Origin of the sequence: Hymenobacter citatus, from assembly GCF_014333615.1 — a bacterium.
In the GTDB taxonomy this organism is placed as follows: domain Bacteria; phylum Bacteroidota; class Bacteroidia; order Cytophagales; family Hymenobacteraceae; genus Hymenobacter; species Hymenobacter citatus.
This window is the reverse complement of the sequence record NZ_JACSCY010000021.1, coordinates 1-57,671: the sequence shown is the minus strand read 5'-3', so window position 1 is coordinate 57,671 and position 57,671 is coordinate 1. Positions and strand designations below refer to the sequence as shown.

Below are 57,671 nucleotides of genomic sequence, written 5' to 3'. Positions count from 1 at the left end.
TTCCGATGCCTTGGCCGCTGTAGACCACGCAGTAGCCACAGCAGCGGGCAGCGGCATCAGTAAAGAAAACACGTATTTCATGGGCTTCTCGCAGGGTGCCTGCCTTATGCTGGAGTACGTGGCACGCCACGCCGCCCGCTACGGCGGCGTGGCGGCTTTCACCGGCGGCCTTATTGGCGATGAAGTGAATCCTGCCACTTACGCGGGCGATTTTGGCGGCACGCCCGTGTTTATCGGTAGTAGCGACCCTGATTTTCACGTGCCCGTGAAGCGTGTGCGGGCCTCCACAGCGCTGCTTACCCAATTGGGTGCTCACGTCACGGAGAAAATCTACCCGAACATGGGCCACACCATCACGCAGGAAGAAATAGATCTAGCCAATGAATTGATATTTAGAGAATAAACAAAACAAACCGTTCGCGCTAGTTTTTAGGGCTAAAGCCCTGGGCTACGGAGCAACTAGATTACCTTCTCTCTACCCTTCTGACTCTAACCCATTTCCTCATGGAACCACGCATTCTTGGCTTGCACCACGTAACGGCCATTGCGGGCAACGCCCGGCGCAACTACGACTTCTACACCAAGGTGCTCGGCCTGCGCTTCGTAAAAAAAACCGTCAACTTCGACGACCCCGGCACCTATCATTTCTACTTCGGCGATGAGACTGGCTCGGCAGGTACCATTCTCACTTTTTTTCCCTGGGAGCATATCACCCAAGGTCGACGCGGCATTGGGCAGGCCACGGAGGTGGGCTACTCTGTGCCCGCAGGCAGCTTCGATTTCTGGATAAAGCGCTTTGAGCAGTACGGCGTTACATACAACAAACCCAGCGAGAAGTTTGGTGAGCCCTACCTCACGTTCCTCGACCCCGATGGCCTGAAGCTGGAGCTGATTGTATCAAAGACCGACGACCCGCGCACGCCCTGGACCACCGCCGAGGTAGGCGCCGAGATGGCCACCAAAGGCTTTCACACCGTCACGCTCACGCTGGCCAGCATCGCCGCCACCGCCGAAATCCTAACCGATGTATTTGGTTACACGCTGCTAGAAAGCCACGTAAATCGCCACCGCTACGTGACCGATACAGTGCAGGGCGCCGCCTACATCGACCTAGTAGAAGCACCCGGCGAAGCACGCAGCGTAACAGCCGGTGGCTCAGTGCACCACATTGCCTTTCGCGTGAAAGACGACGAGGCCGAGCTGTATTTCCGTAAAAAGCTGATCGAAAAAGGCTTGCAGCCTACCCCGCAAATCGACCGCGACTACTTCCACTCCGTGTATTTCCGCGAGCCAGGCGGCGTGCTCTTCGAAATTGCCACCGACAACCCCGGCTTTACCGTAGATGAGCCCCTGGCTGAGCTAGGCACCCACCTGATGCTCCCCAAACAGCACGAGCACCTACGCGCCCGCCTCGAAGCCAGCCTACCTCCTATCGGCTAACGGCAGGTGGCAACACCAAAAAGGCGCTTCCGTAGCCGGAAGCGCCTTTTTACATTCAGTTTAATATACAAGCATTACAACTTATCTTGCTCCGGCTTGGGTAGCACTTGCTTGTGGTCGTCGCCATTGAGGTAGTCTTCGTCGCCTTTGGCAGCGCTGTGCAGGTGCAGTGGGGCGGTGCCCATCTCGGCGCTTTCGCCCTGGTCAGTTTTCAGCTGGTAGCTGCCGTTGTTCACGAGGCCGGTAGTGCCGTCGCCACGCTCGTCGCGTACTGTTTCCTGACTACCCTGGTCGTGCGTGATGGTAGGGTTGATGGGGGTGCTGTCGTTATTAGCGGTTTGTGGTTCTTGGTCCATGGTGGTCGTGCTATATGCTGAAGCTCAGCTAGTGGTACAGAGAAATAGCGTGGGGTAAATAGGTAGCCACGTACAAGCCAGCAACCGACTTGCTTTCTTCCTATACGCATGGCAACGGCCACGGTTCCTTCCAAACGTTGCCTCTCGTTACTCCTCCCCGTTGTCTGGCATTTCTTCCGGCTTCGATAAAGTCCCTGCCATCAGACCAAATGCCCCCAGGGCTAAGAAGGAATTACGAGCGGCTTTATTTTTCGAGAAGCCAAACAGCCAAGGCGAGCTAGCCGCTACCACTGCTACTGCCACATCCAGGACCAAGTGCGTCTTGAAAGGAATCTTTTTGAACAGTCCCCACTCTGCCCTCGTGAACAAGCTGGAGGTAAGGATATTGCCGGCCAGCACACGCGTTAGCGTTACGGCTGTTTCTTCTTCCTCGAAGCCAGCCAGCTTTGGCAGCGCCAGGGCCAATGGAATGTAGCTATAGTCGGTAAAGCCGTGTTGACGGCGGGAAATAGGCTTTTGCATGATGTGGTAATGAGTGAGGTATAAGATATAGGCTGCCAGTTCTAATGAGGAAGGCTATGTGCTTGGTAATATCAAGTTGTAGCCCTACCCACCCATGCACTGGCACCCTCTCTCACTACGACACTATGGCTGGAGTTGCCACACACAAGCTGTATAATCCGTATTTATTCATCCGGCCTCTCTGTCATATCTGTATTTTCACGGAGCCCGGTTCCCTGCTTCGGTCATAGACTGGCGCTACACTTATCTCTTCACGCGTACCTTGTGTTTCTTGCCAAGTGTGTGCCGCGTTGGTGCATATGGCTGGCCTTCTTGATTTCCTACCTTATGCCAATTCCTGCCTTCACCCGCTCCGTCGTTGCGCGCAATCACGCCATCCTTACCCCCGATGGCTACATTAACAGCAATATACCGGGCTGGACAGGCTGCACCGTCAACGTGCTGGTGAGTGAGCACATGGGCGCTGGCTTTGGCCAAATGCTCATTACAGCCCGGGAAAACGGCCAGGTAACGGGCCGTACCGCTACGGCACAAGTGTTCTTTTACGTGGTGCGGGGCGAGTGCCAGGTAGCCGTGGGCGGCACGGTACGGCTGCTGAAGACCGGCCAGTTCGCGTACGTTCCTGTGGAGCAAGAGTACTTGTTCGACCGCTTTGATGCGGGCACGCAGCTACTTACGTTTCATAAAGTGTACGAGCCACTGGCTGGCCATTTGGCGCCCGAGGTACTATTCGGAGAGAAGGACGACAACGAGGCTCGTGCCCATCTCAACGATGAGGGTTTACGCATCCAGGAGCTGTTGCCTCAAGAGCCCGCTTTCGATATGGCCGTCAACGTCTTCACTTACGAACCCGGCGCGTTTCTACCATTGGTGGAAACGCACAGTATGGAACACGGCCTATTCTACTTGCAAGGCCAGGCTATCTATAGGCTCAACCAACAATACTACCCCGTGCAGCAAGGCGACGCCCTCTGGATGGCTCCTTACTGCCCGCAATGGGCCGCAGCTATTGGCAAAGAGCCGTCAGTATACATCTACTACAAAAACATAAACCGCTTTCCGACAGCAGTATAGCCTTTGTCGGAAAGCAGTTTAGAAACTATGTGTGAGATAGGAACACAAAAGCCTATATCCCTACCCTACTGTCAGCACAATTTTTCCTTTCGATTCGCCTTGCTCGCCGTATTCCTGGGCGGTACGGGTTTCAGACAGCGGGAACGTGCGGTCTATAACCGGGTGAATGGTGCCGGCTTTCAGCCACGCCGAGAGGAGCGCCATATCGGAGCCGCTGTTTTTGGCCATGAAGGCTGCTTGCTTTTTGCTCGAGAAGGCTGCTGATATCACCGCTGCGGCTATAGCTTTAGGGTCGGGCTGGGTGGTCACGTAGCGGCCGTTGTTGCGCAGGCAGGCTTTGCTTTCCGAGAAAGAGCTTTTGCCAGCTGCGTCAAATACTACGTCGTAGCGGCTTTGGTCTTTCGTGAAATCGTGCTCTTTGTAGTTATATACCTGCGAAGCGCCCAGGCTGCGCACCAGCTCCACGTTGTCGGGGCCGCAGGTGCCAATCACCTCCCCAGCGCCCAGCGCCCAGGCTATTTGCACGGCCATAGCGCCTACCCCACCCGATGCCCCATTGATGAGCACCCGGTCGCCGGAAAGCAAGGGGGCGTGGTCGCGCAGGGCCTGCAACGCCGTGATGGCCACCAGAGGCACGGCAGCAGCCTGCTCAAAACTCAGGTTATCAGGAATGAAAGCGCTTTCCACTTCTTCCAGCACAGCATACTCGGCGTTGGCGCCGCCCATGCCGGCCACCATGCCATAGACCCGGTCGCCGGGCGCAAACCGCACCACGTCGTCGCCCACGGCGGCTACCTCGCCCGCTACGTCGCGGCCCGTCAGTTTCGGAAACGTGGGGGGCATTATCAGCTTCATGGCGCCCTCCCTTATTTTCCAGTCGACGGGGTTGACACTGCTGGCCTGTACCCGCACTAAAATTTGCTTGGCTTTGGGTGTGGGTGTAGGTTGCTCGCCGTAGTGCAGTACGCTGGCGGGGCCGTACTCATTGAAATATATTGCTTTCATCGGAAGTGGCTTAAGAGTAAATACTTCCTGATGGATACGCGTGAGGCCTACCCTGTAGTTGCCAGCAAAAAACTATGGCCGGATATCTTACACCAAAAAGCCACCGTACCAGTACTGGTACGATGGCTCTGGTAGCCGTCGGCATTCTCCCCTCCAAGGTAGCCGACAGCAAATCGGGTGCAGCCTATGCGGCGCAGTAATAGCGGCTTCCATTTGGGTCAGACTCAGCTTCGTTTCGGGTACTCCTACCCTCGGGAAGCTATGTACAGACCTTTGCTGGCCATGTGTGCCGTATGGATTCTTGTGTAAAGCAGATGCGTTGGTCCTGCACAACCGACCGCCTGTGAGCTGCCGCTGTCGACACTCATCAGCCTGTTTGTTGCCGGCAACTCATTTGCCTGAGCTACTATGCTACAAGAATACGGAGACGCAATTAAGAGCGCGTTAAAAGAGAATTAAAAAGAAATTAAATCGATCTGTATTCACATAAATTCTTGTAATACAACTGTTTATTTTTAAAAAAGATACTCAGCGTTGTAGGGTGCGCTTGCGAAAGAATGCTGTCTTGCAGTTGCTTAAGCGGCCGGTAGGATCAGCTCCACTTCGGTGCCTTCGTGCAAACGGCTGCGCACGTGGATGCTGCCACCGTGCAGCTCCATGATTTTGGACGTGAGCGGCAACCCAATGCCGTGCCCAGGCACCGTACGCACGTTATCGGCCCGGAAGAAAGGCACAAACACCTGCTGCTGGTCCTCTGGGGTCATGCCTACGCCCTGGTCGCGCACCAGCAGGTGCACGGCGCGCGGCGCGGCGAGCAACGTGGCCACGATGGGCTGCGTGGGGTCGGTGGAGAACTTGCAGGCGTTTTCGAGCACGTTGAGTATCGCCGACAACAGCAGCGCCTCGTTGCCGCGCACCACAAACGGGTCGGCAGGGTGGCCGGAGTCGGCCTCGCTGAACTCCAGGTCGACGCGGTGGGTAGGGTGGCGCCGCCTGATTTCCTCGTGGGCCTGGAGCAATAGCTCGTCGAGGCGCGTTGGGGTGAGGGGCACCTGCGAGGGGTCGTCGGAGGCGCGGGCAATTTGCAGCAGGCCGTTGGTGAGGTCTTTCAGCAGACGGGCCGCATCGAGGGTGCTGCGCAGCACCCGCCGGTACTCGGCGGGCGGGCGCTCCTCCTGCATCAGGGCCACTTCCAGCTCCCCAATGAGAGCCGTGAGGGGGGTACGCAACTCGTGGGACGCATCGCGCACAAAGGTGCGCTGCCCGGCAAACGCCGTTTCGAGGCGGTCGAGGAGGCTGTTGAACCGCTGCGCCAAGTGCGACACCTCATCCTGCCCGTCGGTTTTGGAGAGGCGCTGGTGCAGGTCGGAGGCCGTAATGCTGTCTACCTCATTCACCACCCGCTTCATGGGGCGTAGGGCTTGGCCAGCAAAAAACCAGCCGCCCACGCCTACAATCCCAAACGACACCAGTAGGCCCACCAGCAAAATCAGGCGCAGATTGCCCAGCTCCCGCTCACTGTCTGTGTCCATGGAGGAGGCCACCACCACAAAGGTGCCGCGCCGCGCATCGCGGTAGCGCAACGCAACCGTTTGGTGGTAGGCAGCATCGTGCCGGACGCTCCGGCCCGCGCGCCGCGCCTCCTCCAGCAATTTTCCCGGTGCAGGCTTGGCCCGCAGCGCGCCTTCGTGAAAGACAATGGAGTCCTGGCTGTTGTAGACACGCGCTTCTTCCTGAGGCAGGGTGCGGTAGAACTGGCGCAGGTAGCGCCGGTACGACGCCCGACTGGCATCGGTGCGGTTGGTGCCATCCAGGTACACGTGCCCCACAATCTGGGCGCGGCCTAACAGGCTCTCCGTGAACAGCGCCCGCCGGGCCTGGTAGGTGAAGGCATAAATCACCAACGAAAACACCAGCAGGGTGCAGCTCACAATCAGCCCGAACTGCAGCGCCAACCGAAGACGAATAGACATAATGTTGATGTGCTGGATTTTTGATGTGCTGATTGGTTGATTGTTGATGTGCTGATTGTTGATGTGCTGGTTTGGCGATGTGGTGATGTGTTGAGGAATTGTCATCCTGAGCTTGCGAAGGACCTTATGCCAGTTAAACGAGTCGTTGCTACGTCAATCGTTCTAGCGTAATAAGGTCCTTCGCAAGCTCAGGATGACAATTCCTCAACACATCACCACATCGCCAAATCAGCACATCAACAATCAGCACATCAACAAGCACCGCATCAGCCAATTACTCCTCCTTCATAGTATAGCCCATGCCTACCAGCGTGTGGATGAGCTTGGGGGTGAAATCCCGGTCGATTTTCTTGCGCAGGAAGTTGATGTACACGTCGATGACGTTGGAGCCGGTATCGAAGCTGGTTTCCCACACCTGCTCCAGAATATCTACCCGTGATACCACCCTACCCTTGTTGCGCAGCAAAAACTCCAGCAGGGCAAACTCGCGGGCGGTGAGTTGAATGGCTTGCCCGGCTCGCTGCACGATCTTGGTTACGGGGTCGAGGGTGAGGTCGGCCAGGCGGAGTACCACGCCGGCCGTACCGGGCGCTTCCTGGTGGCGCCGTGTGAGGGCCCGGATGCGCGCCAATAGCTCCTGGAAGGCAAAGGGCTTCACCAAGTAGTCGTCGGCACCAGCATCGAGGCCCCGAATCTTGTCGTCGGTTTCGCCCAGGGCTGTCAGCATCAGAATAGGCACCGAGGAGAGGCTTTCGCGGATGCGGCGGCACACTTCTATGCCGCTCAGGCCGGGCAGCAGGTTGTCCAGAATCACCAGATCATACCCGTTCACCAGTGCCAGGCGCAGGCCCAACAGGCCATCGGAGGCAATGTCAACGGTGTGGGTTTGCTCGGTGAGGCCCTTATGCAGGAAGGCCGCCACCTTGGGCTCGTCTTCTACCAGCAGTATTTTCATGAGCAATGATACGCAGCCAACGCCGGATGGGGAATCTATTTTCTACCTTTGATTTGATTCTACCTTCTGTCCATGCACCATTTGATCTACATGAGCACGGCCGTGCAACCGCTGAGCGATGCTGAACTAAGCACGCTGTTACACCAGGCCCGCCTCCGTAACGAACACGATAATATTACAGGCGCACTCGTGTACGGCGACGGACGTTTCATGCAGATTATTGAAGGCGACAAGGCAGCACTTGACGACCTCTACGCCCGTTTGCTGTCCGATAAGCGGCACGTAGGCCTGGTGAAGCTGGCTGATAAGGAGGTAGCTGCGCGCAGCTTTGCCGGTTGGTCTATGGCTTTCCGCCCCGTGTCCGACGAAGAGTTTACGAACATGGCAGGCTACGTTCAACCCACGCAATTAGACTTGCAACCGCTTAACTTGAGCGCTGCCGATGCGTTGCTGCTGCACATGATGCGCAGCTTCATTATGCAGCCCCCAGCCGAGTAACGCTCCTACCCTACCCCGTACTCCGCAGCCGACGCGCCAGGACGCTAATGGCAGCGCGGGCGCGGAATTTCACCGTGCTCAGTGGCTCGCCCAGGGCCTCGGCAGCCTCTTGCTGCGTGTAGCCCTGGAAATACAGCAAATCCAGCAACGCCTGTGCAGCCGGCGACAAATCGTGCATCAGTTCGCGTATGGCCACGTGCTCTGGGCGAACAGTAGCGGCATGTGGCTGAAGGGCCGTTGGCAGCGTACCTAAGGGCAACGTGGTATGCTCGGCACCCCGTGCGCGCTGTGTCCGCAGCTCATCAATGGCTTTGTTACGGCAGATAGTGAGTGCCCAGGTAGCCAGGCGCCCCTGCGTGGGATGGTAGCTCGGGAAGGAATGCCAAATCTTCAGCATACTCTCCTGCAAAATACTCTCGGCCAAATGGGTATGCTTCACAATCCGCAGAATGACCCCGTAGAGCATGGCGCCATACTGATTGTAGAACAGCAGCATGGCCGTTTCGTCGCGCTGATAGAGGCGTTGTATCAGCGTAGCCTCCACAGCCATTGGCTCAGCAAGCAGATGGGCTTTGGCGGTAGAGAGAGGCGTCATAGCAGAATAGGAACGTGCAGACTAGCTATTCCCCGCTATAGGTGGCGGGTTACCTCTGCAGAGGTGGCAGCGAGAGAAAGTAGTTAATCGGGTTGATGCATGAGCCAGGCCGCGGCCGCGGTTTCTTCTTCGAATGTCTGGTAGTTCATGGCTTGCTGCTGCGCCCGGTTGGTGAGTTGGCTGGTGGTGTGGCGGGCAGCGGCCTGGTGCGGCAGCACAATGGCTCCGTGCCGATAGCCGGCGTCGTGCATGGCATGGGGCAGCCACTCCTGTAACATCCAGCTCAGTTCCTCATCACTTAGTGGCTGCATGGCCTGCTGAATGGCCAGCACCTTGCTCCAGCTGTGCCGTACCAAGGCCCGTGCCACATGATGCAGCAACGCCCGAAACGTTTCGGTGTCCCGCTCGTTGGCACTCCATTTTAGATATAAATACCGGCCGGCAGCATTTTCCAGAATACGACCAGCGGCGTTTTCAAAGTATATAGGAAGAACAGGGGCATTACTCATGGAGGGGACTGGATAAATAGCAATTTGCCGTTACGACGATTTAGCCGGCAGAGTTGTACGCCTACTGGCGCTGTAACCGCAAAAACGCAGGCGGCTCCGCCCTTTTGGGCGGTTTGCTTCGCTGCCCAGCCGCCTGTGCCGCCGGGATGCTGCTGGTGGTATAATTTTAATAGAGCGCCCCTACTTGTCTTGCGCGCACATCTGCGGTTTGGCCCAGCACCCTATTACTACGCTATATCCTGCTTTTATTATTTTAAAATGTTTAAAACCAATTATTTACAATAAAACAACAATCCGTTTAATGCAAAACGCAATCCGATAGGCTACCGGATTGCGTTTATCTTTTCGGATTTATTTTATCACTATTCTATTTCGTTTCCGCGTCATGATCACGCTTTACGACACCACCGGGCAGCCCGTCGTATACGTTGACCCGGCTTGCCAAGGGTTATATAATGCCAGCGGCCAGCTGCTGGCCTGGTTCGAAGAAGACCTGCTCTACTCCACTAACGGCCGCTACTTAGGCTGGCTGTACCAGGGCTGGGTATATGACCGCAACGGCAATCCGGCGCTGTTTATGAGCACAGCCGTGGGTGGCCCGCGCCGGCCCGCCGTTGATACCTCGCAGCCCACGCCCTGCTACTGGCTGAACCGGGCTACCCCGCGCCGCGCTACCACTCGCCGCAAGGCCCGGCCGGCCCGCCGCCGTCGGGCTACGGACTGGTCTGCCCTGTCGGGGCCGGCGTACTTTGCGCAGTAAGCCAGCCCCTACCCGGGTTTACTTCTTCGTCATCTTATCCGACAGCAGTTTGATAAAATAGCCCCCTACCACCGAGCGGGCCTGGAAGCCCACTTGGCGGGCGTTGGTGGTTTCGTGCCAGTCGGTGAGAGGCACACGCACGGGCGTGTCGTTGGCAAACTGCCAAACGGGCGCCACTAAGGCCTTAAAATCGGCTTCGCGGTCGGCCAGGGTTGCCGTCCACATAATCCAGTCCGATTTGGTGTAAGTCTTGCGGCTGTCCAGGGGTAGGCCGTAGCGCTGCTGGTGTTTGAGGTAGAAATCCATTTCCTGCCGGGCTACCTCCTTCGGAAATACATTCAGATCCAATACCTTGTCCCACACCAGGTTGTACTTCTGGCTCCAGGAGCCGGCAGGCTTATCGAAGGTAAGGGCGTAATGGTCGCCGTCGCGGGCCATGGTTTGCCAGCGCTTGGCCATGTCGCGGGCCAGGGCCATGTACTCGTCGGCCGTTTTCTGGTCGCCGAGCTGCTGGGCCATCTGGCCGTAGCAGGCAATGCCCATAATGGCTTTCACCGAGAGATTGGTGTTGCGGGCCAGATGGCCGGCAAAGTCGTCGGTGCTGAGCTGGTTGGCCGGGTCGAATCCGTCGCGCTTCAGGAACCCTACCCACTTGGTAAGGGTAGGCCAATGCTCGCGGGCGAAATCAGCCTTGCCGTCCATCTTCACAGCGGCGGCAGTCAGAATCAGCATGTTACCGGCTTCCTCCACGGGCATGTCCTCGCCGTAGGTCTGGCCATTGGCCAGCGGGTAGGTGCCAATGTCGTGCGCCGGAAAGTCCTTCTTCCACCGGCCCGACTCGCTATAATCGAAGATGAAGCGCAGCAGTCCTTTGGCCAACTCATTATTATAGAGCAAGAACATAGGCGCCGAGGGGTAGGTCACGTCCACAGTACCGATGGAGCCATTCGAGAAGTTCTCCTTCGACAGGAAGAACACCTCTCCTTTCGGGCCAGCCACAATTTTGTGGGCCGCAATGGCTTGGCGGTAGGCCAGCTGGCACAAGTCGGCGTACTCTTTGCCGCCGGCGGCCTGGGCATCGGCATATAGCTTCTGGTCGAACTCCGTGCTTTTGCGGCGCAGGCGCGTATATTCTTTCTCGGCCGTTTGCAGCGCCTTCGCCATGGTCATGGCCGGGTCGCGGCGCCACCAGCCGCGCAGGTTTTGCCCAAAGTATTGCACCGAGTACAGGTCGTCGTAGCCCAGCAGTACGTGCTGCTCGGTGGGCTTGGTTACGCGGCCCAGGTCCAGCACCGTAGCCAGGGCCACGCGTTGGGCGGCGCCGGTTTGCGGCTTGCTGGCCGCGGCTAGCTTGCCTGATTTGGCGAAGTCGCTCTGCAAGGCCGAAGTGGTGCCGCTGGTGGTTTGGGCGGCTTTGGGCGCGGCTAGGTAGGCATAGCCCCAATCAATACGGACGTTGTCGCCAGCCTGGCCCAGCACAGGCTGCGCCGTGGTGCCTACCGCCTGCCACGTCAGGCTAGCGTCGCTGCCAGTCTGGGTTTGCACATTTTGGTAGGGCGAGTTGGCAGCAACGGTACCAGCTTCAGTCAGCAGCACCTGCACGGTGTGGGGCTTGCCATCGGTGGCAGCGGCGCCCAGCGTGATGTAGCTTACGGGGCGGGCCACCGTTTCCAGCTCATCCAGCAGCAGCGGCGAGAGGAAGTTGGCCGTGAGGCGCACCGGACCAGCCTCGAAGGTGTAGTTGGTTTGGGTAGCCGTGAGCGTCACGCCTGTTTGGCGAGCCGTGGGAATGCGCTGCTGCGGCATTTCTACGTAGATACCCGCATCCAGATGCTCGCCACCCTGCGGGCTGACGCAGTGCATAGCCAGCACATTTTCGCCAGTATGCAGGGCCTTACGGGCTGCTTCGGGCACGGCAAAGTATTCGTACTTCCCGTTATATTTTTCCTGCTTGGTCAAGAGCACACCGTTGAGGTACACTTCCACGTCGTCGTCGTGCCAGAGCAGCAGCGTGAGCTTGCCTGTAGGCAGCGGCGCGGGCACCGATACGGTCCGGCGCACCCAAATGTCGCCCTCCGTCCAGTTGGTACCTTTCAGGCTGCGGTTGTCGGTGAAGGGCGCGGGGCCGGTTTTCCAGCTATTGGCGGCTGCAAACGTTGTCTTCTCCCAGCCATCGGCAGGCTTGCTGAAGGTGTAGCGTGCCTCATACGGCTTTTCCTGCGCCGTCGGAATCACAGCGCGGTACTCGGGTGCTGCTTTGCCCAGAAACTGATAGGTTTTGCCATCCACCCGCACCATGCCTTCCAGGGCTTGCGGCTCGCCGGTCCAGTGGCGGGTAGGCGCGGCCGTCAGTGTATCGTTGAAGGCCCAAATGCTGAAATAGGGGTCGTGGGTGACGAGGGGGTAGGCAGGCGGGCGCAGAGTTTGGGCCATCAGGCTGCCCATACTAAGCCAGCTACTGCCCAGCACCAGAATAATCCGGGAAATACGCGTCATACAGATAGAAAGAAGGTTAGGTGAATGGAGGTGCGAGGTGGGAGTTGTGAGCTGTGCGTTGCCAATTGCGAAGTGAAAATCGGCTGTCATCCTGAGCTTGCGAAGGTCCTTACCACGCTGGAACGGCAGGCGTACCAACGACTAGTTCAACTGGCATAAGGTCCTTGATGACAGCCGATTCCCACCTCGCAACTGGCAACGCACAGCTCACAACCTCACTGATTTACTAACTTGAAATTTTCAAACGTACCCACGGCAGATGCTGGCCCTTGGGCAACCACCCCTACCCGCACGCCCCGGTCCCAGGGTGGCAGGTAGGCGCCATCTACTGTAGCATTGGTTGGCGGCGACTGCCAGGTTTTGCCTGCGTCGGTGCTCCAGCTGAAGTGGTATTGGTTGCCTTTCGCCACCTGCATGCGTAGCTGAACAGCTTTGGCACTCGGCAGAGGGCTAGTAGCCAGCACATTTTGCTTGCCTTTTGTGCGTTGCCATAGCTGCATTTGGCCGCCACCAGCCGTGAGAGCCAGAGCGTTATCAGGGTCGCCGTGTGCGGTGAGGCCAGCAGTGGCGCCAGTGGGCAGAGAGGCCGGATTGAGCAGCGTGGTGGTGACGGTGTAGGCAGCGGTATAAGTAGGCTGACCCAGCACCGCGCCGCTGCCTTCGGGGCTGGCCGTGAGGCGCAGCTGGCCGTCTTTCACCTGAAAGGTAGGTTTGTGCTCTACCGGCCACTGCCAGGTAGGCAACAGGGTAGCCTTATTGAACTCGTCGGTGAGGTTATGCGCCGTAAGGGTCGGCGCGGCGCCTACCGTGGTGCTGCGCCCCTGAAACTCGGGCCAGCCCTCGGCATTCCAGGTGAACTCGCTTAGCACACCCTGGCGGCCCACATTCTGAAAGCCCTCGCTATCATAGGCATGGTGCAGCAAAAACCAGCGGCCGTTGCGCTGTACCACCGTACCGTGGCCGGGGCACTTCCAGGTGTCGTTGTTCACCATGATGGGGTTTTTGCTGTACTTCTCCCATGGCCCCAGCAGGTTGCGCGAACGGGCTACACCGGTAGCATAAGTGCAGCCATTGCCGCAGCAGCCGTTGCCAGCATAGAAGGCGTAGAAATAACCCTCGTGGCGTATCATACTTACACCCTCTACCAGGCCAGCTTCCCAGGCAGCATCGTTGCGGAATAGCTCACGCTTTTCGCCCAGCAGCGCCGTGCGGTCGTCGTTGAGGCGCTGCGCCCAGATGGGGGTAGGCTGGCCCACACTGTTGCCGTCTTCCTTCCAGATCAAATAGAGCTGGTTGTTTTCATCGCGCATTGGAAATGCGTCGATGGAGCCATCGGGCTGGCCCACCAGCGGGCCGTGGTCGTGGTAAGGGCCGGCTGGATTATCGGCTGAGGCCACTCCCACCGCTAAGTTGCCCCCGCGCTGATGCGCGGTATAGAACACGTAGGTTTTGCCGCCTTCCTGGCTGATTTCGGGTGCCCAGAAATAATAATCGGCCCAATCTGGACGGCCCTCCGGAAACACGTGGCCCACCAGCTCCCAGTGCGCCAGGTCTTTCGATTTTAGCAGCGGAAATACAGGACCCCAGTTGGAGGTAGTGGCCGTAGCCCAGTACGTATCGCCCACCTGCACCACCGAGGGGTCCGGAAAATCGCCAGGCAAAATGGGATTGGCAATGGTAGCAGCAGGCGCCGGTGTGGCTGTAGTGGTGGGTGCGGTCGACTGCTGACAGGCGCCTACGCTCAGGCCGCCTACAAGCAATAACGCAGCACGCTGCCGGGCAGCGGAAAGAATAGAAAGCGTCACGGTGTAGAGAGTGAAGAAGAAAGCAGTAACAGGAGCCAATAGGCTCTGCTGGCAATATATGCAAACGTTTGCATACACCGCAAGTTCTTCCTCCATTCTCTGCTAAAACCATTTAGCAGGATATTCCATTTGCTTGCTTGGCTACGGTATCCAAGGAAGGCGTGCCTTGCAGCGACGACTCACGGATAAACAGCCGGGGCTGCAGAATTACTTGACGTTGTAGAAACGCACTGTCGCCGCGCGACTCCGCCAGCTCCAGGAATAACCGCACGGCCGCCTGCCCCATTTCCTCACAGCGCTGATCAACCGATGTGAGCATGGGCTCGGTAATGGCCGTGAAAGCTTCGTTGCTGAAGCCCGCCAGCGCAACCTGCTGCGGCACCGCCACGCGCTTGCTTTTCAGATGTTGCAAGGCACCCAGCACTGCCGTATCACCAGCCGAAAACACTGCATCAACCCCACCATCCGGCAAGGCCAATAGCTGACGCATACTTTCCGTGCCGTCTTCCAGCGTCATATCGGAGTATATAATCAGTTGCTCGTCGGGGGGTAGTTGATAGCTTTCCAGGGCATCGAGGTAGCCCTGGCGGCGGTTGCGGTAGATGTTTAGGTGTTGTGGGCCAGCAAAGTGGCCAATACGCCGACACCCTTGCTCCAGTAAGTGGCGCGTCACCTGGTAGCCGCCGTCGTAGTCATTGAGTACCACGGCATTCACCGTATCACTTTCCAGCACCCGGTCAAAAAACACCAACGGAATGCCGCGCTTGCGCACTTTCTCGAAGTGCCGAAAATCGTTGGTGTCCCGCGAGAGCGAAACCAGAATACCGGCCACTTGGGCACTCAGCAGGGTTTCCACGTTTTTGCGCTCTTGAGCCACATCCTCGCTCGATTGGCAGATAATTACGTTGAAGCCTGCCTTGCTGGCAGCGGTTTCAATCCCGTGCACCACGGTGGCAAAGAAACGGCCCTCAATGTAGGGCACAATCACGCCAATGAGCTTGCTTTGCCCCTTGCGCAACGCAGCGGCGAGGTGATTGGGCTGGTAGTTCAACTTTTTAGCCAGCTTCAGCACTCTTTGCTTGGTGGCAGGCCCAATGCTGTGATGGTCGCTTAGGGCCCGCGAAATGGTAGTCATGGATACGCCCAACTCACGGGCCAGATCGGCCATGGATATGGGGCTACTCGTAGCATCCACTGTTTTCTTGGAGCGAGGGGCCATAGGTTCTTGTCTAATCTGATTTTGTGGCTCGGCGCTTACAGATAACCGAAGCCATTGCATTTTCTACAATACGATCTGCTTTACAATTCTGTGCGTGAAAGCAGGCGTAGGGGCATACTTGGTTGTATCAAACAAAGATAGCTATGTCGGGAATGCTGTCGGGTAAAACTTGGCCCTACCCCCGGCGCCGGTCAGTTGGCACATTGGGTAGCAAGTCGGATAGTATTCCCGGCCGAATTTACTTAACTAGCATCCTTTACACAATCGTTTATGTAAACCTCACCCAATATATGAAAAAGCATCTATTGTGGCTGCTTTTGCTACTGAGTTATCAGTTGCAGGCCCAAACGCCGCTTATTCCGGCCCACGACCCGGTCATGATTCAACAGAACGGTACGTACTACATGTTCTGCACCGGGGTGGGTATTGCCGTATGGTCGTCGAAAGACCGGCAGCATTGGCAACCGCAGAAGCCGGTGTTTGCGGCGGCGCCTGCGTGGGCTGTGAAGGCTATTCCAGGCTTCAAGAACCACATTTGGGCGCCCGATATTTCGTTTGCCAACGGCCAATACAGCTTATTCTACTCGGTATCGGCTTTTGGGAAGAACACCTCGGCTATTGGCTTGGCCACCAACAAAACGCTGGACCCTACCTCCCCCGAGTTCAAGTGGGTGGACCACAGCTTGGTGGTGCAATCGGTGCCGGGCCGCGACATGTGGAATGCCATTGACCCCAACTTGGTGCGCGACGCGACCGGCACCCCCTGGCTGACGTTTGGCTCGTTCTGGGACGGCATCAAGCTGGTGCAACTGCGCCCCGACCTCACGGGCCCTGCCGAGCCGCAGCAGTGGCGCACCATTGCGCACCGCCCCCGCGACCCAAAGCTGAACGACTCCCTACCCGGCGACGGGGCCATTGAGGCGCCATTTATTTTCAAGAAGGGCAAATATTATTACCTGTTTGCTTCCTTCGACTACTGCTGCCGGGGCCCGCAAAGCACTTACAAAATGATGGTGGGCCGCTCAGAAGACGTGCGTGGCCCCTACCTCGACCGCACTGGTGCCCGCCTCGACCAAGGTGGTGGCACGCTGGTATTGGAGGGCGACAAAAACTGGTATGGTGTGGGTCACAATGCGGTGGCTACTTTCAACGGCACCGATTATCTCATCTTTCACGGCTACGACGCCGCAGATAAGGGCCATTCTAAATTACGCCAGGAATCGTTGCGCTGGGATGCAGCTGGCTGGCCAATGGTCAGCACAAATTAGCCGCTGGTTATTTGGTTGTTTTTTACACAATCGATTGCGCGGTTATAAAATCGTTTTACCTTTACCAGCGGCCTCCCCGGCTGTCTATCACATTTACCAACCCACCACATGCGCTATACACACCTATTGTTGGCGGCGGGCATCAGTCTGCCTGCTCTTTCCGCTTCCGCTCAGACCGTACAAATGACCGTGCAGCCCGGCGACCCTAAACTCATTGTGAGCAAGCACATTCAGGGGCAGTTTGCCGAGCATTTGGGCCGCAATATCTACGGGGGTTTCTGGGTCGATAAGGACCTGAACGTGCCCAAGAAAGGTCGTATTCGGATGGACATTGTGGAGGCGTTGCAAAAAATTCATGTGCCTAATCTGCGTTGGCCCGGCGGCTGCTTTGCCGATACCTACCACTGGCACGACGGCGTGGGGCCTACCGCCCAGCGCCCCAAGATGCTGAACCTGTGGTGGGGCAACACCTTAGAAGACAACAGCTTCGGCACGCACGAGTTTTTGGAGCTGTGCGACATGCTGGGTACCGAGCCCTACCTGGCCGCCAATGTGGGCAGCGGCACGGTGGAGGAAATGAGCAACTGGATGGAGTACCTCAACTCCAACGAGGATACGCCCATGGTGCAGGAGCGCAAAAAGAACGGTCACGCCGAACCCTACAAAGTGAGCTGGTGGGGTATTGGCAACGAAAGCTGGGGCTGCGGCGGCAACATGACGCCCGACTATTACACCGACGTGTATAAGCGCTACGCCACCTTCGCGCACGACTACCCCGGTACTCAGCTGAAGAAAATCGTGAGCGGCGCCAACGGCGACGACGCCAACTGGACGGAAGTATGCATGAAGAAAATACCCCGCAATATGATGTGGGGCCTCACGCTGCACTACTACACCCTACCCACCGGCAGCTGGAGCGGCAGCAAAGGCGCAGCTACAGGCTTCGACGAGCAGCAGTATTTCAACACCCTGCGCAACGGCTTGAAGATGGACGACATCGTGACCCGACACGCGGCCATCATGGACAAGTACGACAAGGAAAAGCGCGTGGCCTTGCTGGTAGATGAGTGGGGCATCTGGACCGATGTGGAGCCCGGCACCAACCCCGGCTTTCTGTACCAGCAAAACACCCTGCGCGATGCACTGCTGGCGGGTACTACCCTCAATATCTTCAACAACCACTGCGACCGGGTACGCGGGGCCAACCTGGCCCAGGCCGTGAACGTGCTGCAAGCCCTGGTGCTAACGGATAAGGAAAAGATGCTGCTCACGCCTACCTACCACGTGTTCGACCTGTACCAGGTGCACCAGGATGCGCAGTATATGCCCCTAGAGTTCAAAAGCCCCGACTACGTGATGGGCAACGAGAAAATTCCGGCCCTGAATGCCTCTGCCTCCAAAGACAAGAATGGCGCGGTGCATATTTCGCTGGTGAACCTGGACACTAAAAAGACCATCAACCTGGAAACCGCCCTACCCGGCGTGAGCTGGAAAAACGTATCGGGCCGCATCTTGACTTCCAATAGCGTGAGCGACTACAACACCTTCGAGAAGCCGAACAACCTCAAGCTGGCCGAGTTTAAGGGCGCCAAGAAGAAGGGTGGTAATCTGGCCGTAGCCTTGCCACCCAAGTCGGTAGTAGTGCTGGAGCTGAAGTAGGTATCATCTAAACAACCCGCATGAAACTCGCTTTTCTACCGCTGCTATTGGCCACCACCAGCGCCTTAGCGCAGGCCCCCGTCACAACTACCCTACCCACGCGCCAGCCTGGCAGCAACCCCATCATCCTCGAAAAATACACCGCCGACCCGGCGGCGCTGGTGCAGGGCAACACCGTGTATCTCTACACCGGCCACGACGAAGCCCCGCCCCGACAGGAACGCTACGTGATGCACGAGTGGCTGTGCTATTCCTCTACCGATATGGTGAACTGGAAAGAGCACCCCTCGCCGCTGAACGTGAAGGAATTTGCCTGGGCCAAAGACGACGCCTGGGCCTCGCAGGTGATTGAGCGCAACGGCAAATACTACTGGTATGCGGCCGTAGAGCACGGCACCATTCCGGGCAAGGCCATTGGGGTAGCCGTGGCCGATAGTCCGCTAGGTCCCTTTAAGGACGCCCGCGGCTCGGCGCTGATTGCCAACAACATGACGGAGAGCAAAATCTCCTGGGACGACATCGACCCTACCGTCTTTATCGACAAAAAGGGCCAGGCCTACCTGTTTTGGGGTAATACCGTGTGCCGCTACGCCAAGCTCAAGCCTAATATGACGGAGCTGGACGGTCCCATCCAAACCATTGAGGTGCCGCAGTTTACGGAGGCGCCCTGGGTGCATGAGAACAACGGCTGGTACTACCTGAGCTACGCCACCGGCTTCCCCGAGAAAATTGCCTACGCCATGAGTCGCAGCCTCACCGGCCCGTGGGAATACAAGGGCATCCTAAACGAAATAGCCGGCAACTCTAACACCAACCACCAGGCCATCATCGACTTCAAAGGCAAGTCTTACTTCATCTACCACAACGGCGGCATCAATACCGGCGGCAGCAGCTACCACCGCTCCGTCTGCATCGACTACCTCTACTACAACAAAGACGGTACGCTCAAACGCGTGCAAATGACTTCGGAAGGCGTGCAAGCCGCGAAGTAGGATAAGTCTGAATATACAAGAACGTCATTCCGAGCTTGTCGAGGAATCTCGCTCGTTAGTAATTCCAATCGTCAGGAAATTACTAACGAGCGAGATTCCTCGACAAGCTCGGAATGACGTTCTGCTTTAAATATGATATGTTTTCCTTTACCGCTGCCCAACAGCCGGCGCCTTGCTGCTCGGTTCCGCTACCAGTGGCGTGCTGCTAATTTGCTGAAACGTGATACCCGACGCCGAACGGAGCTTGGTGATAGTGAGTGGCTGGGTAGGGAAGAAAATGCTGGTCATCACCGTCAGGCCATTATCGGCGAACAGCTCCACCGAGGCCGCATCGAAGTACAATGTCAGTTCGGTGCCGGCGGCTGTGCTCAGGCGCGGGGCCGTGCTCCTACCCTTGAATTTGGGGCTGAAGTCGTTTTTGCCTGCCTTGCTGCGGTCGATGAAATACTGCTTGGCGTTTTTATCGTAGCCCAGGACCAGCTCTTCGCCGGCGGCGTTGCTTAGCACCAGCTCAAAATCCTGTAGCTGCTGGGTGCTGAGCGTGAGTTTGCGCTTGCCGGTGGTGCTGCCCAGGCGGGCCGTGAGGTCAGTGGGGGATTTAGCTGTGATATTTTGCAGGGTAGTGGTCTGGCCGGCGATGGTGCGCAGCTCGGCGGCGGGCTGCGAAATGAGGTAGATTTCGCCGTTTTCCTGGCGCAGGCCCAGCTCGCGCGGGATGGTCATGGCGCTGCGCCAGGGCGAGGTGGGCACCTGGTTGGCATACTCCCAGTTGCTCATCCAGCCCAGAAACAGGCGGCGGTTGCCGGTGTTGTTCCACGTCACGCCAGCGTACTCGTCGGGGCCGTAGTCGGCCCATTTGGTTTTGGTATTGAGGGGTGTAAACGTCTTCCCATCAAACTGTCCCACAAAGTATTGTGTGGCCGATCCGCCGTTGGGCCCGCCGGGGTTCAGGTTCACGATGAGCACCCAGTAGGATTTGCCGTTGAGCGCGAGCGGGAATAAATCGGGGCACTCCCACACGCCGCCGTGGGCGCCCAGCTTTTCGCCGAACTCGCTGAGCTTGGTCCAATCCTTTAGGTTGGGCGAGGCGTAGAACGTGATGCGGTCCAGGGTAGCCAGGGTCATCACCCACTGCTTCGTGGCTTCGTGCCAGCTCACTTTTGGGTCGCGAAAATCCTTGATGCCAGGGTTTTTCAACACCGGATTCTGCGCGTATTTCTGCCAGGTTTTGCCATTGTCGAGGCTGTAGGCCAGGCTTTGATTTTGGTAGGTGTTGGAGCCATTCTTTTCGCCTTTGGGGTCGTGGTGGGTGAAGATGGCTACCAGAGCATTTTTGCCAAAACCGGCCGTGTTGTTGGCATCTACCACGGCCGAGCCCGAGAAGATGTAGCCCAGACTATCAGGATACAGGGCAATGGGCTGCTCCTGCCAGCGCACCATGTCGGGGCTGGTGGCGTGGCCCCAGTGCATGGGGCCCCATACCATTCCTTTAGGGTAGTATTGAAAGAACAAGTGGTAGGTACCCTGATAGTACACCATGCCGTTGGGGTCGTTCATCCAGTGCGCGGCCGGCGTGAAGTGGTAGGCCGGGCGGTACTGCGGGGTAGCGGGTGGCACGGCGGCAGAGTCGGCCGGCGCAGTGGAAGCGGTGGTGTTGGTCGTGGTGTTAGTATTGGCGTCGGAGCTGCACGCCGCCAGGCCCGCCAAGGCCAGCAGCAGAACGGGTGAGTATTTCATACTACAGCAAGAAGAGTGGGTAGGAACAGACAAACTACGCCGGGCGGGCTGCCAGCAACGCCGCTACATCGGCCTCGCCAATGGCGGGGGTAGCGCCCTGATGGGTAGCCACCAGCGCCCCCGCGGCGCAGGCAAAGCGCAGCATGGCGCTCGGCTCGTCGCCGGCCAGCCAGCCTTTCAGTAGGGCGGCCAGAAACGCGTCGCCGCTCCCGATGGTGTCGCGCACGGTGATGGGTAGGCCGGGGGCCTGGTAGTGCTGGCCGCCAGTGTAGAGCAGGGCGCCCTCGGCGCCGCAGGTCACGCACACGGCCTGCAACTGGTAGTGCATAGCCAGCCACTGCATGGCCTCGGCGCGGTCTTGTAGCGCTTCCTGGCCCAGCCATTGCATCACTTCCGCCAGCTCGTGGTGATTGAGCTTCACCAGGTTGGCTTTGCTGAGTAGGTGCAGGGTGGTTTCAGGGGTATAATACGGGGGGCGCAGGTTCACGTCGAACACCCGGAAACGGGCCTTTTCGAGCAGGCGGTACAGCGTCTCGCGGCTGCCCTCCTGGCGGGCGGCCAGGCTGCCGTAGACCAGCACATCGGCTCCGGCCACCAAGTCGGCCAGTTCCGGCTCGTACTGAATATAGTCCCAGGCTACGGGCTGCACAATCTTATATACTACCTCGTGGGCGTCGTCTACGTTGGCTTTCACTACCCCTGTGAGGTGGGTATGGCCTTGCTGCACATAGCTGGTGCTCAATCCCTTCGACTCAATAAACGCCAGCAGCTCCCGGCCTAGTTCGTCGTCGCCTACCCGGCTGATGAGCTGCACAGGCTGCCCCAGCTGATGCAGGTGCACTGCTACGTTGAAGGGTGCCCCGCCCGGCTGCTGACCGGTAGGTAGAATATCCCAAAGTACTTCGCCGAAGCAGATAACAGTGCCCATGGTTGTAGGTAGGTTAGAGAGTAAAGCAGCGAGACGCCAAGCGGCGAATTGCCGGAAGTGGGTGGAGCATTCCGCTGCGCTTGCTGACGTATTTCTACGGTTCTGTTGGTAATGTAAAGAGAATACGCCTCAGAAAGCAACAAACGGCTACCGTATGCAATAGAGCACTTCTTCGTAACAAAAACGCCCGGCTCAGTCGGCCGGGCGTTTTACCATTCTAGAATAGACCAACGCTTAGGTTACTTCTTTGCAATGCGATACAGCTTGGCGCCGTGCCGCCGCACGTAGGGTGCAAACTCGCCTGCCACCGGCGCCAGCTCCTGCCCCGACCACAAGTCGCGCACGGTGCAGGTGCCCGTAAGGCCCAGCTCGCGCAGCGACACCCGCACCTGCACCGAGTCAGGTGGGGCGGGCTGGTAGGGGCTTTGGGTGAAGACCAGGAACTGCACGGTGCCGCCCGTGTTCTGCACCGCCCCAGCTTGGTCGAGCCCTACGCTACCCGTCAGATGCGTCATGCCGGCCGGCACTTCATACTCGATGATGGAATTGGCGTGCGTGCCGATACCGTGCGCGTAGGTCTTGCCCCCTACCCGCAGCTCCCCGCCCGACACGCTTTTGTCAATTGTCGTTTTGCCCCAGCCCGCCGACGCTTCCTTCCACGGAATGCTGGTTAGGTCCAGCGTTTTGCCGTTGCCAGTGAGGGTAGGCGCCAGCCAATTGGCGTGGTCCCAGGCGCTGCCGTCGCCGCCGTCGCGGGCGTTGAGGTAGAGCGTGCGGGCACCTTTTAGGTCTACGTCCAGCGCTTTGCCTTGGCCGGGTGTTTGGCGACTGATGGTACCGCTATTCCACGCGGCGGCGCTGGCCGGTAGTAGCTCCTGGTCCTGGGCGTTGAACACGGCCAGGTACTTGGCGCCGGTTTTGGGGTCGTCGGCGGTCCAGGCTACCAGGTCGCCATGGCGGAACAGCTGGCGGTTGTTGGTGCTGGTGTTCAGCACATTTAGCACCTCTTTGTTGGTCAGCAGAGACAGCGTAAACGGGTCGTTGCTGGGCAGGTCGCCGCCAAACATCAGCGGGGAGCGGAAGATGCTCCATAGCGTCATGAGGGTGTACTGCTCGTCGCGGGTGAAGCGCGTCATGCGGTCGTCGCCACGCTCGGCCCGAATGCCCAGGCGGCCCATGGGCAACATGTCGGCATCGGGCCAGGCGCCGGGCTGGCGGTAGGGGTTCCAGCGGTTACACACGTCAAAGTGCTCTTTCAGCTGCTCCCAGCTGTCCCAGAAGTCGCCCACGGTGCGCCACATATTGGCGTGCTGCTGGGCGTGCTGGGCGTTGGCAATGGGCGTTTCGCCGGGCGACATGCTCAGCACAATCTTCCTCCCCGACTTATCAATAGCCCGCCGAATCATCTCGATTTCCGGCGCATGGTAGGGCTCCGAGAGGTCGTCTATCTTCACGAAATCCAGCCCCCAGCTGGCGTAGAGCTTAAACAGCGAATCGTAGTACTCCTGCGCGCCGGGCCGGCCGGCCACCACCGTGTACATATCGTGCAGCCACGCGGCCTGGCCTTCTTTGGAGTAGATGTCGGCGGCCGTGGCCTTGCTGCCCAGGATGGGTAGCTTGCGCTGCACAGCCACCACTGGCACGCCCCGCATGATGTGAATGCCGAACTTCAGCCCCTTGCTGTGCAGATAGTCGCCTAGCGGCTTGAAGCCCTTCCCTCCGGCTGCCGACGGAAACCGGTTCACAGCCGGCACAAACCGCCCGTACTGGTCGATATTGAAGTCGGGGTTTTTCTCATTGTATCCGTGAGCCGTGTCGTTGCCCACGTACCAGCGAATATCCACCACCACGTACTCCCAGCCACTGCTTTTGAGGTTTTTGGCCATGTAGTCGGCGTTGGCTTTCACCTCGGCCTCCGTCACGGTAGGGCCGTAGCAGTCCCAGCTGTTCCAGCCCATGGGCGGGGTAGGCGCCCACTGATGAAAGTCGGAGGCAGGAGTCTTTTTCTGAGCAAAAGCCACTGCGCTACTAGCTAGTAGCAAGGCTATTACAAAAAACTTGGTAGGATGAGTCACTAGAAGTAGTAGAAGGTGGAAAAGACAGAACAGGGTGCACGCAATGATAAAGAAAAAGGGCCAGCGCAACCGCTGGCCCCTACCCTACTTACTTTTTGCCGGGAATGCGCAACACTGTGAAGGAGTGCGGCGCCAGCGTGTAGCTCACGGCGCTACCCGAGCCTACCCGGAAAGTTTCTTCCTTAGGCGCCAGCTTCATGGGCTCCTTCAAGCTGTTTTGCAGCTGCAAGTCGTTGCTGGCCATCACGGTCGCCTTGCCGGTTTTGCCTACCTTCTTGGCGCCCGCCAAATTCAGGGTAACGGGGCGGGCCGCGGTGGAATAGTTGATGAGCTTTACCACTACCTCACCGGTCGGTTCGTCGGCTACAGCACTTACAAACAGGTTATCGGTGCCGTTTTTGGCGTTGCCGGGTAGCTGCACGGGTAGGATAGTGGTGCCTTTGTTGAGGCTGAACAGCTTCTGCACGTAGTAGCTGGGCGTGCCGTACGAGTTCAGGTTGTTGAACCAGATTAGGTCGGGCGTCCACTGCCAAGCGTCTACGTTGGCAAATAGTGGAGCGTAGGAGGCCATTTTTACTACCTCCCCATTGCGCTCCAGACCCGTCATAAACGCGGCTTCCGAAATGGCACAGTCCCAGGTGTTCTTGTTCTCGGGGCTGGCAATGGCCACGCTCTGGGCAGCATACTCGCCAGCAAAGATTTTAGGACCAGTGCGGGGGTAGTCGTCGTAGCGGCCTACGTTTTGTCGGAACCACTCCGGCTTGGCATAGTAGTGCTCGTCAATCAGATCAGCCTTCAACTCCCGAAACTGCGCGGTAGCAAATTTAAACCGCTCGTCTCCCGGATCGGGTCCGGAGCTGGCCACCAGCTCAATGTTGGGGTATTTGGCTTTCAGGGCCTTCACAAACGGCTTGTAGCGCTCAATATACTGTGGACCCCACTGCTCGTTGCCGGCCCCAATCATTTTCAGGTTGAAGGGCGCCGGGTGGCCCATGGCGGCGCGCTTGGCGCCCCAGGGGCTCGTAACGGGACCATTGGCAAACTCCACCAAGTCCAGCGCATCCTGGATAAACGTTTCCAGGCTGATGTCGTCGGCGTGGTTGTGGGCTTCGGCACCAGTTACTACAGCACTAGGGCCGCCGGGCGTGGTGGCGCTCAGGGGCGCTTGCTCGGCCGAGTTGAACTGGCAGGCCATTCCAATGTTCAGGATGGGTAGGGGCTCGGCACCCAAGTCTTCGGCCAGCTGGAAATATTCAAAAAAGCCCAGCCCAAACGACTGGTAGTAATCGGGCGTGTAGCGGTGCGAAAACTCGGTGTTCCAGCGGTTTATCAGCGAAGCGCGGGAGTTCACGTCGCCAATAGTTTCCTTCCACTGGTAGCGCTGGGCCAGGGTGCGTCCTTCCACAATGCAACCGCCGGGAAAGCGCAGGAAGCCGGGCTTCATGTCCTTCAGCAGCTGCACCAAATCGGTGCGCAGGCCGTTGGGGCGCTTCATCCAGGTGTCTTTCGGGAACAGCGACACCACGTCCAGATCAGCCGTACCGGCGCCTTCCACCGTCATTTTCAGGTGCGCTTTGCCGCTGGTGGCGCTGGGGCGCAGCACGGCAGTATACTGCTTCCATTCGTTGGTGAGGCCGCCTACCTTGGTTTGCGCCAGCGCGTTGCCTTTCTCGTCTTCTAGCGTCACGGTCAGGCCGCTAATGCTGCCGGGGCCGCGTCGGGCATACACCGAGAAGTTGTAGTCTTCTCCTTGCTTCACGCCCATACCCCGGAAGCCTTCGTTCGTCAGGCCAGCATCGGTGCTGCTGGTGCGGGACGTCAGGCGCAGGTAGTGCGTGTTGGATTTGCTGATGGGCTGCTCGCTGAGCACGGTGTACTCGGTGAGAGCCGAGCCGCCTTTGATGGCCTTCCAGCCAATAAGCCGGTCATCCGTCTCAAACGACTTGTTTTTCACCAGCTCTGGGTACAGGCCACCATCGGCCGCGAAGTTGATATCCTCGAAAAACAGCCCGAACATATTCTTCGGCACCGGCGCTACCGGCTTGTTTACCTGCACGGTAATAGCACTTGGCGCTTGCGCAATCGATTGTGTGGTGCCTGCTAAAAAAAGCCCACCAAACAGGGCTGCTTTTGCGAGACGAGAAAAGGAGTGAGTGGGAGTAGTAGCCATAGGTGTGAGTAAGCGTTAAGCAGAAGCTTTCGTTTCCTTGAAAGCGATATTACAACTTTTTTTAGATACAAAGGCCCCGGCCATGCGACATTTCACGGAGAGAAATGTCGCATGGCCGGGGCCTTACGTAGCTAGGCAAAATTTACCAAAACTTGACGTACAGGGCCGTAATCATCAGCAACGTAATGACAATCAGCGTCATGATGCTGGGGCTAACCCGGAACAGGCTGCGGTCTAAGTGCAGGGCTTTGGGGTTGATAACCGGCCCGAGCAGGCTCATGCCAATCATCAAAATTGCCGTGAAAGCAAATGCGAGGCCCATGCAAATCAGGAAAGGAATTTCATAGGCGCCTTGCCCATTGGGGAAAGCCGAGTACAGAATGGTTTCGGGGCCGAATACCGATACAGCGTAGTTGTTGAAAAACACCGATAGCACGAAGCCCGCCAGCATCCCGGCAATGGCAGCCTGCGCCGTGGTGCGCTTCCAGAACATGCCCAGTACGAACACCGCCACGATACCGGGCGAGATAAAGCCCGTGTATTTTTGAATGTAGGTGAAGCCACCTTCGCCGCCAATACCCAGCAGGTCTTTCCAGGTCAGACCAATAGCCATAACGGTGGCCGCCAGCACCGTCAGACGGCCAATCCATACCAGTTGCTTTTCGTCAGCTTCCGGTTTGAGGTAGCGCTTGTAGATGTCGAGGGTGAAGATGGTGGAAATCGAGTTGGCCTTACCCGCCAGCGAGGCTACGATGGCGGCCGTGAGGGCGGCCAGCGACAAGCCCTTCAGGCCGTTGGGTAGGAAGGTCAGGATAGCGGAGTAGGCGTTGTCGGCGTTGAAGTTGCCACCGGGCGCCATTTCGCCTTGCAGGCCACCGTTTTTGTGCAGCACGTAGGCCGCAATACCGGGCAGCATTACAATCACGGGCATCAGGAGCTTCAGCATACCGGCGAACAGGATACCCGTGCGGGCCGTTTTCAGGTCGGCGCCCAGGGCGCGTTGCGTGATGTACTGGTTGCACCCCCAGTAGTTCAGGTTCACAATCCACTGACCAGCCGCATACATAGCAATGCCGGGCAGCATCAGGTACTTGTTGATTTCCACCTGCGGCGTGTCGGCCGTGGGCTTGTCAAACATCAAATGGAAGTGGTCCCCGGCGTCGCTCATCATGGCGTTGAAGCCCGCAATGGCGTCGTGCCCCAGGCCAAACCGCTCGCTCACCAGCGTGAGGGCCAGGTAGGTGGTAGCCAAACCACCTACGATGAGCACGGCCACCTGAATTACGTCGGTGTAGCCTACCACCTTCATACCACCCAGGGTGATAATTACGGCAAACACGGCCAGCGCTACCATAATCATGTGGAAGCTCTCGCCGCCGCCTACTAGGTTGCTGATAGCCAGCGCCCCAAGGTAGAGAATGGATGTGAGGTTGACCAGCACGTACAGAAACAGCCAGAAGATACTCATAATCAGACTCAAAGTGGCGTTGTAGCGCTGCTCCAGAAACTGCGGCATGGTGTAAATCTTCTGCTTGAGATAAATCGGCATGAAGAACACCGCCACCACAATCAGCGTAATGGCCGCCAACCATTCGTAGGCAGCCACGGCCACGCCTACCTGAAATCCGTTGCCCGACATGCCAATGAACTGCTCGGCCGAGATGTTGGAAGCAATCATAGATGCCCCGATGGCCCACCAAGTGAGCGAGCCCTCGGCCAGGAAGTAATCCTGAGTGGTCATCTGAGCTTTCTGCTTGCTCTTGTAGACATAGAAGCCATAGGCTGCTATGCCCACGATGTAGAGCAGAAAGATGGATAAATCTAACGTGTTAAAGCTGTTCTGCATGCGGATTTAAAAACGGGTAGGAAAGTGAATGAAGGGCCAGGGGGCCTAACGCCCCCCGAAAGCTACTTCATTATAGCGTAATTCATTCTTGAAATTGCGCAATTTTGTATCGGCATCGATTACGAGGAACTCAATGCCAGCCATTTCCGCGAAGTCTTCCAGATATTCTACCGTCAGATTTTGGCTGAAACCCGTGTGGTGAGCGCCACCGGCCAGAATCCAGGCAGCTACGCCGGTGGCCATATCGGGCTTCACCTTCCAGAGCACGCGGGCCACGGGTAGGTTGGGCAGCTCCTGCTCAGGCGCTACGGCTTCTACCTCGTTTACAATCATGCGGAAGCGGTTGCCCATGTCCACGATGGTGGCGTTCAGGCCTTCGCCGGCGGGGCAATTGAACACCAGGCGCACGGGGTCGGCTTTGCCGCCAATGCCCAGCGGGTGAATCTCGGCGCGCACCTTGCCCTCGGCAATGGTGGGGCAGATTTCGAGCATGTGCGAGCCCAGCACCTGGTTGTTGCCTGGCGCGAAGTGGTAGGTGTAATCTTCCATAAAGGAGTTGCCGCCGGGTAGGCCGGCACCCATCACCTTCATGGCGCGCACCAGGGCCGAGGTTTTCCAGTCGCCCTCGCCGCCGAAGCCGTAGCCCTCGGCCATCAGGCGCTGAGTGGCAATGCCGGGCAGCTGGGCCATACCGTGCAAATCCTCGAAGGTGTCGGTGAAGCCCTTCGCCTTTTTGTCCTGCAAAAACTGGCGCATACCGGCTTCAATCTTGGCAGCTTCGCGCAGGCTCTCACGCTGGCTGCCTCCTTCTTTCAGCGTATCGGCCAGCTCGTACTCGCGCTCGTAAGTAGCCAGCAGCTCGTCGATTTGCGCGTCGGTTACGGCGTTTACTACCGCTACCAGGTCGCCAATGCCGTAGGTGTTCACGGAGTAGCCAAACTTAATTTCGGCTTCTACCTTGTCGCCCTCTGTTACGGCTACGTAGCGCATATTGTCGCCGAAGCGCACGAAAGCTGCCCCTTGCCAGTCGGCCCAGGCGCAGGCCACGCGGCTCCACACACTCAGCTGACGCTGGGTTTCCTCAGCTTCCCAGTGGCCCACAATCACCTTGCGTTTCACGCCCATGCGGGCCGTGATGAACCCAAACTCCCGGTCGCCGTGCGCCGATTGGTTGGTGTTCATGAAGTCCATGTCAATCTCACCCCACGGAATATCGCGGTTGAACTGGGTGTGCAGGTGAGCCAGCGGCTTTTTCAGGATTTTCAGGCCGTTGATCCACATTTTGGCCGGCGAGAAGGTGTGCATCCAGGCAATCAGGCCCACGCAGTTTTCGGCCACGTTGGCTTCCTGCACCAGCTGGTAAATCTCCTCCGGCGTCTTCAGAATAGGCTTGAAGACGATTTTGATGGGCAGCTTGGTATCCAGCTCAGCGGCAATCTGCTGCGAGTGGGCGGCTACTTCCTCCAGGGTTTCGGGGCCGTAGAGGTGCTGGGTGCCGGTGATAAACCAGGCTTCGTACTGTTTGAGGTCAAGCATTGTATTTAGCTGTTAGCTATTAGCTGTTCGCTGATAGTTTTTTTGGAAGTTGAAATCTGAAAATTAGAGCTAGAAGCTATTCTAGCTCCCCTCCTTTTTTAAGGAGGGGTGGCCGAAGGCCGGGGTGGTAAAATCGTTGTTGATGTTGTCATGCTGAGCTTGTCGAAGCATCTCTACTACTTCGTCCGATAGTAATTGAATTACTCACGGTAGAGATGCTTCGACAAGCTCAGCATGACGTTCTAGCTTTCGTTCTCACAGCGTTACCACGCCCTACCCCCTCCTTAAAAAAGGAGGGGAGCTAAACCTAGCTTCTAGCTTTTCAGCTCTGGCCGTAGTAAGAGTTGGCGCCGTGCTTGCGCTCGTAGTGTTTTTTGATGAGGGAGTCTTTCAGGCGGGGCACATCGGGGCGGAGGGTGCTGCTGAGGTAGGCCATGCGGGCCACTTCTTCCAGCACGGCGCTGTTGTACACGGCTTTTTCCACGGTTTTGCCCCACGTGAAGGGCGCGTGGTTGCTGAGCAGTACCATCTCTACCTCCGCGGGCGAGAGGCCGCGCCGCTGAAACTCGTTGATGATCTGCCAGCCCGTCTGATGCTCGTAGTCGCCAGCAATCATGGCGTCGTCCATGGGCGGGGCGCAGGGCACGTCGGCGGTGAGGTGGTCGGCGTGGGTGGTACCCAGCACCGGAATGTCCAGCTGCGCCTGGGCCCACGCGGTGGCGTAAGTGGAATGCGTGTGCACAATGCCACCAATCTGCTCCCAGTGGCTATACAGCACGGCGTGGGTTTTGGTGTCCGACGACGGCCGCTTCTCCCCTTCCACAATCTTGTTGGCGAAGTCGACAATGACAATGTCCTCGGGCCGGAGCGTGTCGTAGGGCACGCCGCTGGGCTTGATGGCAAACACCCGGTTTTCGCGGTCAACCACGCTGGCGTTGCCGAAGGTGAAGAGCACCAACCCCAGCTTGGGGAGCTGCATGTTGGCGTCGTAGCAGGTTTGCTTCAGGTCTTGGTACTGACTCATGCGGTGGCAGTGGCCGCTTCCGCGGTCTGTTTATCGCCCAGGGTAGCCGTTTCCACGAACTTCCCGAAGGCTTGGTATTTTTTATAACGAGCGGCGTAGTCGGCCACGCGGTCGGGCTGGGGCGTGTAGGTTTCGGCAAAGCCGCTACCCATGGCACGCTGGGCCGTGAGCACATCGGCATGGATACCGGCGGCTACGGCCGCGTACATGGCGGCACCCAGGGCCGGGGCCTGCTCGGAGGTAGCAATCTTGATGGGGCGGTCGAGCACGTCAGCCAGCGTCTGCATGGCAAAGCGCGACTTCTTGGCCACGCCGCCAATGCCAATCACCTGCTTAATCGGAATCCCTTCGCTCTCGAAGCGCTCCACAATTTGCTTGGAGCCGTAGCAAATAGCTTCTACCAGTGCCCGGAACACTTGCGGCGCACCCGAGCCCATCGTCAGGCCCATGATGGCACCTTTCAGCGCCTGGTTGGCGTCGGGCGTGCGGCGGCCGTTCACCCAATCCAACGCCAGTACAGCCGACTCTTCGGGGTCAATCTTCTCGGCGGCAGCAGTCAGCTCCACAATCAGGTTGCCGCGCAGCTCCTCACGCAATGCCTCCATTTGTTCCGATGAAACCACCGTGGACTTGGGCAGCATCGTGCGCAGGGGCCAGTCGATGATCTGCGTGAACCACGCCAGCAGGTCGCCAAAAGCCGACTGGCCGGCTTCCAGACCCAGCATGCCGGGGATGACGGAGCCATCTACCTGGCCGCAAATGCCCTGCACCAGCTTGTCGCCTACCTCGGCAGTGGGCGCCACCACAATGTCGCAGGTGCTGGTGCCCATTACCTTCACCATCGAGTAGGCCTCAATCTCGCCGGCCACGGCGCCCGCGTGGGCATCAAATGAGCCCACGGCCACTACCGTGTCGGTAGTAAGACCCAGGCGCTCGGCCCACTCCGCGGAGAGTGTGCCAGCTACCTCATCGGCGGTATAGGTTTGCTCGAATAATCGATTGCGTAAACCGGCAAGTTTTGGTTCCAGCAAGGTCAGAAACTCCTCAGAGGGTAGGCCGCCCCAGGTCTCGTGCCACATGGCCTTGTGGCCGGCGGCGCAGCGGCTACGCTTGAACGAGGCCAGGTCTTGTCCGGTGAGTAGCAGTGTCATCCAGTCGCAGTGCTCCATCCAGGAGTAGGCGGCCTGGGCTACGGCTTCATCCTCGCGCACCACGTGGGCAATCTTGGCCCAAAACCACTCCGAGGAGTAGATGCCGCCCTCAAACTGCGTGTAGTCGGGGCCGCCCCAGGTGCGGGCCTTTTCGTTGACTTCCGCCGCCTCGGCCAGGGCCGTGTGGTCTTTCCACAGCACAAACATGGCGTTGGGGTTTTCCTCGAAGCCGGGCGTCAGAGCCAAGGCTACCCCCTGCTCGTTCACAGCGCCCGGGGTAGAGCCAGTGGTATCAATGGCAATGCCTTTGATCTGCTCGGCCGGCACTTGCTGCGCTACCTGGCGCACCGTGGCCTCCAGCCCTTCGATATAGTCAAGCGGGTGCTGGCGGAACTGGTTTTTCTGGGGGTTGCAGTAGGCGCCCTGCTTCCAGCGAGGGTAGTAGTGCACGGCCTGAGCTACCTCGTCGCCGGTCTGGGCATTTACGAGCAGCGCACGAACCGAATCGGTGCCATAATCAAGGCCAATGACGTAGGCAGGATGATCAGTCATGAAGTTGGATATGCTGATGATTAGAGGAATAGAACGTCATTTCGAACACGTTGCGCATCAAGCAACATGTTCGAAATGACGTTCAGAGTATAACGTTCTGACAGGCGGGCGGCAAGCCGTCTCTACTTCCGTACTCCAAACTTGAAGATGGTGGTGGACTGCAACGTGTCGCCTGGCTTCAGCGTGGTGCTGGGGAAGGCAGACTGGTTGGGCGAGTCGGGGAAGTGCTGGGTTTCCAGGCAGAAACCGGCATTTTTGCCGTACGTCGTGTTGTTCTTACCCGTGAGGGTGCCGTCAAGGAAGTTGCCGGTGTAGAACTGTACGCCGGGCTCAGTAGTGGTTACTTCCAAGGTGCGGCCCGTGGTAGGCTCGTATACTGAGGCGGCCTGATGCATGCCGCTGGGGTTGTTCAACACCCAGTTGTGGTCGTAGCCGCCGGGCACCTGCGCAATCCGCTCGCCAATGGCGTGGGGGGTCGTAAAGTCGAAGGGGGTGCCCTTCACCGGGCGTAGCTCGCCCGTGGGAATCAGTTGGTCGTTCACTACCGTGTAGCGGTCGGCCGGAATCATTACCTGGTGGGCCAGCACATCTTTGCTCTGCCCCAGGGCCAGGTTGAAATAGCTGTGATTGGTGAGGTTGACGGGGGTAGCCTTATCAGTGGTAGCCGAATAGTCGATTTTCAGCTCGTCGTTGTTGGTGAGCGTGTACACCACCGTGACCTGCAAGTTGCCGGGGAAACCTTCTTCGCCGTCCTTGCTTAGGTACGTGAGCGTGAGCGTCTGGCCATCGGCCGAGGAGCCGGGCTTGGCATCCCATAGCACCTTATCAAACCCTTTTTTGCCGCCGTGCAGCGTGTTCTGTCCGTTGTTCTGAGGTAGGGAATACGTCTGACCATCCAGCGTAAACTTACCGCCTTTGATGCGGTTGCCGTAGCGCCCAATCAGCGCTCCAAAATAGGGTCCAGACTTCAAAAACTCCGGGCTTTGGTAGCCGCCTACTTTGTCGAAACCCAATACAATGTCCCCTAGCTGACCACTTTTGTCGGGTACCATCAGGGAAGTAATGGTGCCGCCGTAGTTGGTGATGGTAGCCTTCAGGCCGTGGGCGTTGGTGAGGGTGTAGAGCTGGGCTTCAGTGCCCTCGGTGGTGTTGCCGAAGGAAGTGGAAACGGGCATAGCAGCGGAGGTTTGGGTGGAGTCGGCAGTGGCGGCCGTGGTGGCGCCGGCTTCGGTGGTAGTGGGGTTTTGGTTGCAAGCAGCCAGCAGCAGAGTTGCGAACAGGCCGCTGGCGAGGTAGCCAGCGTAGCGAATGTGTGTCATCAACGGAAAAGAACAGGTGAAGGGATAGGTGGCAAGTAATGAAAACGTATGCAGAAAAACGCAGTGTTACAGATAAAAACGCCCAAGCTGATTTCCTTAAAACGCTTCCGTGTTCTATCCTTTCAACAAGAGTGTCGCGGCTCTCTATTACGCCTATAAGTGCTAAAAACCCGGATTGCGCACGCATTTCTGCATGTGGTACTGGTTTTCGCGGTGTAAAGTAAAGATTCTATTTTACGTACACAATCGTTTGTGTATTTAATCTTAACTGGTACAATTCTGCATGACAGCAATTACCCGCTACTCAGCGTACTGTCACCTTCTGCACTAGGCGTTTAGCCCCTCGTTGCACCTGCACCATATACATTCCACCAGCTAATTTCGCTTCAACGGTCAATTGCGTTTGCTGCGGCCCAAACTGCTGGTGGTATACCTCCCTACCCTGCCAGTCGAAGATTAGCACGGTGGCTACACTTCCTGTTTTTTGCTCGCCTAAGTCAACCGTGAAGTTGCCCTGTTCGGCTGGTATCGGGTAAATGCTGACACCAGTTAGTAACTGGCTAGGTAGGGTAGCGGTGGTTACGCCCGCCGGACTCAGCGTCCAGCGCTGGCAGGGGCAACTATTGTAATCCCATAGTCCTAGCTGCTGCCCAGCTACGGTGGAAGCGTTCGGAACCTCTATTACACGGTTGCCATTTGCGGAGGCAAACACGAGCGTACCATCGTTGGCGCGGTCGATAGAAAACCGCTGGCAAGTCAACCCATTGTACGCAAAGAGTTGCAGCTTGGCCCCCGCGTCAGCCGAGCAGCCCATTACATCCACGGCCAGCCCGCCCAATGCATTCGTGATTTTGTACTCGCCGTTGCCCAAGGTTGCGAAATCCCATTGTTGGCAGGTGAGGCAGCTGGGCGTACCCTGCGCCACCATTTGCCCCGAGGCTCCCGTGCAGCCCCAAGCGTCCCATATGAGGCCACTCAACTGGTTTTTGACTTCGTAGCGGCCGGCGGCTACCCACTCGCGGCTGACCACAGGCCAGCCTGCAGCATCCCAGGTGAGGCGAGCCAGCCCGAGCTTGGGCGCCCCGTTATCATAGCCATCGTAGTAGTGGTGCGAGAAGTAGCTCACGCCATTTTCGGTGAAAATGCCCGCGTGGCCCGGCCCGATATAGCGCCCGGCCGAGCCGAGCACGGTAGTACCGCCCAGGCTGTTCAGGTCCTTGCCTTCTTTGTCTAAGAAAGGTCCCGCTGGCGTAGCGGCGCGCCCTACCTGAATATAGTATGTGCTATTGATGCCTTGGCAGCAGCTACCGCGGTTGATGAACAGGTAGTAGAAATTGTCGTGCTGTACCAGATCGGGGGCTTCTACCCCACCGTTGGCCAGGGCGTAGCCTGTGCTGCTCAAGGGCTTGCCGGTGGTAGCATTTAGCTGAGTGGTCCGAATACCGCCGAAGTAGGAACCATACGTGAGCCACACGTTGCCGCTGGCGTCGCGCAACACGGCGGGGTCAATGGCATTGGGGCCGCTGCCGGCTACGGAAGAAACCACTTCGCCCTGGTCCTCCCACTTGTAGTTGGCGTTGGCAGGATCCAGCGTTGCGTTGGTAGCCAGGCCAATGGCCGACACCTGCGAGCCGAACGTGGAGCAGGAGTAATAGAGGTAGTATTTGCCATTCATATAAATACACTCCGGCGCCCAAAAAGTACCCGCAAAGCCTGGCACCTTGGCGTTGATCCAGCTAGGGTAGGCGTTGTTGACAAACACCGCCCGCGGCGAAGGCGTCCAGGTCACCAAGTCCGTGGAATACATATTATAAATGCCTTGTCCGGTCGTGAATACCCAGTACTTGTTGCCTTCCTTCACGATAGTGGAAGGATCGTGCGAACCGTAAAACCCCTGCAGCGCATAGGTGCGAAGGTTACTGATGCTCAGTAGCAGTAGCAGCAGCAACAAGCGCCGGATGGCGCCAGCGAGACGAGCATGAAACGGAATGAGTAGTAGTGTAGGCATAGCGGTGGGTTTTAGAGAAGCATGAGAACACGGGTTCTTACTCGCTGCTGGGCTGTGTATTGAGCGTGCTGATGGCTACGGGCGTGCCGTCGGGGTTCTGGGTGAAGGATGCATGCGCGGGTTGTAGCAGCTTTGCCCAGCACATGAGCTGATGCGATACATCAGCTTAGCCTGCGTGCCCTTTCTAGATGTAAAAAACCGTTGTGCCCAGTAGCGCAGGTATGGCTGAGAAGCCCCTGGGAGAAAACCAGTTTGGTCGATTTGCCCCAGGACGCTGATACACTGATGGGGCACCGGAAACAAGCTGTTTGCAACCGTTGAAAGCAACACAGCCGTTTCAAGCTACTGCCCGAAACGGCTGTTTTATTCCCGCTATACCAGTAACGTATTAGTAGCCAGGATTCTGCTTCACATTGGGGTCAATATCGATATCCCGTTGTGGAATGGGTAGCAGCTTGGAAACACCCAGACGGAAGTTGGTAAAGTCCGAATCGCGGCTGGTTAGCTCCGTGATGCCGGCCTGGTTATCCATTAGGCCATAGCGCAGAATGTCGAACCAACGTGTACCCTCGCCGGCCAGCTCCTTAGCGCGCTCCGTGCGAATAAGCTGGCGCATGGCCTCCTGCGAATAGCTGCCTGCGAGTGAGGCCAGCCCTACCCGGTTGCGTACGCGGTTTACCAACGGTAGCGCGTCGCCTACGCGGTTTAGCTCAGTCAGCGCTTCGGCCTGCATCAGCAGTACGTCGGCGTAGCGAATCACGCGGAAGTTGATGCCTGAAGTGAAATCCTCGGGTGTTGTGCGCGTGCGGTCGTTCAGGTACTTGCGCCAGTATTGCTGGTTGGGGTTGTAGTTGCGCTCTACAATCAATTCCGCAAAAGTTTTGCCGTAGAAACGATCAGGGTTCCGAGCGCTGATGATGGACACGTCCCGGCGCGGATCAATCATATGCCGGGTGGTGCTCCCAGGTGCAAATGCAGTGGTAGAGTCGGTGTAGGCGTTCAGCAACCACAAACGAGGTTGCACGTCGGCGAAGCTGTAGTAGGGAGGCCCAAAGAAGTTGGGCCGGTCATACCCTTCCGACGCCGACGCATTGTCCTGGCCCTGGCCTACGTCCAACGGTGAGTTTACGTATTGAATCTCGAATACCGACTCGCGGTTGTTCTCGTTGGCATCCGTGAAGTTATCGAGGTAGTTGGCCACTAAGTCGTACTGGCCCGAGCCGATAATCTGGGTAAACAGGGCCGATGCCTCGCTGTATTTGCGCTGCATCATGTAGGTTTTGGCCAGTAGGGCCTGAGCAGCTCCTTTCGTTACGCGGCCCTTCTCAGCATCGCCATATGACAACGGCAGATTAGGAATAGCAGCCGTGAGGTCGGCAATGATCTGTTCTTCTATCTGGGCCGTAGTAGCCTGCGGCGCACGGGTAGTCACCACGGGCTCTACCAGAATCAGGGGCACGTTGCCGAAGAAGTAAGCCAAGTCGAAGTACGACAGTGCCCGCACAAATTGCGCCTCCCCGAGCAGGCGGTTTTTCAGCGTCGCGTCCATGTCGATATCCGGCACGTGGGTCAGCACCTGGTTGGTGCGGAAGATGGTGCGGTAGTAGTCGTTCCAGGCGAAGGACGAGATAAAGAAGTTGTTGTCTGGGGTGATGAAGCGCGTAAAGTTGGCCAGCTCTACAAAAGGGCTCTGGCTGTACGACTCGTCGGAGCGGGCGGCCATAAACTGCCAGGAGTGGCCGTAGCAGGCATACTGCTGCAAACCCGAGTAGCAGGCATACACGCCTTTAATGGCATCGTCCTGGGTTTTCCAGAACTGCGAGGTATCGGGAGCGTTTGGATTGCTCTGATCCAATAAGTCTTTCTCGCAGCTCGTAGTCAGCAGCAACCCGCTGGAGAGCAGAAAGAGAGCGGCTATCTTATGTATTTTCATTGGTTTAGTACAGATTGGGTGGGTAGAGCCTGCCCACATATAATGGCAGGCCCACCGCAGTTATTAGAAATTCACTTGCAAGCCGCCAATGAAGCTGCGCACGTTGGGGTAGGAGCTGTTGTCTACGCCGCGGCTGTAGAAGCCTGTGCCGGTCGTCTCTGGGTCGAAGCCCGAGTATTTGGTGAAGGTCACGATGTTGCGGCCCGTCACGTATACCCGCACGCTGCCCAGGCTAGGCACTTTGCTGGTTATGCTCGCAGGTAGCGTATAGCCCAGCTGCACGTTTTTTAGGCGTACATAATTGCCATTTTCCAACCAGCGCGTGCTGTTGAATAGCGCGTTAGAGGCGGCCGCTTGCCCTAGGTTACCTAAGCCACCACCCTGCAACAGACGCGGTGTAGTGCTCGAAGGATTGTCAACCGACCACGGAGTCACGTCGGCGTCGTAGTTATTGGGGCCGTTGTAGCTTTCCAGCGCCAGTTTGGCTTGGTTGTACACCTTGTTGCCGCTGGAAGACTGCAGGAATACAGACAGGTCGAAGCCTTTATAGGCGGCATTCAAGTTCAAGCCCATCACCAGGTTGGGGATGGATTTGCCTGCGAATACGCGGTCGGCATTATCGATCTTGCCGTCGTCGTTCACGTCTTTATAACGCACATCACCAGCCGAGGCGTATGGCTGAATGATAGTACCATTGGAGCTTTTGTAATTTGCTACCTCATCATTCGATTGGAAAATACCATCGAACGGAATCAGGTAGAACTCGCCCAGCGACGTACCTAATTGCGAGCGGGTTACCCCTTCGCCACCGCCAAACGTTTGTCCTACGGTCGGTACGGCCGTGATTTCGTTTTTGAGGGTTGTCAGGTTGAAATCGGCGCCGTAGGTGAAATCACCTTTTGTCTCGTGGTAGCCCAGGCCTAATTCAAAGCCCCGGTTCTCGATAGTGCCCGCGTTCTGGTAGATGTCGTTGCCGAAGTGGCCGAGGTAGGTGAGCACCTGCACTGGCGCCAGCGCGTTGCGGGTTTCAGAAATATAATAATCAGCCGACAAGCTCAAGCGACTGTCGAGCACGCCCAAATCCAGACCAATATTGCGGGTGCGACGGTCTTCCCACCGAATATCGGGGCTGGCCAGTGCCAACTGCGAGGAGCCGTTTACAATGGTCTGGCCGGTGCCGATAACGTAATTCACGTTTTGCCCAATGATGGGGTAGGGCAAGTAACTGCCCCCGTAAGGACCATTCAGCGCATCGTTGCCATTAGTGCCGTAGCTGGCCCGCAGCTTCAGGTTGTTGATAGCCGGCACAGCATCTTTGAAAAAGTCTTCCTCGCTGATGCGCCAGCCTAGCGAAGCTGCCCAGAAATTACCCCACCGGTTCTCAGGGGTGAAGCGCGACGACCCGTCGCGGCGGGCACTCAGCGAGGCCAGGTAGCGGTTCTTGTAGTCGTAGGTAGCCTGCCCAAAGAAGGAGCGCTTGGTGTACTCAAACGAGGCTCCTTGCACCACCCCTACCCGTGGGCCAGCGCTTAGCTCGAAGTAATACTGCGGCGAGCTAGTGAAGCCTTGTGCGCCTGCCTGCACGTTGTGCTGCTGAAAGCTCTGCTCCGAGTAGCCCAACAAGGCATTCACGCCGTGGTCACCGATACGCTTGTTGAAGTTCAGCGTGTTCTCGGCCAGCAAGAATAGGTCGTAGCCTAAGAATTCGTTTAGCGACGACGTATTGATGGCGGTGTTCTGCCGTATGATACCCAGTTTCTGCGCATCGGCGTTGCTGTAGGTATGGCCATCCATAGCCACATTCAGCCGGTAAGTCAGAAAATCAAAGAAAGAGTACTCGGCACTAACGTTGCCTGCCAACCGGTTGTCTGCCTGCGTGCGGCGTAGTAGCGACTGTGCTCCTATAGGGTTGGTAGCAAACGAGTTCAGCACCGATGAGCCCGTACCAAAGCCCCCCGGATTTGCCGGGTCGTATACCGGAATACTAGGAATAATTGTCAGCACATCAATAAACGGCGCGCCATTCAGCAGTGTCGTGTTGATATGCGTGAGCTGGGCGTTTTCCTGCAGGCGGAAACGCCCTTTCGTGAGACCTGAGTTTAAACGCAAGCTGTATCGCTTGAAGTCAGGACCTTTCACGATGCCCTCCTGGTGAAAATACTCACCCGAAATCAGGTAGTTGGAGCTATATTTTTCTCCCGAAGAACCGCCCGAAAAGGAAAGGTTGTAATCTTCCAGCGTACCGGTTTGGAAGAATTCCTTTTGCCAGTCGGTATCCACATTGGGGTTGAAGGCCCCGCCGGGACCTTTAACGGCCCCAGCCAAACTGTTTTGGCCGTTGTTGAGTGGGTCTAGGCCAGCATTACGATACGCAATAACAGCACGATCTGCCCACTCGCTGGCATTGGTCAGGTTGTAGGTTTTATACACATTATCGACGCCCCGGTAGCCATTGAAGCTAATGGATGGCGCCCCCGCCTTACCTTTTTTGGTGGTAATCTGTACTACCCCGTTGGCTCCCCGCGAACCATACACGGCCGTAGAAGAAGCATCTTTCAGGATGTTCAGCGTCTCAATATCATTGGGGTTCAGGTCGCGGATGTTATCCGTCCATAAACCATCGATGATGTACAAAGGGCCACTGCTGGCATTACCCAATGTGCCAATACCACGGATATTGATGATGGGTGTGGCGCCGGGGCCACCCGAGCCCGTTACCTGTACGCCTGCTACCCGCCCCTGCAACGCCTGCGTAACGGTAGGCACCGGCGTCTTATTCGCTTCTTTTATATCCAGCGGCGCCACAGCGCTGGTCACGTTCTGTCGGTTCTCGGTCAGGTATCCTACCACCACCACATCGCCCAAGGCCCGTGAGTCGGGCGCTAGTGCCAGGTTGATTGTGGTGCGGCCGCCCACAGTCACCTCCTGTGCGGCATACCCCACAAACGAAAACACCAGGGTAGCACCGTCGGGTACGGTTAGAGTGTAGCGACCATCGGCATCGGTTTGCGTGCCATTGGTAGTGCCCTTCACTACCACGTTCACGCCGGGTAGGCCGGTTCCTTTCTCATCTACTACACGCCCCGTTACGGGCGCATCGGCAACAGGCAGCAGAGTACCCGCTAGAAAGCCTGTTGCGGGGGTAGCTGCCTGCGCTGCCAAGGGTAGCAAGGGCAAACCACACAATAGCACCGGAATAGCCAGCCGGCGTAGTTTGGGTATTGTCTTTCTCATAAAGAAGAAAATGGGAATTGAAATTTCAATACTCACAAACGATTGTGTAAAAAAATATCGCAATCGTTTGTGTAGGCAGAGCAAAAAAATAGGCAAAAGCCTTCTGAAAAAGGAGGGAGCTGCTGTAAAGTGGCCTGAATCGCATACTAGGGCCTTTCTTACTACAACTTGTTCCGAAATATAAGAATGTTATCTAAACTTTATCGTTTGTGTAATAGCATAAACAAATTTTTCTCTTTCAAGTAATCAGCAGTATTACAACGTTTGCACTCTGCGCCCTTACCTCCACTTACTGTTACACCAAAGCAGTACTTTGGCTGTCAGAAACAGGTATGCTTTGCCAGCAGCAGGCTGAGGCGGCGTGTCCTACCTGCTATTTTCTTCTGTGGTGCCCTTGTTGCGCCTAATACTACCGCTCTGTGGCTGCCGATTTTTTCTTGTTTGTTGATACGGAAACCACGGGCTTGCCCACTCGCTGGGACCAGCCATACGCAGAGGAAAGCCACTGGCCCCACATTGCGCAACTGGCCTGGCAGGTATACACAGCGGCCGGCGAGCTGGTGCGCGCCGATGAAGCGTATCTGCGCGTACCTGCTGGTACTATGCCCGCCGAAGCTGTTGCCATTCACGGCCTTACTGAAGACTTTTTGCACACCCACGGTGCCGCGCCCCGCCCCGTGCTGGAGCGCCTGCACCACGACCTGCTCCACTACCGTCCGCAGGTAATCGGCCACTTTTTGCAGCTCGATTTTCACGTGCTGGGCGCGGCGTTTCAGCGGGTAGGCTTGTCGAATCCGCTGCCGGCCCTGCCGCAGTTCTGCACCATGTTCAGCAGTCGGCCGCTGAGCCTGCGTGGGCATTACCTGAAGCTAGCCGACTTGCACGAATATCTTTTTCAGGAACCGCCGCCCCGCCTGCACGATGCTGTGGGCGACGCTGCTGCCACAGCCCGCTGCTTTTTTGAAATGCGCCGCCGGGGGGTGTTTGCTGCTTCCGCCCCTACCCTACCGCGGTTGGTGCCCCCGGCGCCCCGCTCTTTCTGGGCACAACACCAACTACCGATTACCATCGGGTTGGCGTTGTTTTTTCTCCTTCTCTACTGGTTGATCTATGGATAACGTCCTGGCTTTTTTGCGCAACGTCGAACCCTTCCAGCTCCTGCCCGATGACGTGCTGGCAGGGGTAGCCGATTTGGTAGAGGAAGTGCACTACCCCCGCGAAACGCTGCTCTACCAACAAGGCACTAGCAAGCTACGGGCGCTGGATATCATTGTAGAAGGCGCCTACGACACCTTTTTCTACGATAGTGAGCAGCATAAGCGCCTACCCCTCACCTACCCCGCTGGCACCTGCTATGGGGGCATTTCCATCCTGCTGCACAAAAAACGCTCTATCCGGACGGTGGTGGTGCGCGCCCGTACGCGGGTGCTCACCCTCCCCCGCCGCGACTTCCGGGCCCTGTGCGTGTCCTACCCCGCGTTCTTTCATTTTTTCACGGCACGCTACGGCGAGCAGATGCTGAACGAGGAGTTTGCCCATTTTGTGAAGCCCCGCGACACGCCCGAGCAGAATTTCCTGGTGGCCGACCAGCTGTTTTCGCGCCGGGTAGAAACGCTGGAAATGCGCCCCATCACGGCCTGCACGCTGGATACGCCCATTTTCGAAGCGGCACAGCGCATGGCCGCTGCTAAGGTGAGCTGCCTGTTTGTGACCGATACCGAGGGCACCATTGTGGGCTACTGCACCGACATCACCCTGCGTGACTCCGTGATTGCGCAGCGCCTCGACGCCAACCGCCCCGTGGCCGATGTGCTAGCCACGCCATTGGTCACGGTCAGCAGCGGGGCCTATGTGTATGAGGCCATTCTGAAGATGTTTCAGACCAAAACGCGCTACCTCCTGGTAGAGCGCGAGGGCGAGTTTCTGGGCTTCCTGAGCCGCAACAAACTGCTCAGCGACTTGGCCCAGTCGCCGTTTATGTTCATTCAGGCTGTGAAGCTGGCCCAGAGCACCCACGAACTGAAGCGCCGCTGGGACCAGGTACCCGAGATTGTGCAGCAGCTGCTGGGTAGGGGCGTGAAGTCGGAAATCGTGAACCAGGTGATTACGGCCGTGGCCGATGCCATTGCCCTCAAGGTGATTGACAATGTGCTGGCCGAGCACGGCCCGGCCCCGGCGCGCTTCGTGTTTATGGTATTGGGCAGCGAGGGTAGGCAAGAGCAAACCCTCGTCACGGATCAGGACAACGCCATCATCTACGAAGACAAAGCTAACGAGCAGCGCGAGCTGGTGCGGGCGTATTTCCTGCGCTTCGCGGAGGCCGTGTCCGATCAGCTCAACCACATTGGGCTGCACTACTGCACGGGCGGCTTCATGGCCAAAAACCCGAAGTGGACGCACTCCCTCTCGCACTGGAAACGCAACTACCAGGAGTGGCTGCGCGAGTCGAACCCCGAAAACGTGATGCGCTTTGCTACCTTCTTTGACTGCCGCTACCTCTACGGCGACGAGTCCATTATGGACGAGCTGCAAGCCTTTCTGCATGAAGAACTCCAAAAGCCGTCCGAGCGCTTTTTCCGGTTTATGGCTCAGAATGCCTTACAGTATGAGCCGCCGCTTACCTTCCTGCGCAACATCCGCACCTTCGTGCAGGGGACCCAGAAGGTGTTCGACCTCAAGCGTACCATGACGCCCATTGTGGACCTGGTGCGGGTGTACGCACTGCAACACCAGATTTTCCGGACCAACACCGGCGAGCGGCTGGCCCTGCTGCGCGAGCGGGGCGTGTTCCGCGAAAAAGAATACCAGGAGCTGCTACAGGCGTATTACTACCTGATGGGCATGCGCCTGCACAAGCAGGCCACCCAGCTCCTGAAAGACCGCACGCCTCCCACCAACTACGTGGATCCTACTACCCTCACGCAGGTGGAACAAGTCACGCTGAAGGAGATTTTCAAGGTGATTCAGGACTTTCAGCTCAAGATCAAGGTAGGCTTCACGAAGTCGTTTTAGGGTGTGCCCTCCCAAACAGCCATTCGTCCGCGTTGTAGAATAGCCGCTATTCTACAACGCGGACGAATGGCTGTGCGCCTATTCCACGTACTCGTTCGGGCGTAGCTGTAGCTATTGAAGCAGCAGAGCAGCAGGAAAACCACCGGATATGAAATAGCATCACAAAGAAGAGTAGTGAAGTGGAATAACGCTGCTATACGCAGAATGTGCGTTCCAAACAGCTATAGGGGTTTACTGAGGACCATTCGGAGGCTGATAGAAGCAGATTTGCAGCGCCGCGGGAAAGCAAATACACTTTTTTGCGAACCGTTTACCGCTCTGCTTCGTCCAACCTAGCCAGGACTTCACCTAACCTCTTTCTATGCATAGAACACTTCTACTTTTATTTCTCTGCTTTCTCAGTACGCTGTGCCACGCGCAAGACCAGGACAACAAGGACGAGGAGAAGCCTACCCTGAAGCTAGGCGGCGCACTGCGCTTTAATTACAACCTCTCTACCTGGAAACAGGACCAGGTGGAGCGGGGCGGTGATTTCGGCTTTGATATGTTCCGCATCAATGCGAAGGCCGCCTATAAAGGCATCAAGCTGAACGCCGAGTTTCGGCACTACTCTCAGGCGTTTGGGGGGAGCTTTTTGAAGCAAGGCTGGTTTCAATACGATTTCTCGGAGGCTGCCCAACTTCAGGTAGGACTCAACCAGGTGCCCTTTGGCATTCAGCAGTACAACTCCAACAACTGGTTTTTCAACATCACCTACTACCTGGGGTTTGAGGATGACCACGACATGGGCGTGAAGTACATCCACGACCGGGGCCGCTGGCAGTGGCAGGCGGCCTATTACAAAAGCGCGGAGGATTTCGTGTTCAGCTCGGCCGAAGCTAGCCCCAACCGCTACTCCTACGACGTGACCGGGCGCAACAAGGAGAACAACCAGCTAAATTTTAAACTGGTCCGGCGCCTCGACGACAGCCTGGCCCACGAGCTGGGCGTTTCTCTACAAGGCGGCCTGCTCTACAACCTGGATACCAGGCGCAACGGCACCCGCTATGCCGGGGCGGTGCACTACGAGTTTAAGCCTGCCCACAGCCCCTGGACTATCAAGCTACAGGCCATGCGCTACCGCTTTCAGCCAAAATATGCCAACGGTGCCGGCTTAAATTTCGTTGAGATGGGGGCGTACGGCGCCAACTACAAGGTAGCGACCAGGGGCGACCTGTATACAGCCAACGTCGCTTACCGTCTCCCCATCGAGACCCGCTTGCTGCAAAGCATCACCTTTTACGACAACTATGGATACTACCACAAGGGTATCCGTGGCTTTGAGAACTCGCACATGAACGTGCTGGGGGCCTTGTTTGCGGCTGGCCCTATGGCCATTTACACCGACGCCGCTTTCGGCTACAACCATCCGTGGTTGGGCCCTGAATGGGAAAATGCTTTTACTAGCGGCACTCCCGGCAACACTCGCTGGCACATGCGATTCAACATCAACATGGGCTACTACTTCTAGAAATCAACAGCACTGCATATGAGCAAAGTTAGGAATGAGGCGAAAAAATCGTTTGGGTTAGACGTAAACGGGCCCGTGTTTTGGCCATCCATCGTGATACTTGTCCTCAGTATCGTGCTCGTGCTGGTCTTCCGGGAAAGTGCCGAAGCGTTCTTCTCGAAAATACAGACTGCCGTGACGTCCAACATGGGGTGGCTGTTTATTCTGAGCGTCAATATTTTTGTGGCGTACTGCCTGTTTCTGGCCTTCGGCCGGTTTGGCAATATCCGGCTGGGTGGCCGGGATGCGCGGCCGGAGTTCAGCACTGGCTCCTGGTTTGCGATGCTGTTCAGCGCCGGCATGGGTATTGGCCTGCTTTTCTGGAGTGTGGCCGAGCCCATCAATCACTTTCAGACGCCCCCGCTCGGGGAGCCGGGCACGCCGGCCGCCGCCCGCCAGGCCATGAACTTCACGTTCCTGCACTGGGGCTTTCATGCCTGGGCCATCTACGCGCTGGTGGCGCTGGCGCTGGCCTTTTTCACCTACAACCGCCAACTGCCGCTCACGGTCCGCTCGGCGTTTTACCCGTTTCTGGGCGAGCGTATTCACGGCGTTATTGGTGATGTGATTGATATTCTGGCTGTTATTGCCACCCTGTTTGGCCTGGCTACCTCGCTGGGGCTGGGGGTGAAGCAGGTGGCAGCCGGCCTGCACCACGTGTTTCCGGTCATCGTCAACAACATCACTACCCAGATCAGCCTGATAGCCATCATCACGGGCATTGCCACCATCTCGGTGGTAACGGGGGTAGATAAAGGCGTGCGCATCCTCAGCGAGTGGAATGTCCGGATTGCGCTTTTGGTGCTGGTGTCGGTTCTGTTTTTGGGGCCTACCGTATTTATCCTGGGCTCTTATGTACAGAACACCGGCTACTACATCGGCAGCTTTATGCAGCTCTCTTTCTGGAATGAGGCGTACAGCAACAGCAACTGGCAAGGCACCTGGACGGTGTTCTACTGGGCCTGGTGGATTTCGTGGGCACCGTTTGTGGGCATTTTCATTGCACGCGTCTCCAAAGGCCGCACCATCAAGGAATTTGTGCTGGGGGTGCTGATTGTGCCTTCCCTCCTTTCCTTTCTGTGGATGACGGTGTTTGGTAGCACCGCCCTACGCGAAGTACTGGATGGCAATACGGCTGTAGCCGAGGCCGTAGCCGCCGACGTATCGACGGCCCTGTTCGTCTTTTTCGAGCAGCTTCCTTTTTCCAATATCCTGTCGGTTATCGGCATTGTGCTCATCGCCGGATTCTTTGTTACCTCTTCGGACTCTGGGTCGCTGGTGGTAGTAAGTCTCACTTCCGGCGGCCGGCCAGACCCTTCCGTAGGCACCCGCGTGTTCTGGGCCTTGTCGGGCGGAACCATTGCGGCGGTGCTGCTGCTGGGCGGCGGGTTGCAGGCCTTGCAAACGGCTGTTATTATCACGGGGCTTCCTTTTGCTATTATTCTGCTGCTCATGTGCTATAGTCTTTATAAAGGTCTGAGCGAAGAACTGGAAGAAGAAACCAAGCTGGGCAGTGCCCAGCAACGCAAAGATTATCAGCAACTGGTGGGCGAGATGCTGGCCAAACGGGCGCAGAAGCAGGATGCCAACGCACCGCACACAAGCCTTCCTACCTCCTTACCCCCAAACACCGCGAAACTATGATTGCCATCGACGCGATGATGGTCTGCCTGGACCTGAGTGATATAGACGAAAAACTGGTAGCTTTCACCCGCTCCATCTGTGAGCGGCTGCAAGTAGGCAAAGTGTACTTTGTGCACAACGTGAAGGTAGCCGAGCTGAGCGACGACTTCCGGGAATTGTTCGGCAATATGGACCTAGCCACCGAAGTGGAAGGCAACATCAACGACATCGTGACCGAGCACTTTGGCAATGCTACGGCGTATGAGGTGCTCGTAGGCGAGGAGCCGAACACGGAGGTGATGCTGGCCGAACTGGTAAAGCGCTATCACATAAAGCTGGCCCTACTCGGCAAGAAAATGAGCGACAAGAGCACCGGCGCCCTCGGCACCAAGCTGCTCCAGGTGTTGCCGTGCAGCGTGCTGGTTTTCCCCGAAACAGCGTCAGCAAGCATTCACAAAGCCCTACTGCCGCTGGATTTTTCGGCCACCTCGGTGCACGCCCTGCGGCTCAGCCAAAACCTGGCCACCCAGCTGGGGCTGCAACTGGAAATCCTGCACGTGTACCGCCTGCCTACCCAATACTTCCCGCTTATCTCAGAGGAAAAGGCCGTGAAAAAGGCGGAAGAAATCGTGAAAGAGCGGTTTGCCACCTTGCAGCGCAAGCACCAGGAAACCGCGGGCGTGCCTTATACCCTGGTGCGGGCTGCCAACAAAAGCGTGGCGGAGCGCATTCGCCTGCACCTGGGCAAGGGCAAATACGACCTATTAGTGCTCGGCCTGAAGGGTAGCAACCCCCTGCCCTCGCTGCGTTTCGGGAGCGTACCGAAGGAAATCTACAACATGGACCTGCCCATTCCGCTGTGGCTGGTCTACTCCGAGGAGGTGATACGATAGGCGCTACGGCCATACCTACCCAGCGGCTCGCACCAGGTTAGTGATGCCGGTAGTAACCATATCGACGCCGATAGCACCCAGGAAAAAGCCGTTGATACGCAGCAAAAGCTCCATGATCTTGTCGAAGGCAATCTGAAAGCTTTTGCTGCGCATGGTGCGGCGCGTTTGCTTCAGCCCCATGATGATGAGGTAGTTGATGAGCATGATCGAGGCCAGGGCCACTACCCCTTGCCACAATTCTAACTGCTCCGACATCAGGACAGTGAGCGAGATGGTGCCCGCCCCTACCATGAACGGCAGCGCTATTTCGGAAGCCAGGTCGTGCAAATCTCCCTTTATCTGGATGAACGCCTTTTTGCCCTGCACGATAAAGATGTAAGCAAAGGAAAACAGCACAATGCCGCCAAATATCCGGAACGACTCGAAGTTGATGCTGAATACCTTCTGAAAAACCAAGTCGCCGAATAGCAGGAAAACCAGGTAGATGCAGAAAGAAATGGTGCTGGCTTTCAGGAAAACCGACCGGAAATCAGCCTCCGAAAGGTCTTGCATAATGGGCTTTAGGTACAAAAACAGGGCAAACGGGTTCAGCATCACCAGGAAACTGACTATGGCGGCTATCATCAATGTAGGCTTGTATAACGGATTTGGGGTGGATCATCAGGAAGGCGACCTTGTTGCTTTACCACCAGGAAGCAACGTGGGTAGGAACACCGTGTAAGGGGGCTATAGTGGTATTCTAGGGTAATTTTCTATCTCTACCTCCCGGCCCACTCCACTGCTTACTAAGCGACTCGGACGATTACGTTGCGCTTCCTCGCGGGCTTTTTCGAACGCTTGCGTTTCATCCGCAAACGACTCGACCAAGTTCCGGCTGTGATCCAGCACACGCCATTGCGCCTCTTCCTCATTCCACTGCACACGATAGATCTTCTCCAGTGCCCGCTCTTTGTTGCGGAGCAACTCAAGGATGACCTTACCGTCGCTACTGCTGCCATCTGGGTAGGGCGTGGGCAGCAGCGCGAAAAAGATGTAGTACAGAGAAAAGTAGGTGAATTGGTAGGTGAGCATGCCCGGCTCCAGCACGTTGGTTTCAATGAGGTAGACCACCGCCACCGCGGCCACAGCGTTGAACAGCGACCCTCCAATAAAAATAAGGACGTTGGCCAAGCGGTGGTTGCGCCGCAGATTGTCGAAGGTGCACTGGCCGTACCAGAAGTAGTATTGACGCACTTCCAGCATCCCCCAACGGAAGACGACGTCTCCGGAGCCAACGGTAACCTTGATGTTTTTGCCCCCCATCAACCAGGCAAAGAACACATGCCCCGCTTCGTGCAGAAACGAAATAACCGGCAGCACCAGAAAAAAGGCCAGAAAAAACTTCGGGATGTCACTTACTCCAAACATAGTACTGTGTGTACGGAGAAAGGAGTTATCCGTAGCCAATTTTCTGAAGCAAAACAGTGAAGCGCCTCAATAGAGGGCCCCGTGGAGTGGTTTTCCTTCCGGCATAGTTGGGCTAGTGGCGCATCTTCCTGAACATGTAGGAAGCGTTTTTTCAAAAAAGTACCGCCATATACCAGGGTATTCGGCCTCTTCTTCGACTAGTAGAGAGTACACGTCCTACTCTATTGCAACACAAACGCCCCGACCAACCGGCCGGGGCGTTTTGTTTCTGCCAGACACTTACAATTTTCGGAACCCTAGTTTCTCGACCGTGGCCAAATCCTTTCGACGGACACCACCTTCTAATACGATTCCTGTTTTGCAATGACAAGCATTGCAGGGCTCATATTCTCCTTTCTGGGCTGCCTGCAACTGATCGGTTTGAACGCCTTGCTTTTGGAGGTAGGCTGTCGCTGCCGTCTTAAAGGCGGTTACACCAGTTGAGTCAGCAACCCATGGGTCGGAACATGCAGTTTGCGCGTAGCTTACTTGTACGAGTTCGTCGGCGGCCGGATCGGTGTCTTTGTCCTGGCATCCGGATAAGGCAAGACCACCCCAGCAACTCAGCGCACAGAAAACAATATGTGTAATCTTCATAAGAGTAGATATAGTGTGTATAGAGAGTAGAGGCATCGCCGTAGCATATGGTTGCATGCAGTATTCGCTATGTTTTTGCTATAGCTATTCTGTTTCACCTCTGACTAACGGTCACCTCTAACTAGCTGCCTTCAAAGGTCCCTGCTTGGCCACGCGCCGGACGCACAAGAAATACCAACACCGCAAGGGCTAGGAGTGATGAGTGCTACCCACCACTTCCGCCCCCGCCGGTTGGCCGAACAGTTAGAGCAAGGCCCTACCCAACGCCCGCCCCAACCGCCAAGCCCGCCGCGCCGCCGTACCCCCTTTCCGGCACCCGTACCAGACCGGCCATTTCGGGCGGTACTGCTCTACCGACTGGAAACCCTCCCTTACCTTGCCAACCTAGGCGGCCCCGATAAAGAGTACCGCCTAGTGGCTGAATGCCTACCCACCGCCGAGGGTACCGCCGTACATGATGTACTGTTTCTGTGTCCACCGCAACCGCGCTACGCCGGACAGTGCGACGCTATCCTACAAACTAGGTGCATTGAACGCCGGAAAGATCTACATTCCGGCCTCCGCACGGTTGAGAAAATGCCGGCGCGGCTCTCTCCGTGGGTAGACTGCCTGTTTGTAGGAGACTACAAAACCGACTACCGGGAGAAAGTACTAGGGCCGGCGGCCGTCGTGCTGATGCGACGCGCCACGGCCACCGAGCCGGCCTATCTGCTGCTGCTGGTTACGGAAAAAGCCTATCAGCCTAAGAGCCGCTCAACCAACGCACAAACCGCACGGAATACCCTGCAAACCGTGCTGCCACAGCTACCAGAGTGGCTAAAGCTGCTCCCCTCTGAATTGGAGTAACGCAACGGCATTTGCCTGTAATTATCAGGCATTACAGGGAGGCAATATGAACTGCTAGACGGTTCCCCTAGGCACAGATGCCTACCCCGCCTCCCTCGCAACTACCACACACAAACAGACTGGAAACAGCCTGCCACCGCCCCGAAAGCAGTGGCCTTGGTTGCCGCTGCCTTTAACGAACGAGCGCCTACCCTCTTAGCAAGGGTAGGCGCTCTGGAGCAGGCTGTTTCGGGCTAGGAATTAGCTGGTGCTACCACTAGCAAAGATAGGCGTTTCGGGCTACCGTGTACGACAATTTGCACCTACATTTTACGCTACCCAACCCCGGCCCAACGGCGGAGCAGGCACTAGCCGATGCTCCGGCGTTTGCCGGGGCCACGGGCGAACCCGACGCACGGGGCCGCATCCGGCATACGTACCGGGGCTTACGCCTGGAGTACCGGCCGGGGCAATACAAAGGCCGGGTACGCGGGTCGCTGCACACCTTCGCGCAAGGCAACAACCTAGGCACCTTCACGGCTGCCGACGTGGCCCGCGCCGTGGCTGAACTGGCAGAGGCGTTGGCCATACCCCCGGAGGCGTTGCTAGTGAAGTGGCTGGAGGTTGGCGTGAACCTGACAGTACCTACCGCGCCGCGCCCGTTTCTGGAGCAGCTCTAGCACCACCGACAAAGCCCGTTCTACCCGCTGGCTCCGCCCCCCGGTGTTGCCCGCCCGCTGGAATACGTAGCCTACCACGCGGCCTACCGACTCAAGTATTACGACAAAGGAGCCTATGCCGCCCTACAAGGTTTTATGGTGCCTCCGGGGCACCATTTGCTACGGTTTGAGATAGTGTATACCCGTGCCCGCAATCTGTGTACGCTCACAGGCTTGCCGGTTCTCACGCTGACCGACCTAATAAAACCCGATATTATATGCCTTTTAGGCGGCGAATTGTTCAAACACTGGCACCTCACTACCCACCGCCGCCCGCTGGACTATACCACGCTCAAGTTTTCTGATGCGACACTGTTACTAGCTGGTGCCTCGCTGGAGTTTTGGGCCGCTACCCGTGCGGCTACTCCGCCTGCTACTTACCACCGCAACCGGGCCCGCTACAACCGCCTTCAGCGTGACGCCACGCACCGCGCCGGCCCTCACCCCTACGATGCCTTACTGACTGCTACACTAGATCAAATACTGACAAATGCTAACATTCTCAAAAGTGATAGGCTTTACCACACTTGTAATCAGTTGGACAGTGAATGCAATCCGATCATTTAATATGAGGCTTCACTTCATAAATCAGCAAACGCAATGACATTAATTGAGAACACAGAAAAAACGTAGAAAACGCAATAAAAACAGAGGTAACGCAATTGGGAATATGGGTAACGCAATGACACTCCATTTATCAAATAGCAATTGCGTTTCATCCAAATTTCTTTTACCGCTATCTATTCCTTAAAAATTTCGGTTTCCTCAATAAAGCTATAATGATAACGCAATGTCTACATAGGATTATTGAAGTTGTCTCCCACTGCCTATCTTACTCCCTTTGTAGCCACTCACCCTGCTACTGCTATTCTATCTTTATCCTGTTTCCTCTGTGACCTACCCAGAATTTGAAGCCCGCTGGAAAAATTCCGGCGGCGCGGAGCGGGCCAACTACGGCCTATTCCTGCAAGACCTCTGCGACCTGCTAGGCGTACCCCGCCCCGACGCTACCACCGACAACCCTGCTCAGGATGCCTACGTGCTGGAGCGGGCTGTAACGTTTGATGATGGAGCAGGCAAGAAAAGTACCGGCCGGATAGACCTCTACAAACGCGGCTGTTTCGTGTTGGAAACCAAACAGGGCACCGACACACCCGACGTATTAGCCCAGGCCGAACGCGCCCAGCTAGGGTTGCCCCCCGAACGCCGCCGCAAGGGCCACGCCGTACGCAATACCGGCAAGTGGCGGCAAATGATGGAAGCCGCCCGCCAACAGGCCCTAGGCTACGTGCGGGCACTACCTACTACCGAGCCGCGCCCGCTGTTTGTGATAGTGGCTGATGTGGGCTACGCCCTCGACCTATACAGCAACTTTGCCGGGGTTGGAGATTCCTTTGTGCCATTCCCGGATTCGCAACGATTCCGGCTGCCGTTGGCCGCGCTGGCAAATGAGGAAACCCGCGCTATGCTCCGGCTGCTCTTTACCGACCCACGGGAGCTAGACCCCAGCCGCCGCGCTGCTCAGGTAACGCGGAAACTAGCCGCCCAACTTGCTGCCCTATCGGCCCAACTGGAGCAGGCCGGCCACGCCTCCGATGTGGTAGCGCAATTCCTGATGCGGTGCCTGTTTACCATGTTTGCGGAGGATACCGGCCTGATACCAAAACAGTCCTTTACGGGTCTGCTGGAGCAGTACGACACCGACGAACGCCGGCAATACTTGCCCGATGTGTTGACAAGTTTGTGGACAACGATGGATGCCGGCGGGTTTTCGCCTTCGCTGGTGGCGCGTATTCCCAGGTTCAACGGGCAACTATTCCACAATGCAGCGGCCCTACCCCTATCGGTTGCCCAAGTTACACTGCTACGCCAAGCCGCCGCCGCCGATTGGACTACCGTAGAACCGGCCATTTTTGGAACGCTGCTGGAGCGGGCCCTAGACCCCAAAGAGCGGCACCGCCTAGGGGCCCACTATACCCCGCGCCGGTATGTAGAGCGGCTGGTGCTGCCTACCGTGATAGAGCCCCTACGCCGGGAGTGGGCTGCCGCCCAGGCAGCCAGCGCCCGCCGGCAGGATGAGGGTAATTTGAATGCCGCCCGGAATGAGTTGGTGAAGTTTCAGCGCCGCCTTACCACCGTGAAGGTGCTAGACCCGGCTTGTGGTACGGGCAATTTCCTGTACGTAACGCTGGAACACCTCAAACGCCTGGAGGGTGAAGTGCTAGACGCTATCAACGGGTTCGGGCAAACCGGCCTGCTGGATTTGGCTGGTGGCACCACCGTAGGCCCGCGCCAACTGCTAGGGCTGGAGCTAAACCCTCGCGCCTCTGCTATTGCTGACGTGGTACTACGTATCGGGTATTTGCAGTGGCATATCCGTACGCACGGCCTTACCCAAATGCCGGAGCCGCTGCTAACGGATGATCATAACATCCAAAAGCAGGACGCCGCCCTACAACACGGCCCGCCTACCCCGCGCCTCGATGCTCAGGGCAACCCCGTAACCCGTTGGGACGGCACCACCCGCCCGCACCCAGTTACCGGCCTAGCCGTGCCCGACGAAACCGCCCGCGCCGTGGTACTGGACTACCCAAACCCGCACCCCGCCGAGTGGCCTGCTGCTGATTTTATTGTAGGTAATCCGCCGTTTATTGGAGCTAAGTATGTGCGCGAAGCTCTAGGTGACGGGTACGCAGAATCATTGCGTGCTGCCTACAAGGGCAGAGTACCTGAGTCAGCAGATTTAGTAATGTACTGGTGGCACAATGCCGCCGAAACTGTGCGGGCAGGTAGGGCCGAACGGTTTGGATTCATTACCACTAATAGTATAAGCCAACCTTTCAACCGGCGCGTAATGCAACCCTTTTTGGATGGTGACAAGCCACCGCTAGCTCTCGCGTTCGCCATACCTGATCATCCGTGGGTAGAAGGTGGCGACGGTGCCGCTGTGCGAATTGCTATGACTGTAGCCGAGCCTAACGGCTTCGCCCCTGGACGCCTATTAGAGGTGAGAACCGAAGCTGTACCTGAAGGTGACGAAGCAGCTGACGTAACATTTACGGAACACCAAGGCCATATTCTGCCCAGTTTGAGTATTGGGGTTGATTTTGACAGTGCCCAACCACTGAAAGCTAACGCTAGCCTAGCTAATCGGGGCGTTCAATTAATGGGCAGCGGATTTATTGTTGAGCCAGAGAAAGCTAAAAAACTAGGGTTAGGCCAGATACCTGAATTATCTAATCATATTCGAGCCTATCGAAATGGTAAAGACCTAACAGATAAGCCACGCGGTGCGCTAGTTATTGATCTATTCGGGCTAAAAGACGCTGATGTGCTAGCTAAATTTCCTGACGTTTACCAACATATCTTAGAGACAGTGAAGCCGGAACGTGACCAAAATAATCGGGCTAGCTATCGGCTAAATTGGTGGATTTTTGGAGAGGCTCGCTCTAATTTCCGCCCGGCATTACAAGGTATATCTCGTTTCATTGTTACTGCCGTAACTGCAAAGCACCGGCTTTTTCAGTTTCTGCCTGCTGATACCTTACCCGATGATGCTCTAATTGCCATTGCTACTGAGGATGCCTATTATTTAGGTGTTCTATCTAGCCGATTGCATACAACGTGGGCTCTCACTGTGGGCACTGATTTGGGCGGTAACACACCACGTTATATTAAAGGGCGTTGTTTCGACCCGTTCCCCTTCCCCGACGCCACGCCTACCCAGCAGGCCCGCATCCGGGAGCTAGCCGAAACCTTAGACGCACACCGCAAACGCCAGCAGGCCGCGCACCCTACCCTCACGCTCACGAACCTCTACAACGTGGTAGAAAAGCTCCGCGCCGGCCAACCCCTGAACGCCAAAGAGCAAACCACCAATCAGCAGGGCCTAGCCTCCGTGCTACTCTCCCTACACAACGACCTAGACGCCGCCGTGGCCGATGCCTACGGCTGGCCCGTTGATTTGCCGGAGGCGGAGCTACTAGCCCGGCTGGTGCAACTCAACCACGCCCGCGCCGCTGAGGAAGCAGCCGGCACCGTGCGTTACCTCCGCCCCGCCTATCAGGCCCCCGGCCAGCAACAGAGCGCCCTAACCCTAGGTACTACGGCCACCGCCGCCGCTGCCGTAGCCGAAACCGCCCCGCAACCGTGGCCCGCCGAGCTGGCCCAGCAGATGCAAGCCGTTCGGGCCGTGGTAACGCAAGCCGGCGTACCACTCACCCCCAAACAGGTAGCAGCCCGGTTCAAGAAAGCCAAGCCCGCCCAGGTACAACCTATGCTGGCAACACTTACGGCTCTCTCCTTACTTCGGCATTTGGAGCCGGAGGACGCCTACGCTGCATAAATGAATTCATCATTCATGCAGGTAAGGCATTATACATTTATAATCAAAAGACAATTTTGTGTTTTCTCTAAATAAAATCAATCATAAATACCATGAGCAATAAAGAGTCTCCCAAACGAAACTACCGTGAGATCTATAACATGTCCTTGCGAAGCTCCATTTTGCTTTGTTCAATTCGTGAAGAGAATGAAATATCTAGAGCATTAAAATATCTACTCAGAACTGTTAGACCTGATTCTAAAACCCTAGACAATAAATCAAGCAGCCTTTCATTTAAAAATAAGGTTGATCTATTGTATGATATTGGAGATTTAGAAAAGTCGCAATACGATAAATTAATACTATTTATGGAGATTAGAAACCAATTTATACACAATCCAAACTGCAATTCATTTGTTAATTTAAGCAAATATGCTCCTGAAACGGATAAGAACCTTAAGAACAAGTTCCCCAACAAAACAACTGACACAGAAGCAAGTAGATGGGAAAGTTTTGGCAACCTATTTCTCGAAACGTTTGCTAGCCTCATTGAACTAAGATTAGAGTATCGAATTGGATATAGATATGAAATGGACCAATATGTCAATGCAAGAGCAATGGAAAATATAAATTTTAGCTTTAAAAATGCTTTAATAAGATGGAAAACAGCTTTCTCTAATGGCAAAAAATTCACTAGTTCCAATCAGCCAAGCATTTTTTGGCCAACCGCTCCTAGTATTGAAGATATTGAGGCCGAAATACGTCATTTTGAATATCATTTAACAGCAGCTATGATAGATGACAAGACGAAAATTCTTGATAAAATCAGCAATGGTGAATTAACTGAGAAAGAGGTTTTTAAACGAAGAGCAATAGGATCTGATTTACAAGGTTTAGTAGCTAAGAGCGTTGAACAAGCATCTGCTACTGGAATAGTTGAAGAAGCTACTGAACAAATTGAATCACCAACAGAACGGAAAGAAGAATAGTAACTTGTATTTGTAGTAACCAATACTTCCAACAACCACGGCTTTTGCCCCATTTCGGTACTTGGAGGCGGAGGGTGCCTATGCCGCGTAATCGTACTGCGCCTCGGTAATCAGAAAAGAGTACTAAAGCTTGTATAATAAATGATTCGAGGTTGTTATCTACCAATAACTAACCCCTTACTTGCTGTCTGGTTGGTAGGTATTCTTGTTGGTTGCGGCCCAAACGCAGGGACATACCACGGCAACTTTGGGAAACTGCTCACCATAACTAACCTACAACCGGAAACGCCGGGCGCAGGCAAGAATGCTTTATGAAAAATGTAGTTGTGAACCCTGGAGGCTTCTATTGGGAAATCATGAACGACTGTAACGGCTGTGCCTACCTAACAATAGATGCAGTAAAAGGTAAGGTACTTGGGTAAAGCCAAGTTACATTCACGTACTAGTCCCTGGAAGGAAACACTCACTGATATAGTTGCCACGTTAATAGGTTGGAACACAGTTACTTTGGGCTTATATAGCTACCGTAACCACCGTATTTTACGGTATAATGCTACAGGCTAAATGCTGAAGTATAGTGCTTTGAACCCTACATTTTACCACTAGTTCCTTAAGGATTTCGGTTACCTGTGTCTGTTATTGTCCTGTAGCAGTTTGCCTGTATGCCCCAACGCTCGAGGAATGCTAACAAAAGCTAACATTATGCCCCGCCCCCCAACCTTTCCTGACACAGCCGACCAAATCAAACGGCTTGAGCTATTCGACCTCCGGCAACGGGGGCTGCTCCGGCCGGGCTACCATTCTACTATACTACGCTTGGAGCCGCAACGGCCACCCCTCCGGTTCAGTTGGGTTAGATGTGGTGCTACTAGATGATCAATCGTATCTACGCCTACATTACACTCTTAACGACACAACGCGTTATGATTACCGGATAGAATTAGAAGCTGTACCGACTAACCTAGGTAATGGCTTTCGTGAGGTGGTCGGATAAATCTGGACAGAATAGGGTGTTATCTTTCCTTCGTCATGAAAGACAGCCCTCAGCCTGCTAA

The 57,671-nt window shown here is 56.6% G+C and carries 42 protein-coding genes (1 of these 42 running past the window's edge); 17 read left to right on the top strand and 25 right to left on the bottom strand.

Features of this window, described 5'->3' with window-relative positions:
* Both H8B15_RS19120 and H8B15_RS19115 read left to right on the top strand, forming a co-directional pair.
* A protein-coding gene (locus H8B15_RS19120; RefSeq protein WP_187321258.1) for an alpha/beta hydrolase crosses the window boundary here: on the top strand, positions 1-403 show its 3' portion. It extends 218 nt beyond the left edge of the window; the window shows 403 of its 621 coding nt (coding positions 219-621); its start codon lies beyond the left edge, outside the window; the stop codon is at positions 401-403.
* 101 nt (positions 404-504) lie between these two features.
* Complete coding sequence (locus H8B15_RS19115; protein ID WP_187321257.1) at positions 505-1,440, top strand: ring-cleaving dioxygenase; 936 nt, start codon at positions 505-507, stop codon at positions 1,438-1,440.
* A gap of 74 nt (positions 1,441-1,514) precedes the next feature.
* Here H8B15_RS19115 and H8B15_RS19110 read toward each other — a convergent pair whose 3' ends face one another.
* Positions 1,515-1,796 (bottom strand): hypothetical protein, encoded by a 282-nt coding sequence (locus tag H8B15_RS19110; RefSeq protein ID WP_187321256.1) that lies wholly within the window; start codon positions 1,794-1,796, stop codon positions 1,515-1,517.
* 147 nt (positions 1,797-1,943) lie between these two features.
* Positions 1,944-2,318 (bottom strand): hypothetical protein, encoded by a 375-nt coding sequence (locus tag H8B15_RS19105; protein WP_187321255.1) that lies wholly within the window; start codon positions 2,316-2,318, stop codon positions 1,944-1,946.
* A 327-nt stretch (positions 2,319-2,645) separates the two neighbouring features.
* Between H8B15_RS19105 and allE the strand changes: the two genes are divergently transcribed.
* Positions 2,646-3,392, top strand: coding sequence for a (S)-ureidoglycine aminohydrolase (allE, locus tag H8B15_RS19100; protein ID WP_187321254.1), 747 nt, complete (start codon positions 2,646-2,648; stop codon positions 3,390-3,392).
* 60 nt (positions 3,393-3,452) lie between these two features.
* Here allE and H8B15_RS19095 read toward each other — a convergent pair whose 3' ends face one another.
* The 3 genes from H8B15_RS19095 to H8B15_RS19085 all read right to left on the bottom strand — a co-directional run bounded on the left by H8B15_RS19095 (position 3,453) and on the right by H8B15_RS19085 (position 7,325).
* Positions 3,453-4,397, bottom strand: a complete 945-nt coding sequence (locus H8B15_RS19095) for an NADP-dependent oxidoreductase (RefSeq protein ID WP_187321253.1) — start codon at positions 4,395-4,397, stop codon at positions 3,453-3,455.
* 575 nt (positions 4,398-4,972) lie between these two features.
* The gene (locus H8B15_RS19090; RefSeq protein WP_187321252.1) at positions 4,973-6,475 is read right to left on the bottom strand and encodes a HAMP domain-containing sensor histidine kinase; all 1,503 of its coding nucleotides are present in this window, start codon (positions 6,473-6,475) and stop codon (positions 4,973-4,975) included.
* 169 nt (positions 6,476-6,644) lie between these two features.
* Positions 6,645-7,325 (bottom strand): response regulator, encoded by a 681-nt coding sequence (locus H8B15_RS19085; protein WP_187321251.1) that lies wholly within the window; start codon positions 7,323-7,325, stop codon positions 6,645-6,647.
* Between the two features lie 72 nt (positions 7,326-7,397).
* Between H8B15_RS19085 and H8B15_RS19080 the strand changes: the two genes are divergently transcribed.
* On the top strand, positions 7,398-7,823 hold the full coding sequence (locus tag H8B15_RS19080; RefSeq protein WP_187321250.1) for a BLUF domain-containing protein: 426 nt from the start codon (positions 7,398-7,400) through the stop codon (positions 7,821-7,823).
* Positions 7,824-7,833: 10 nt separating this feature from the next.
* Here the strand turns inward: H8B15_RS19080 and H8B15_RS19075 are convergent, their stop codons facing one another.
* Both H8B15_RS19075 and H8B15_RS19070 read right to left on the bottom strand, forming a co-directional pair.
* Entirely contained in the window at positions 7,834-8,418 is a 585-nt protein-coding gene (locus H8B15_RS19075; protein WP_246455718.1) for an RNA polymerase sigma factor, read from the bottom strand.
* 83 nt (positions 8,419-8,501) lie between these two features.
* Complete coding sequence (locus tag H8B15_RS19070) at positions 8,502-8,927, bottom strand: STAS/SEC14 domain-containing protein (RefSeq protein WP_187321249.1); 426 nt, start codon at positions 8,925-8,927, stop codon at positions 8,502-8,504.
* Positions 8,928-9,312: 385 nt separating this feature from the next.
* Between H8B15_RS19070 and H8B15_RS19065 the strand changes: the two genes are divergently transcribed.
* Positions 9,313-9,687, top strand: coding sequence for a 4-fold beta flower protein (locus H8B15_RS19065; RefSeq protein ID WP_187321248.1), 375 nt, complete (start codon positions 9,313-9,315; stop codon positions 9,685-9,687).
* Positions 9,688-9,705: 18 nt separating this feature from the next.
* Here H8B15_RS19065 and H8B15_RS19060 read toward each other — a convergent pair whose 3' ends face one another.
* From H8B15_RS19060 to H8B15_RS19050, 3 genes are all read right to left on the bottom strand, one after another.
* Positions 9,706-12,183, bottom strand: a complete 2,478-nt coding sequence (locus tag H8B15_RS19060; RefSeq protein ID WP_187321247.1) for a glutaminase family protein — start codon at positions 12,181-12,183, stop codon at positions 9,706-9,708.
* A gap of 215 nt (positions 12,184-12,398) precedes the next feature.
* Positions 12,399-13,988 carry a family 43 glycosylhydrolase gene (locus H8B15_RS19055; RefSeq protein WP_343069185.1) on the bottom strand — a complete coding sequence of 530 codons (1,590 nt, stop codon included), beginning with the start codon at positions 13,986-13,988 and terminating at the stop codon, positions 12,399-12,401.
* A 112-nt stretch (positions 13,989-14,100) separates the two neighbouring features.
* A complete protein-coding gene (locus H8B15_RS19050) occupies positions 14,101-15,207 on the bottom strand; it encodes a LacI family DNA-binding transcriptional regulator (RefSeq protein ID WP_187321245.1) in 1,107 nt (368 codons plus the stop codon).
* 290 nt (positions 15,208-15,497) lie between these two features.
* Here H8B15_RS19050 and H8B15_RS19045 point away from each other — a divergent pair, with 290 nt between their 5' ends.
* The 3 genes from H8B15_RS19045 to H8B15_RS19035 all read left to right on the top strand — a co-directional run bounded on the left by H8B15_RS19045 (position 15,498) and on the right by H8B15_RS19035 (position 19,126).
* On the top strand, positions 15,498-16,475 hold the full coding sequence (locus tag H8B15_RS19045) for an arabinan endo-1,5-alpha-L-arabinosidase (RefSeq protein ID WP_187321244.1): 978 nt from the start codon (positions 15,498-15,500) through the stop codon (positions 16,473-16,475).
* A gap of 108 nt (positions 16,476-16,583) precedes the next feature.
* A complete protein-coding gene (locus tag H8B15_RS19040) occupies positions 16,584-18,134 on the top strand; it encodes an alpha-N-arabinofuranosidase (RefSeq protein ID WP_187321243.1) in 1,551 nt (516 codons plus the stop codon).
* Between the two features lie 20 nt (positions 18,135-18,154).
* Positions 18,155-19,126 (top strand): glycoside hydrolase family 43 protein, encoded by a 972-nt coding sequence (locus H8B15_RS19035; RefSeq protein ID WP_187321242.1) that lies wholly within the window; start codon positions 18,155-18,157, stop codon positions 19,124-19,126.
* Positions 19,127-19,273: 147 nt separating this feature from the next.
* On the opposite strand, the gene H8B15_RS19030 is transcribed toward H8B15_RS19035, so the two are convergent.
* The 12 genes from H8B15_RS19030 to H8B15_RS18975 form a co-directional block, all read right to left on the bottom strand.
* Positions 19,274-20,863: a glycoside hydrolase family 32 protein gene (locus tag H8B15_RS19030; RefSeq protein ID WP_187321241.1), complete on the bottom strand. Its 1,590-nt coding sequence runs from the start codon at positions 20,861-20,863 to the stop codon at positions 19,274-19,276.
* Between the two features lie 34 nt (positions 20,864-20,897).
* Positions 20,898-21,791: a carbohydrate kinase family protein gene (locus H8B15_RS19025; RefSeq protein ID WP_187321240.1), complete on the bottom strand. Its 894-nt coding sequence runs from the start codon at positions 21,789-21,791 to the stop codon at positions 20,898-20,900.
* A 239-nt stretch (positions 21,792-22,030) separates the two neighbouring features.
* Complete coding sequence (locus tag H8B15_RS19020; RefSeq protein ID WP_187321239.1) at positions 22,031-23,812, bottom strand: NPCBM/NEW2 domain-containing protein; 1,782 nt, start codon at positions 23,810-23,812, stop codon at positions 22,031-22,033.
* Between the two features lie 142 nt (positions 23,813-23,954).
* Positions 23,955-26,036, bottom strand: coding sequence for an alpha-L-arabinofuranosidase C-terminal domain-containing protein (locus tag H8B15_RS19015; RefSeq protein WP_187321238.1), 2,082 nt, complete (start codon positions 26,034-26,036; stop codon positions 23,955-23,957).
* A gap of 142 nt (positions 26,037-26,178) precedes the next feature.
* A complete protein-coding gene (locus H8B15_RS19010) occupies positions 26,179-27,882 on the bottom strand; it encodes a sodium:solute symporter family transporter (RefSeq protein WP_187321237.1) in 1,704 nt (567 codons plus the stop codon).
* A gap of 45 nt (positions 27,883-27,927) precedes the next feature.
* A complete protein-coding gene (gene araA, locus H8B15_RS19005) occupies positions 27,928-29,418 on the bottom strand; it encodes an L-arabinose isomerase (RefSeq protein WP_187321236.1) in 1,491 nt (496 codons plus the stop codon).
* A 322-nt stretch (positions 29,419-29,740) separates the two neighbouring features.
* Positions 29,741-30,442 carry an L-ribulose-5-phosphate 4-epimerase gene (locus tag H8B15_RS19000; RefSeq protein WP_187321235.1) on the bottom strand — a complete coding sequence of 234 codons (702 nt, stop codon included), beginning with the start codon at positions 30,440-30,442 and terminating at the stop codon, positions 29,741-29,743.
* Positions 30,439-32,145 (bottom strand): ribulokinase, encoded by a 1,707-nt coding sequence (locus H8B15_RS18995; protein WP_187321234.1) that lies wholly within the window; start codon positions 32,143-32,145, stop codon positions 30,439-30,441. The genes H8B15_RS19000 and H8B15_RS18995 overlap by 4 nt, the downstream gene beginning before the upstream one ends.
* A 122-nt stretch (positions 32,146-32,267) precedes the next feature.
* Positions 32,268-33,464, bottom strand: coding sequence for an aldose epimerase family protein (locus H8B15_RS18990; protein ID WP_187321233.1), 1,197 nt, complete (start codon positions 33,462-33,464; stop codon positions 32,268-32,270).
* 304 nt (positions 33,465-33,768) lie between these two features.
* On the bottom strand, positions 33,769-35,472 hold the full coding sequence (locus H8B15_RS18985) for a family 43 glycosylhydrolase (RefSeq protein WP_187321232.1): 1,704 nt from the start codon (positions 35,470-35,472) through the stop codon (positions 33,769-33,771).
* Positions 35,473-35,860: 388 nt separating this feature from the next.
* The gene (locus H8B15_RS18980; protein ID WP_187321231.1) at positions 35,861-37,405 is read right to left on the bottom strand and encodes a RagB/SusD family nutrient uptake outer membrane protein; all 1,545 of its coding nucleotides are present in this window, start codon (positions 37,403-37,405) and stop codon (positions 35,861-35,863) included.
* 63 nt (positions 37,406-37,468) lie between these two features.
* Positions 37,469-40,639, bottom strand: coding sequence for a SusC/RagA family TonB-linked outer membrane protein (locus H8B15_RS18975; RefSeq protein ID WP_187321230.1), 3,171 nt, complete (start codon positions 40,637-40,639; stop codon positions 37,469-37,471).
* 419 nt (positions 40,640-41,058) lie between these two features.
* Here H8B15_RS18975 and H8B15_RS18970 point away from each other — a divergent pair, with 419 nt between their 5' ends.
* The 5 genes from H8B15_RS18970 to H8B15_RS18950 all read left to right on the top strand — a co-directional run bounded on the left by H8B15_RS18970 (position 41,059) and on the right by H8B15_RS18950 (position 47,716).
* Positions 41,059-41,757 carry an exonuclease domain-containing protein gene (locus tag H8B15_RS18970; protein ID WP_187321229.1) on the top strand — a complete coding sequence of 233 codons (699 nt, stop codon included), beginning with the start codon at positions 41,059-41,061 and terminating at the stop codon, positions 41,755-41,757.
* A complete protein-coding gene (locus H8B15_RS18965; protein WP_187321228.1) occupies positions 41,750-43,651 on the top strand; it encodes a DUF294 nucleotidyltransferase-like domain-containing protein in 1,902 nt (633 codons plus the stop codon). Before H8B15_RS18970 ends, H8B15_RS18965 begins: the two co-directional genes overlap by 8 nt.
* Before the next feature lie 361 nt (positions 43,652-44,012).
* Positions 44,013-45,161, top strand: coding sequence for a hypothetical protein (locus H8B15_RS18960; RefSeq protein ID WP_187321227.1), 1,149 nt, complete (start codon positions 44,013-44,015; stop codon positions 45,159-45,161).
* 18 nt (positions 45,162-45,179) lie between these two features.
* Positions 45,180-46,844 carry a BCCT family transporter gene (locus tag H8B15_RS18955; RefSeq protein ID WP_187321226.1) on the top strand — a complete coding sequence of 555 codons (1,665 nt, stop codon included), beginning with the start codon at positions 45,180-45,182 and terminating at the stop codon, positions 46,842-46,844.
* On the top strand, positions 46,841-47,716 hold the full coding sequence (locus H8B15_RS18950) for a universal stress protein (RefSeq protein WP_187321225.1): 876 nt from the start codon (positions 46,841-46,843) through the stop codon (positions 47,714-47,716). The genes H8B15_RS18955 and H8B15_RS18950 overlap by 4 nt, the downstream gene beginning before the upstream one ends.
* A gap of 15 nt (positions 47,717-47,731) precedes the next feature.
* Here the strand turns inward: H8B15_RS18950 and H8B15_RS18945 are convergent, their stop codons facing one another.
* The 3 genes from H8B15_RS18945 to H8B15_RS18935 all read right to left on the bottom strand — a co-directional run bounded on the left by H8B15_RS18945 (position 47,732) and on the right by H8B15_RS18935 (position 49,759).
* Complete coding sequence (locus H8B15_RS18945; RefSeq protein ID WP_187321224.1) at positions 47,732-48,340, bottom strand: MarC family protein; 609 nt, start codon at positions 48,338-48,340, stop codon at positions 47,732-47,734.
* A gap of 102 nt (positions 48,341-48,442) precedes the next feature.
* Positions 48,443-49,123, bottom strand: a complete 681-nt coding sequence (locus H8B15_RS18940; RefSeq protein ID WP_187321223.1) for a site-2 protease family protein — start codon at positions 49,121-49,123, stop codon at positions 48,443-48,445.
* 279 nt (positions 49,124-49,402) lie between these two features.
* On the bottom strand, positions 49,403-49,759 hold the full coding sequence (locus tag H8B15_RS18935) for a hypothetical protein (RefSeq protein WP_187321222.1): 357 nt from the start codon (positions 49,757-49,759) through the stop codon (positions 49,403-49,405).
* Positions 49,760-49,957: 198 nt separating this feature from the next.
* Here H8B15_RS18935 and H8B15_RS18930 point away from each other — a divergent pair, with 198 nt between their 5' ends.
* The 4 genes from H8B15_RS18930 to H8B15_RS18915 all read left to right on the top strand — a co-directional run bounded on the left by H8B15_RS18930 (position 49,958) and on the right by H8B15_RS18915 (position 56,616).
* Positions 49,958-50,605: a hypothetical protein gene (locus H8B15_RS18930; protein WP_187321221.1), complete on the top strand. Its 648-nt coding sequence runs from the start codon at positions 49,958-49,960 to the stop codon at positions 50,603-50,605.
* Between the two features lie 296 nt (positions 50,606-50,901).
* Entirely contained in the window at positions 50,902-51,264 is a 363-nt protein-coding gene (locus H8B15_RS18925; RefSeq protein ID WP_187321220.1) for a hypothetical protein, read from the top strand.
* A gap of 931 nt (positions 51,265-52,195) precedes the next feature.
* Positions 52,196-55,648: a class I SAM-dependent DNA methyltransferase gene (locus H8B15_RS18920; RefSeq protein WP_343069184.1), complete on the top strand. Its 3,453-nt coding sequence runs from the start codon at positions 52,196-52,198 to the stop codon at positions 55,646-55,648.
* A 92-nt stretch (positions 55,649-55,740) separates the two neighbouring features.
* Positions 55,741-56,616: a hypothetical protein gene (locus H8B15_RS18915; protein ID WP_187321219.1), complete on the top strand. Its 876-nt coding sequence runs from the start codon at positions 55,741-55,743 to the stop codon at positions 56,614-56,616.
* Positions 56,617-57,671: the final 1,055 nt, after the last annotated feature.

What these genes read in the sequence shown, in the direction of transcription:
- H8B15_RS18965 (WP_187321228.1), top strand. Translation starts at nt 41,750, where the DNA reads ATGGATAACGTCCTGGCTTTTTTGCGCAACGTCGAACCCTTCCAGCTC.
- H8B15_RS19010 (WP_187321237.1), bottom strand. Translation starts at nt 27,882, where the DNA reads ATGCAGAACAGCTTTAACACGTTAGATTTATCCATCTTTCTGCTCTAC.
- H8B15_RS19000 (WP_187321235.1), bottom strand. Translation starts at nt 30,442, where the DNA reads ATGAGTCAGTACCAAGACCTGAAGCAAACCTGCTACGACGCCAACATG.
- H8B15_RS19060 (WP_187321247.1), bottom strand. Translation starts at nt 12,183, where the DNA reads ATGACGCGTATTTCCCGGATTATTCTGGTGCTGGGCAGTAGCTGGCTT.
- H8B15_RS19045 (WP_187321244.1), top strand. Translation starts at nt 15,498, where the DNA reads ATGAAAAAGCATCTATTGTGGCTGCTTTTGCTACTGAGTTATCAGTTG.
- H8B15_RS18935 (WP_187321222.1), bottom strand. Translation starts at nt 49,759, where the DNA reads ATGAAGATTACACATATTGTTTTCTGTGCGCTGAGTTGCTGGGGTGGT.
- H8B15_RS18995 (WP_187321234.1), bottom strand. Translation starts at nt 32,145, where the DNA reads ATGACTGATCATCCTGCCTACGTCATTGGCCTTGATTATGGCACCGAT.
- H8B15_RS19115 (WP_187321257.1), top strand. Translation starts at nt 505, where the DNA reads ATGGAACCACGCATTCTTGGCTTGCACCACGTAACGGCCATTGCGGGC.
- H8B15_RS18950 (WP_187321225.1), top strand. Translation starts at nt 46,841, where the DNA reads ATGATTGCCATCGACGCGATGATGGTCTGCCTGGACCTGAGTGATATA.
- H8B15_RS18990 (WP_187321233.1), bottom strand. Translation starts at nt 33,464, where the DNA reads ATGACACACATTCGCTACGCTGGCTACCTCGCCAGCGGCCTGTTCGCA.
- araA (WP_187321236.1), bottom strand. Translation starts at nt 29,418, where the DNA reads ATGCTTGACCTCAAACAGTACGAAGCCTGGTTTATCACCGGCACCCAG.
- H8B15_RS18975 (WP_187321230.1), bottom strand. Translation starts at nt 40,639, where the DNA reads ATGAGAAAGACAATACCCAAACTACGCCGGCTGGCTATTCCGGTGCTA.
- H8B15_RS19105 (WP_187321255.1), bottom strand. Translation starts at nt 2,318, where the DNA reads ATGCAAAAGCCTATTTCCCGCCGTCAACACGGCTTTACCGACTATAGC.
- H8B15_RS19070 (WP_187321249.1), bottom strand. Translation starts at nt 8,927, where the DNA reads ATGAGTAATGCCCCTGTTCTTCCTATATACTTTGAAAACGCCGCTGGT.
- H8B15_RS19025 (WP_187321240.1), bottom strand. Translation starts at nt 21,791, where the DNA reads ATGGGCACTGTTATCTGCTTCGGCGAAGTACTTTGGGATATTCTACCT.
- H8B15_RS18915 (WP_187321219.1), top strand. Translation starts at nt 55,741, where the DNA reads ATGAGCAATAAAGAGTCTCCCAAACGAAACTACCGTGAGATCTATAAC.
- H8B15_RS18985 (WP_187321232.1), bottom strand. Translation starts at nt 35,472, where the DNA reads ATGCCTACACTACTACTCATTCCGTTTCATGCTCGTCTCGCTGGCGCC.
- H8B15_RS19110 (WP_187321256.1), bottom strand. Translation starts at nt 1,796, where the DNA reads ATGGACCAAGAACCACAAACCGCTAATAACGACAGCACCCCCATCAAC.
- H8B15_RS19015 (WP_187321238.1), bottom strand. Translation starts at nt 26,036, where the DNA reads ATGGCTACTACTCCCACTCACTCCTTTTCTCGTCTCGCAAAAGCAGCC.
- H8B15_RS19090 (WP_187321252.1), bottom strand. Translation starts at nt 6,475, where the DNA reads ATGACAATTCCTCAACACATCACCACATCGCCAAACCAGCACATCAAC.
- H8B15_RS19075 (WP_246455718.1), bottom strand. Translation starts at nt 8,418, where the DNA reads ATGACGCCTCTCTCTACCGCCAAAGCCCATCTGCTTGCTGAGCCAATG.
- H8B15_RS19050 (WP_187321245.1), bottom strand. Translation starts at nt 15,207, where the DNA reads ATGGCCCCTCGCTCCAAGAAAACAGTGGATGCTACGAGTAGCCCCATA.
- H8B15_RS18955 (WP_187321226.1), top strand. Translation starts at nt 45,180, where the DNA reads ATGAGCAAAGTTAGGAATGAGGCGAAAAAATCGTTTGGGTTAGACGTA.
- H8B15_RS19085 (WP_187321251.1), bottom strand. Translation starts at nt 7,325, where the DNA reads ATGAAAATACTGCTGGTAGAAGACGAGCCCAAGGTGGCGGCCTTCCTG.
- H8B15_RS19040 (WP_187321243.1), top strand. Translation starts at nt 16,584, where the DNA reads ATGCGCTATACACACCTATTGTTGGCGGCGGGCATCAGTCTGCCTGCT.
- H8B15_RS18930 (WP_187321221.1), top strand. Translation starts at nt 49,958, where the DNA reads ATGAGTGCTACCCACCACTTCCGCCCCCGCCGGTTGGCCGAACAGTTA.
- H8B15_RS19080 (WP_187321250.1), top strand. Translation starts at nt 7,398, where the DNA reads ATGCACCATTTGATCTACATGAGCACGGCCGTGCAACCGCTGAGCGAT.
- H8B15_RS19065 (WP_187321248.1), top strand. Translation starts at nt 9,313, where the DNA reads ATGATCACGCTTTACGACACCACCGGGCAGCCCGTCGTATACGTTGAC.
- H8B15_RS18945 (WP_187321224.1), bottom strand. Translation starts at nt 48,340, where the DNA reads ATGATAGCCGCCATAGTCAGTTTCCTGGTGATGCTGAACCCGTTTGCC.
- H8B15_RS18940 (WP_187321223.1), bottom strand. Translation starts at nt 49,123, where the DNA reads ATGTTTGGAGTAAGTGACATCCCGAAGTTTTTTCTGGCCTTTTTTCTG.
- allE (WP_187321254.1), top strand. Translation starts at nt 2,646, where the DNA reads ATGCCAATTCCTGCCTTCACCCGCTCCGTCGTTGCGCGCAATCACGCC.
- H8B15_RS18980 (WP_187321231.1), bottom strand. Translation starts at nt 37,405, where the DNA reads ATGAAAATACATAAGATAGCCGCTCTCTTTCTGCTCTCCAGCGGGTTG.
- H8B15_RS19035 (WP_187321242.1), top strand. Translation starts at nt 18,155, where the DNA reads ATGAAACTCGCTTTTCTACCGCTGCTATTGGCCACCACCAGCGCCTTA.
- H8B15_RS18960 (WP_187321227.1), top strand. Translation starts at nt 44,013, where the DNA reads ATGCATAGAACACTTCTACTTTTATTTCTCTGCTTTCTCAGTACGCTG.
- H8B15_RS19030 (WP_187321241.1), bottom strand. Translation starts at nt 20,863, where the DNA reads ATGAAATACTCACCCGTTCTGCTGCTGGCCTTGGCGGGCCTGGCGGCG.
- H8B15_RS19095 (WP_187321253.1), bottom strand. Translation starts at nt 4,397, where the DNA reads ATGAAAGCAATATATTTCAATGAGTACGGCCCCGCCAGCGTACTGCAC.